This window comes from Cellulosimicrobium sp. NPDC030954, from assembly GCF_055571305.1.
Map to the genome: position 1 here is coordinate 1 of NZ_JBVIFN010000007.1, position 57,355 is coordinate 57,355.

52 protein-coding genes and 1 pseudogene (1 of these 53 cut by a window edge) are annotated in these 57,355 nt (G+C 74.2%); 41 read left to right on the forward strand and 12 right to left on the reverse strand.

Annotated elements, in window-relative coordinates:
* A pseudogene (locus tag ACZ402_RS14250) lies at nt 1-396 on the forward strand (ATP-dependent Clp protease ATP-binding subunit ClpX); the annotation flags it as partial.
* Between the two features lie 785 nt (nt 397-1,181).
* Here ACZ402_RS14250 and ACZ402_RS14255 read toward each other — a convergent pair.
* Nucleotides 1,182-2,999, reverse strand: coding sequence for an AMP-dependent synthetase/ligase (locus ACZ402_RS14255; protein WP_375824324.1), 1,818 nt, complete (start codon nt 2,997-2,999; stop codon nt 1,182-1,184).
* Between the two features lie 105 nt (nt 3,000-3,104).
* Here ACZ402_RS14255 and ACZ402_RS14260 point away from each other — a divergent pair, with 105 nt between their 5' ends.
* Nucleotides 3,105-3,455, forward strand: coding sequence for a chorismate mutase (locus ACZ402_RS14260; protein WP_375824325.1), 351 nt, complete (start codon nt 3,105-3,107; stop codon nt 3,453-3,455).
* Between the two features lie 164 nt (nt 3,456-3,619).
* Nucleotides 3,620-4,819, forward strand: a complete 1,200-nt coding sequence (locus ACZ402_RS14265) for a baeRF2 domain-containing protein (protein WP_375824326.1) — start codon at nt 3,620-3,622, stop codon at nt 4,817-4,819.
* An 82-nt stretch (nt 4,820-4,901) separates the two neighbouring features.
* Here ACZ402_RS14265 and valS read toward each other — a convergent pair whose 3' ends face one another.
* The gene (gene valS, locus ACZ402_RS14270) at nt 4,902-7,709 is read right to left on the reverse strand and encodes a valine--tRNA ligase (protein WP_375824327.1); all 2,808 of its coding nucleotides are present in this window, start codon (nt 7,707-7,709) and stop codon (nt 4,902-4,904) included.
* Nucleotides 7,706-8,593, reverse strand: a complete 888-nt coding sequence (locus ACZ402_RS14275; RefSeq protein WP_465272285.1) for a hypothetical protein — start codon at nt 8,591-8,593, stop codon at nt 7,706-7,708. Before ACZ402_RS14275 ends, valS begins: the two co-directional genes overlap by 4 nt.
* A gap of 343 nt (nt 8,594-8,936) precedes the next feature.
* Here ACZ402_RS14275 and ACZ402_RS14280 point away from each other — a divergent pair, with 343 nt between their 5' ends.
* The 4 genes from ACZ402_RS14280 to ACZ402_RS14295 all read left to right on the forward strand — a co-directional run bounded on the left by ACZ402_RS14280 (nt 8,937) and on the right by ACZ402_RS14295 (nt 13,265).
* Nucleotides 8,937-10,865 carry a DUF4914 family protein gene (locus ACZ402_RS14280; RefSeq protein WP_375824329.1) on the forward strand — a complete coding sequence of 643 codons (1,929 nt, stop codon included), beginning with the start codon at nt 8,937-8,939 and terminating at the stop codon, nt 10,863-10,865.
* 80 nt (nt 10,866-10,945) lie between these two features.
* A complete protein-coding gene (locus tag ACZ402_RS14285; RefSeq protein WP_375824330.1) occupies nt 10,946-11,944 on the forward strand; it encodes a TIGR03557 family F420-dependent LLM class oxidoreductase in 999 nt (332 codons plus the stop codon).
* Nucleotides 11,941-12,813 (forward strand): coenzyme F420-0:L-glutamate ligase, encoded by an 873-nt coding sequence (cofE, locus tag ACZ402_RS14290; protein WP_375824331.1) that lies wholly within the window; start codon nt 11,941-11,943, stop codon nt 12,811-12,813. Before ACZ402_RS14285 ends, cofE begins: the two co-directional genes overlap by 4 nt.
* Nucleotides 12,814-12,881: 68 nt before the next feature.
* Nucleotides 12,882-13,265, forward strand: a complete 384-nt coding sequence (locus ACZ402_RS14295; protein WP_375824332.1) for a hypothetical protein — start codon at nt 12,882-12,884, stop codon at nt 13,263-13,265.
* Between the two features lie 35 nt (nt 13,266-13,300).
* Here the strand turns inward: ACZ402_RS14295 and ACZ402_RS14300 are convergent, their stop codons facing one another.
* The 3 genes from ACZ402_RS14300 to ACZ402_RS14310 form a co-directional block, all read right to left on the reverse strand.
* On the reverse strand, nt 13,301-13,666 hold the full coding sequence (locus ACZ402_RS14300) for a VOC family protein (protein ID WP_375824333.1): 366 nt from the start codon (nt 13,664-13,666) through the stop codon (nt 13,301-13,303).
* A gap of 82 nt (nt 13,667-13,748) precedes the next feature.
* Nucleotides 13,749-14,978, reverse strand: coding sequence for an AI-2E family transporter (locus tag ACZ402_RS14305; protein WP_375824334.1), 1,230 nt, complete (start codon nt 14,976-14,978; stop codon nt 13,749-13,751).
* Nucleotides 14,979-15,076: 98 nt separating this feature from the next.
* On the reverse strand, nt 15,077-15,670 hold the full coding sequence (locus ACZ402_RS14310) for an HhH-GPD-type base excision DNA repair protein (RefSeq protein ID WP_375824335.1): 594 nt from the start codon (nt 15,668-15,670) through the stop codon (nt 15,077-15,079).
* A gap of 243 nt (nt 15,671-15,913) precedes the next feature.
* On the opposite strand from ACZ402_RS14310, the gene ACZ402_RS14315 reads away from it, so the two are divergent.
* Nucleotides 15,914-17,209 carry a chitinase gene (locus ACZ402_RS14315; protein ID WP_375824337.1) on the forward strand — a complete coding sequence of 432 codons (1,296 nt, stop codon included), beginning with the start codon at nt 15,914-15,916 and terminating at the stop codon, nt 17,207-17,209.
* A gap of 99 nt (nt 17,210-17,308) precedes the next feature.
* Here ACZ402_RS14315 and ACZ402_RS14320 read toward each other — a convergent pair whose 3' ends face one another.
* Together ACZ402_RS14320 and ACZ402_RS14325 are read right to left on the reverse strand one after the other, a co-directional pair.
* Nucleotides 17,309-17,731, reverse strand: coding sequence for a PNPOx family protein (locus tag ACZ402_RS14320; protein ID WP_375824338.1), 423 nt, complete (start codon nt 17,729-17,731; stop codon nt 17,309-17,311).
* Between the two features lie 35 nt (nt 17,732-17,766).
* Entirely contained in the window at nt 17,767-18,720 is a 954-nt protein-coding gene (locus tag ACZ402_RS14325; protein WP_375824339.1) for an AraC family transcriptional regulator, read from the reverse strand.
* Nucleotides 18,721-18,884: 164 nt separating this feature from the next.
* Between ACZ402_RS14325 and ACZ402_RS14330 the strand changes: the two genes are divergently transcribed.
* The 3 genes from ACZ402_RS14330 (at nt 18,885) to ACZ402_RS14340 (ending at nt 20,697) form a co-directional block, all read left to right on the forward strand.
* Nucleotides 18,885-19,802, forward strand: coding sequence for a Rossmann-fold NAD(P)-binding domain-containing protein (locus tag ACZ402_RS14330; RefSeq protein ID WP_375824340.1), 918 nt, complete (start codon nt 18,885-18,887; stop codon nt 19,800-19,802).
* Nucleotides 19,799-20,176 (forward strand): anthrone oxygenase family protein, encoded by a 378-nt coding sequence (locus ACZ402_RS14335; protein WP_375824341.1) that lies wholly within the window; start codon nt 19,799-19,801, stop codon nt 20,174-20,176. The genes ACZ402_RS14330 and ACZ402_RS14335 overlap by 4 nt, the downstream gene beginning before the upstream one ends.
* Before the next feature lie 77 nt (nt 20,177-20,253).
* On the forward strand, nt 20,254-20,697 hold the full coding sequence (locus tag ACZ402_RS14340; protein WP_375824342.1) for a CoA-binding protein: 444 nt from the start codon (nt 20,254-20,256) through the stop codon (nt 20,695-20,697).
* Nucleotides 20,698-20,727: 30 nt separating this feature from the next.
* Here the strand turns inward: ACZ402_RS14340 and ACZ402_RS14345 are convergent, their stop codons facing one another.
* Genes ACZ402_RS14345 through ACZ402_RS14360 form a run of 4 tightly spaced genes read right to left on the reverse strand, consistent with a single transcriptional unit; the run spans nt 20,728 to nt 24,272 of the window.
* Complete coding sequence (locus ACZ402_RS14345; protein ID WP_375824343.1) at nt 20,728-21,261, reverse strand: hypothetical protein; 534 nt, start codon at nt 21,259-21,261, stop codon at nt 20,728-20,730.
* 25 nt (nt 21,262-21,286) lie between these two features.
* Entirely contained in the window at nt 21,287-22,189 is a 903-nt protein-coding gene (locus ACZ402_RS14350; RefSeq protein WP_375824344.1) for a putative F420-0 ABC transporter ATP-binding protein, read from the reverse strand.
* Entirely contained in the window at nt 22,186-23,271 is a 1,086-nt protein-coding gene (locus ACZ402_RS14355) for a putative F420-0 ABC transporter permease subunit (RefSeq protein ID WP_375824345.1), read from the reverse strand. The genes ACZ402_RS14350 and ACZ402_RS14355 overlap by 4 nt, the downstream gene beginning before the upstream one ends.
* Nucleotides 23,268-24,272: a putative F420-0 ABC transporter substrate-binding protein gene (locus ACZ402_RS14360; protein ID WP_375824346.1), complete on the reverse strand. Its 1,005-nt coding sequence runs from the start codon at nt 24,270-24,272 to the stop codon at nt 23,268-23,270. Before ACZ402_RS14360 ends, ACZ402_RS14355 begins: the two co-directional genes overlap by 4 nt.
* 304 nt (nt 24,273-24,576) lie before the next feature.
* On the opposite strand from ACZ402_RS14360, the gene ACZ402_RS14365 reads away from it, so the two are divergent.
* The 30 genes from ACZ402_RS14365 to ACZ402_RS14510 form a co-directional block, all read left to right on the forward strand.
* Nucleotides 24,577-25,386 (forward strand): SDR family oxidoreductase, encoded by an 810-nt coding sequence (locus ACZ402_RS14365; protein ID WP_375824347.1) that lies wholly within the window; start codon nt 24,577-24,579, stop codon nt 25,384-25,386.
* Nucleotides 25,387-25,471: 85 nt separating this feature from the next.
* Nucleotides 25,472-27,064: a molybdopterin-dependent oxidoreductase gene (locus ACZ402_RS14370; RefSeq protein WP_375824348.1), complete on the forward strand. Its 1,593-nt coding sequence runs from the start codon at nt 25,472-25,474 to the stop codon at nt 27,062-27,064.
* Nucleotides 27,065-27,384: 320 nt separating this feature from the next.
* Nucleotides 27,385-27,609 carry a hypothetical protein gene (locus ACZ402_RS14375; protein WP_375824349.1) on the forward strand — a complete coding sequence of 75 codons (225 nt, stop codon included), beginning with the start codon at nt 27,385-27,387 and terminating at the stop codon, nt 27,607-27,609.
* A gap of 243 nt (nt 27,610-27,852) precedes the next feature.
* On the forward strand, nt 27,853-31,308 hold the full coding sequence (gene ileS / locus ACZ402_RS14380) for an isoleucine--tRNA ligase (protein WP_375824350.1): 3,456 nt from the start codon (nt 27,853-27,855) through the stop codon (nt 31,306-31,308).
* Nucleotides 31,305-32,726: a bifunctional folylpolyglutamate synthase/dihydrofolate synthase gene (locus ACZ402_RS14385; protein ID WP_375824351.1), complete on the forward strand. Its 1,422-nt coding sequence runs from the start codon at nt 31,305-31,307 to the stop codon at nt 32,724-32,726. Before ileS ends, ACZ402_RS14385 begins: the two co-directional genes overlap by 4 nt.
* Nucleotides 32,727-32,919: 193 nt before the next feature.
* Complete coding sequence (dhaK, locus tag ACZ402_RS14390; protein WP_375824352.1) at nt 32,920-33,915, forward strand: dihydroxyacetone kinase subunit DhaK; 996 nt, start codon at nt 32,920-32,922, stop codon at nt 33,913-33,915.
* A 69-nt stretch (nt 33,916-33,984) separates the two neighbouring features.
* Nucleotides 33,985-34,629, forward strand: coding sequence for a dihydroxyacetone kinase subunit DhaL (gene dhaL, locus ACZ402_RS14395; RefSeq protein ID WP_141390325.1), 645 nt, complete (start codon nt 33,985-33,987; stop codon nt 34,627-34,629).
* Complete coding sequence (gene dhaM, locus ACZ402_RS14400; RefSeq protein WP_375824353.1) at nt 34,626-35,354, forward strand: dihydroxyacetone kinase phosphoryl donor subunit DhaM; 729 nt, start codon at nt 34,626-34,628, stop codon at nt 35,352-35,354. Before dhaL ends, dhaM begins: the two co-directional genes overlap by 4 nt.
* A 74-nt stretch (nt 35,355-35,428) precedes the next feature.
* Nucleotides 35,429-36,118 carry a TetR/AcrR family transcriptional regulator gene (locus ACZ402_RS14405; protein ID WP_375824354.1) on the forward strand — a complete coding sequence of 230 codons (690 nt, stop codon included), beginning with the start codon at nt 35,429-35,431 and terminating at the stop codon, nt 36,116-36,118.
* Between the two features lie 132 nt (nt 36,119-36,250).
* On the forward strand, nt 36,251-37,978 hold the full coding sequence (locus ACZ402_RS14410) for an MDR family MFS transporter (RefSeq protein WP_375824355.1): 1,728 nt from the start codon (nt 36,251-36,253) through the stop codon (nt 37,976-37,978).
* A gap of 4 nt (nt 37,979-37,982) precedes the next feature.
* Nucleotides 37,983-38,477 (forward strand): DUF4233 domain-containing protein, encoded by a 495-nt coding sequence (locus ACZ402_RS14415; RefSeq protein ID WP_375824356.1) that lies wholly within the window; start codon nt 37,983-37,985, stop codon nt 38,475-38,477.
* A 70-nt stretch (nt 38,478-38,547) separates the two neighbouring features.
* Nucleotides 38,548-39,000: a nucleoside-diphosphate kinase gene (ndk, locus tag ACZ402_RS14420; RefSeq protein ID WP_375824357.1), complete on the forward strand. Its 453-nt coding sequence runs from the start codon at nt 38,548-38,550 to the stop codon at nt 38,998-39,000.
* Nucleotides 39,001-39,144: 144 nt separating this feature from the next.
* A complete protein-coding gene (gene smc / locus ACZ402_RS14425) occupies nt 39,145-42,702 on the forward strand; it encodes a chromosome segregation protein SMC (protein ID WP_375824358.1) in 3,558 nt (1,185 codons plus the stop codon).
* A 150-nt stretch (nt 42,703-42,852) separates the two neighbouring features.
* Nucleotides 42,853-43,233: a hypothetical protein gene (locus ACZ402_RS14430; protein WP_375824359.1), complete on the forward strand. Its 381-nt coding sequence runs from the start codon at nt 42,853-42,855 to the stop codon at nt 43,231-43,233.
* Nucleotides 43,234-43,307: 74 nt separating this feature from the next.
* Nucleotides 43,308-44,480 carry a signal recognition particle-docking protein FtsY gene (gene ftsY, locus ACZ402_RS14435; protein WP_375824360.1) on the forward strand — a complete coding sequence of 391 codons (1,173 nt, stop codon included), beginning with the start codon at nt 43,308-43,310 and terminating at the stop codon, nt 44,478-44,480.
* A gap of 215 nt (nt 44,481-44,695) precedes the next feature.
* The gene (locus tag ACZ402_RS14440) at nt 44,696-46,009 is read left to right on the forward strand and encodes an ammonium transporter (RefSeq protein WP_375824361.1); all 1,314 of its coding nucleotides are present in this window, start codon (nt 44,696-44,698) and stop codon (nt 46,007-46,009) included.
* A complete protein-coding gene (locus ACZ402_RS14445; protein ID WP_375824362.1) occupies nt 46,006-46,344 on the forward strand; it encodes a P-II family nitrogen regulator in 339 nt (112 codons plus the stop codon). The genes ACZ402_RS14440 and ACZ402_RS14445 overlap by 4 nt, the downstream gene beginning before the upstream one ends.
* A gap of 16 nt (nt 46,345-46,360) precedes the next feature.
* Complete coding sequence (locus tag ACZ402_RS14450; RefSeq protein WP_375824363.1) at nt 46,361-48,223, forward strand: [protein-PII] uridylyltransferase; 1,863 nt, start codon at nt 46,361-46,363, stop codon at nt 48,221-48,223.
* Nucleotides 48,224-48,347: 124 nt separating this feature from the next.
* Nucleotides 48,348-49,958, forward strand: coding sequence for a signal recognition particle protein (ffh, locus tag ACZ402_RS14455; RefSeq protein WP_375824364.1), 1,611 nt, complete (start codon nt 48,348-48,350; stop codon nt 49,956-49,958).
* A 160-nt stretch (nt 49,959-50,118) separates the two neighbouring features.
* The gene (locus tag ACZ402_RS14460) at nt 50,119-51,243 is read left to right on the forward strand and encodes an amidohydrolase family protein (protein WP_375824365.1); all 1,125 of its coding nucleotides are present in this window, start codon (nt 50,119-50,121) and stop codon (nt 51,241-51,243) included.
* A 169-nt stretch (nt 51,244-51,412) separates the two neighbouring features.
* The gene (rpsP, locus tag ACZ402_RS14465; protein WP_375824366.1) at nt 51,413-51,850 is read left to right on the forward strand and encodes a 30S ribosomal protein S16; all 438 of its coding nucleotides are present in this window, start codon (nt 51,413-51,415) and stop codon (nt 51,848-51,850) included.
* The gene (locus tag ACZ402_RS14470) at nt 51,850-52,089 is read left to right on the forward strand and encodes an RNA-binding protein (protein WP_024840519.1); all 240 of its coding nucleotides are present in this window, start codon (nt 51,850-51,852) and stop codon (nt 52,087-52,089) included. The genes rpsP and ACZ402_RS14470 overlap by 1 nt, the downstream gene beginning before the upstream one ends.
* Nucleotides 52,090-52,230: 141 nt before the next feature.
* Nucleotides 52,231-52,827: a ribosome maturation factor RimM gene (gene rimM, locus ACZ402_RS14475; protein WP_375824367.1), complete on the forward strand. Its 597-nt coding sequence runs from the start codon at nt 52,231-52,233 to the stop codon at nt 52,825-52,827.
* Nucleotide 52,828: 1 nt separating this feature from the next.
* Nucleotides 52,829-53,650 carry a tRNA (guanosine(37)-N1)-methyltransferase TrmD gene (gene trmD, locus ACZ402_RS14480; protein ID WP_375824368.1) on the forward strand — a complete coding sequence of 274 codons (822 nt, stop codon included), beginning with the start codon at nt 52,829-52,831 and terminating at the stop codon, nt 53,648-53,650.
* A 275-nt stretch (nt 53,651-53,925) separates the two neighbouring features.
* The gene (gene rplS, locus ACZ402_RS14485; RefSeq protein WP_253051275.1) at nt 53,926-54,285 is read left to right on the forward strand and encodes a 50S ribosomal protein L19; all 360 of its coding nucleotides are present in this window, start codon (nt 53,926-53,928) and stop codon (nt 54,283-54,285) included.
* A 162-nt stretch (nt 54,286-54,447) separates the two neighbouring features.
* Entirely contained in the window at nt 54,448-55,278 is an 831-nt protein-coding gene (lepB, locus tag ACZ402_RS14490; RefSeq protein ID WP_375824369.1) for a signal peptidase I, read from the forward strand.
* The gene (locus tag ACZ402_RS14495; RefSeq protein WP_375824371.1) at nt 55,275-56,138 is read left to right on the forward strand and encodes a ribonuclease HII; all 864 of its coding nucleotides are present in this window, start codon (nt 55,275-55,277) and stop codon (nt 56,136-56,138) included. The genes lepB and ACZ402_RS14495 overlap by 4 nt, the downstream gene beginning before the upstream one ends.
* Nucleotides 56,139-56,175: 37 nt before the next feature.
* Nucleotides 56,176-56,475: a DUF2469 domain-containing protein gene (locus ACZ402_RS14500; protein ID WP_024840525.1), complete on the forward strand. Its 300-nt coding sequence runs from the start codon at nt 56,176-56,178 to the stop codon at nt 56,473-56,475.
* 122 nt (nt 56,476-56,597) lie between these two features.
* Nucleotides 56,598-56,957, forward strand: coding sequence for a YraN family protein (locus tag ACZ402_RS14505; RefSeq protein WP_047232652.1), 360 nt, complete (start codon nt 56,598-56,600; stop codon nt 56,955-56,957).
* Nucleotides 56,957-57,355: the start of a YifB family Mg chelatase-like AAA ATPase gene (locus ACZ402_RS14510; protein ID WP_375824372.1), read on the forward strand. It continues 1,140 nt past the right edge of the window; 399 of the gene's 1,539 nt are visible here — the first part of the coding sequence; it begins with the start codon at nt 56,957-56,959; its stop codon lies beyond the right edge, outside the window. Before ACZ402_RS14505 ends, ACZ402_RS14510 begins: the two co-directional genes overlap by 1 nt.

The window sequence follows — 57,355 nt, forward strand, 5'->3', positions numbered from 1 at the left end:
TTCGGGTTGATCCCGGAGTTCATCGGGCGGTTGCCGGTGATCGCGTCGGTGTCGGCGTTGGACTCTGAGGCGTTGGTGCGGATCTTGACGCAGCCCAGGAATGCGTTGGTGAAGCAGTATCAGCGGATGTTCGCGATCGACGGGGTGGAGCTGGAGTTCACCGAGGGTGCGGTGGAGGCGGTCGCCGAGCAGGCGTTGTTGCGTGGGACGGGGGCGCGGGGGTTGCGGGCGATCATGGAGGAGGTGTTGCAGCAGGTGATGTTCGACGTGCCCTCGCGTGATGACGTGGAGCGTGTGGTGATCACGCGGGAGGTCGTGCTGGACAACGTGAACCCCACGATCGTGCCGCGCACCTCCACCGCGCGCAGCCGCACCCCGCGGGAGAAGTCCGCCTGACCTGCCACCCGCCGAGGTAGAGCCCCGGTCCGCCGAGGTAGAGCCGTGGTCGGTTTTCAGGCCCGCGGGGTCGGGTCCGCGGTGGGGGTGGGCTCGGTGCTCGGGGCTGCGTCGCCGTCACCCTGGACTGTCGGGCGTGGGTCTTTGGAGCGCCGCTTTGACGCCCTTTCGCATCCGAGCCCACCCCCACCGCTCGGCCGTCGCCGCACCCTTGCCCGGGCTCGCGCGGGCCACCACGCCGAGGTAGAGGCCTGGTCTCCCGAGGTAGCTTCCCGGGGCCGGTGGCCCCACCAAGGTGGTGCGGAAGACGAATGCCGCGCCTACCGTCGCACCTGCGCAGGTGGAGCGGTACGACGTCTTCCTTCGGAGCCAGAACCGTGGTCCGCCGACGTCGAGACCTGGTCTGCCGAGGTTGAGGCCTGGCTCGACGACGTCTGCTCGCCCTGAACTGCGTCGTCGCCGACGGATCGGACGGCGGTCCGGTCGCCCGGGCGACGCTGGTCGGCGACCCCCGGCCTGATCGACACCGCGGGCGGTCGCCCGGGCGAGGACCGACCAGGGTGAGGTGATGCCGGGCGGGGTGGGTGGTGGTGCCGCGTCGTGGCGGGCCTGGCGGGAGCCGCGAGGAACGAGCGGCGGATGGTAGACGCGGCACCACCACCCACCCCGCCACCCAGGGCGACCACACGCCGTCGGGCAGGGTGACCACAGCTCTACCTCGGCCGACCAGGGCTCTACCTAGGCGGACCAGGGCTTTCCCTCGGCGGAGCGGGGTCGTTCCTCGGTCAGGCGTCGGCGCCGACCTTGGCGCCGTAGAGGGTGTCGATCGTGTCGGCGAAGTCCTTGATGACGAGGCCGCGCTTCACCTTGAGGGACGGGGTGAGGTAGCCGTTCTGCTCGGTGAAGTCCGTGGTCAGGACGGTGATCTTGCGGATCGACTCGGCGCGGGAGACCGCCTCGTTCGCGTGCGCGACGGCACGGTCGAGCGCGGCGAGGACGTCGGCGTTCGTGGCGGCGGCGTCGACGTCCATGGTCGGCAGGCCGTGCGTCGAGAGCCAGCCGGGCAGCATCTCGGCGTCGAGCGTGACGAGGGCGCCGATGAAGGGGCGCTGGTCGCCCACGACGACGACCTGGCTCACGAGCGGGTGGGCGCGCAGGCGGTCCTCCAGCACCGCGGGGGCGACGTTCTTGCCGCCGGCGGTGACGATGATCTCCTTCTTGCGGCCGGTGATGCGCAGGTAGCCGTCGTCGTCGAACGCGCCGAGGTCACCGGTGCGGAACCAGCCGTCCTGGAGCGCCTCGGCGGTGAGCTCGGGCTGGTTGCGGTAGCCGCGGAAGACGTGGTCGCCCTTGACGAGCAGCTCGCCGTCGTCGTCGATCCGCAGCGAGGTGCCGGGGAACGCGGGCCCGACGGTGCCGATCTTGGTGAGGCCGGGAAGGTTCACGGCCGTGGGCGCGGTGGTCTCCGTGAGGCCGTAGCCCTCGAGGATGCGCAGCCCGACGCCGCGGTAGAAGTGGCCGAGCCGCTCGCCGAGGGGCGCGCCGCCGGAGATCGAGTACGTGAGCTGCCCGCCCATCGCGGCGCGCAGCGTCGAGTAGACGAGGCGGTCGGCGACGGCGTGCTGCACGCGCAGCCCGAACGACGGCCCGGCTGGGGTGTCGAGCGCGCGCGACCACGTGATCGCGACCTTCGCGGCCCAGTGGAAGACCTTGCGCTTGGCGCCGGTCCCGGTCTTCTGCTCGGCCGTGTTGTAGACCTTCTCGAAGACGCGCGGCACGGCCAGCAGGAACGTCGGGTGGAACGTCCCGAGGTCGGCGACGAGGTTCTTGGTGTCCCACGAGTGCGCGAGCACGGCGTTCGAGGCGACGACGACGACCTGGATGAAGCGCGCGAAGACGTGGGCGAGCGGCAGGAAGAGGAGGGTGCGGGCGCCGTCGGAGTCGAGGATCTCGGCGAGGCCCGCGCGGCCGTTCAGCGCGAGGTGGACGAAGTTCCGGTGCGTGAGCTCGACGCCCTTGGGGCGTCCGGTCGAGCCGGAGGTGTAGATGACCGTCGCGAGGTCGTCGACCCGCTGGGCGGCACGACGGCGGTCGATCTCCGCGGCGGGGACGTCGGCGCCCGCGGCGCGCAGGGCGTCCACGGCACCGTCCTCGACGACGAGCACGTCCTCCAGGTCGGGCAGGCGGTCCCGGACGGACGCGACCTCCGCGGCGTGGGAGGCGGTCTCCACGACGGCGAGGCGGACCGCGGCGTCGGAGCAGATCCAGTGCACCTGCTCGGCGGACGACGTCTCGTAGACGGGCACGGGGACGGCACCGACGGCCCACGTGGCGAAGTCGAGGAGGGTCCACTCGTAGCGTGTGCGGGACATGATCGCGACGTGGTCGCCCGGCTCGATGCCACGGGCCACGAGGCCGCGGGCGACGGCGACGACGTCCGCCTCGAAATCCTGCGCGGTGACGGGCTCCCACGGGCCGTCCGCGGTGGTCCGGCGCTCGACGAGCGTCGCGTGGGGACCACGGGCGACGCGGTCGGTGAGGAGGGTGCTGATGGTCGCCGTGGGGGAGACCTCGACGAGGCTCGGCGACGCGTGTTCCGTCATGGGACTCTCCGCTGAGTGGGACGGCAGGTAGGGACGGCGTGACACTTTACTCCGTACTCCGAGTATCGCGTTCCTCGGGTCGTCGGGCGCGCCTAGGATCAGTGGGTGACGCACCCGCCCGGCCCCTCTGCCGTCCCCGCCGAGATCCTCACGCTGCGCGACAGCATCGACAACATCGACGCCGCGCTCATGCACCTGCTCGCGGAGCGGTTCAAGTTCACGCGCCGGGTCGGGGAGCTCAAGGCGCAGGGCGGGCTGCCCCCGGCCGACCCGGACCGGGACCGGCAGCAGATCGCGCGCCTCACGGGCATCGCGGACGCCGCGGGCCTCGACCCCCAGTTCGCGGAGCAGTTCCGCGAGTTCATCGTCCGCGAGGTCATCCGCCACCACGAGCGGATCGCGGCGGAGCACGCCGCGTCGGGCGAGGGCACGCCCGTCCTCGACACCTACTCCTGACGGCATCCTGACCGTCGGCGTCCGCCGGGTCCTGCCCGACGCGCGGTGGCGACGCGGGTCGATCTGACCGACCCTGGAGGGGTCCCAGGGTGGGCCCCGGCGTCGGCACGACCTGCGCGCCGGGCGGCCTGCCCGCCACGCCGACGGACGCTAGAGGTGTTCGCATGAAGATCGATTGGCTCAAGCCCCTCCTCGGCCACCCGGGCCCCTTCGCGACGGTGTACATCGACGCGACGCGGGCCAACGAGGCCGGGGACCGCGAGGTCGAGAACCGCTGGAAGGGCGTGCGGCGCACGCTGCGCCAGGAGGGCGCGCCCGACGCCGTCCTCGACGACCTCGAGGAGGTGGTGCTGCGGCCGACGCGGGTCGGGGGCACCCACGGGCGCGTGCTGATCGCGGACAACACGGGCGTGCTCGTCGACCGCGTCGTCAAGGACCCGCCGGCGCTCACCAAGGGGTCGTGGGGGCCCGTTCCTGCGCTGCTCCAGGCGGCGCGCGCGGCGGACGAGTCCGTCGACTACGTGCGCGTCGTCGTCGACCGCCAGGGCGCGGACCTCACGTGGTCCGTCGCCGGGGGACACCTGCCGTACGCGGAGCCGGAGTCGGTCGAGGGCGGCCACGACGTCATCAACAAGGTCCGCACCGGCGGACTGTCTCACAAGCGCATCGAGTCGCGCGCGGAGGACTCGTGGGAGCGCAACGCCGAGGCGGTGGCGGCCGAGCTCGAGCGCCAGGCGGCGGAGTACCACCCGGAGCTCGTCCTCCTCACCGGGGACGTGCGCGCGGTGCCCCTCGTGCGCGGGGCGCTGGGCCGTGCGACGGCGGAGCGCGTCGTCGAGGTCCCGGGAGGAGGTCGCGGACCGGGCATCAACGAGGCCGCGTTCGAGTCGAACGTCGCCGACGCGCTCGACAGCTTCCGCGAGCGGCGACGGGAGAAGGTCCTCGCGGAGTTCCGCCAGGAGCAGGGCCGCGAGTCGGGCGCCGTGACGTCCGTCGAGGACGTCGTGGCGGTCCTCGCGCGCGGGCAGGTCAAGGAGCTCGTCCTGGCCGACGAGTACGGACAGGACGCCGCTCTCGACGGCCGCTCGCTGTGGATCGGGCCGAGCCCGATGCACATCGCCGCGACGAAGGAGGAGATCCAGGACCTGGGCGTCACCGAGGGCCTCGAGAAGCTCCCCGCGACGGTCGCGCTCGTGCGCGCCGCGGTGGGCCAGGACGCCGGCCTGACGTTCGCGCCCGAGGGCAGCGTCGAGCTCATCGAGGGCGTCGGTGCGACCCTGCGGTGGGCCGACGAGGGCACGCCGCGCGAGGTCGCGGCGACGATGTCCGGCGACGACGCCAGGCTGCGCGGCGAGATCATCTGACCCGCCGGCCGCTGTGGGCATGAAATGGGCCCGGTTCTGCGGTCAGAACCGGGCCCATTTCATGCCCACGACGGGTGGGGGGTCAGGCCTTCTTGCGGGCCTCGGGTTCGCCGAGCTCGGAGGAGACGACGACGATCCCGCCCTGGACGGCCGGGTCGCCCTGGCCCTCCGTGGCCGCGACGAGGTCGAGCGTGCCGGTGACGCGCCCGCCGTTGCGGACGTCGACGACCGACGCCTCGACGCCCGCGAGCGACGCCGCCGGGACGGCGACCTGCGCCGCGAGGATCGGCGTGCGCATCGAGACCTTCGCCTCGGACTTGATCTTGCGCAGCGCGGCGAGCGCGTGGCCCGCGGCCGTGAGCACGGCCGGGTCGGCGTCGCCGGCCGCCGCGCGTGCGACGTCGGAGGTCGGCCACGGCGCGCGGTGGATCGAGCCCTCCGAGGCGCGCCACCACGACCAGACCTCCTCGGTCGCGAACGGCACGAACGGCGCGAAGAGGCGCAGGAGCGTGTCGAGCGCGATCGCGAGCGCGACGCGCGCGGACCGGGTCTCGGCCGAGACGTCGGACGCCGCGGCGCCGGCGCCGTACGCGCGGTCCTTGACGAGCTCGAGGTAGTCGTCGCAGAACGTCCAGAAGAACGTCTCCGTGGTCTCGAGGGCGCGCGTGTGGTCGTACGCCTCGAACGCCTCGGTCGCCTTCTCGACGACCGACGCGAGGCCGGCGAGCATCGCGCGGTCGAGCGTCTCGGTGACGAGCGCGGGGTCGAGGACGATCTCGCCCGTCCCGGTCTCGGCGTCGACCCCGAACGACAGCGCGAACTTCGACGCGTTGAGGATCTTGATCGCGAGGCGGCGGCCGATCTTCATCTGGCCGACCTCGAACGCCGCGTCGGTGCCCAGGCGGGCCGACGCCGCCCAGTACCGCACGGCGTCCGACCCGTGCTCCTCGAGCAGGCCCATCGGCGTGACGACGTTGCCCTTGGACTTCGACATCTTCTTGCGGTCGGGGTCGAGGATCCAGCCCGAGATCGCGGCGTTCTTCCACGGCAGCGAGCCGAACTCGAGGTGCGAGCGCACGACGGTCGAGAACAGCCACGTCCGGATGATGTCCTGGCCCTGCGGGCGCAGGTCCATGGGGAACACGCGCTCGAAGAGGTCGGGGTCGACCTCCCAGCCACCGGCGATCTGCGGCGTGAGCGAGGAGGTCGCCCACGTGTCCATGATGTCGTTCTCGCCGACGAACCCGCCCGGCACGCCGCGCTGGTCCTCGGTGTACCCGGCGGGGACGTCGGACGACGGGTCGACGGGCAGGACGTCCTCGGACGGGACGATGGGGTGGTCGTGGTCGACCTCGCCGGACTCCAGCACCGGGTACCACAGCGGGATCGCGACGCCGAAGAAGCGCTGGCGCGAGATGAGCCAGTCGCCGTTGAGGCCGCCGACCCAGTTCTCGTAGCGCACGCGCATGAAGTCGGGGTGGAACGCGAGCTCCTTGCCCCGGCCGAGCAGCTCGCCGCGCAGGTCGCGGACGGTGCCGTCCGCGGTGGTCCAGTCGCGACCGCCGTTGCGGATGTACCACTGGCGCGAGGTGACGATCTCGAGCGGCTTGTCGCCCTTCTCGAAGAAGTTCGCCTTGCGCTGCGTCGGCACGGGCTCGCCGTCGAGGTCGCCCGCGTCCCGCAGGGCGTCGACGACGACCTGGCGCGCAGAGAACGTCGTCTTGCCCTCGATCTCGGCGAACACGCCCTGGCCGGAGTGCGACGTGATCCAGTCCGGCGTCTCGCGGACGATGCGGCCGTCGCGCGTGATGATCGACCGCGTCGGGAGCTGCAGCTCGCGCCACCACTGCACGTCGGTGAGGTCGCCGAACGTGCAGCACATCGCGATGCCCGCGCCCTTGTCGCGCTCGGCGGCGGGGTGGGCGAGGACGGGGAGCTCGACGTCGAACAGCGGCGAGCGCACCGTCGTGCCGAACAGGTGCTGGTAGCGCTCGTCGTCCGGGTGCGCGACGAGCGCGACGCACGCGGCGAGCAGCTCGGGACGCGTGGTCTCGATGTAGACGGGTGCGCCGTCGTCGGGCGTGCCCGGCGCGACGCGGTGGAACGCGACCTTGTGGAAGTGCCCGGGGTAGTCGCGCGCCTCGAGCTCGGCCTGCGCGACCGCCGTCTGGAACGTCACGTCCCACAGCCCCGGCGCCTCGGCCTGGTACGCCTCGCCGCGGCCGAGGTTGCGCAGGAACGCGCGCTGCGCGGCCGTGCGCGACCGCGCGTCGATGGTCTGGTAGTGCTGCGCCCAGTCGACCGAGAGCCCGAGCCGGCGCCACAGCGCCTCGAACTGCTTCTCGTCCTCGGCGGTCAGGCGCTCGCACAGCTCGATGAAGTTGCGACGGCTCACCGGCATCTGGTCCGCGGCCTTGACGGACTTGCCCTCGCCACCCTCGTGCGGGGGCTCGAAGCCCTCGACGTAGGGGAGCGTGGGGTCGCAGCGGACGCCGTAGTAGTTCTGGACGCGCCGCTCGGTGGGCAGGCCGTTGTCGTCCCAGCCCATGGGGTAGAACACCTCGAGGCCGCGCATGCGCTGGAAGCGCGCGACGACGTCGGTGTGCGTGTAGGAGAAGACGTGGCCGACGTGCAGGGAGCCGGAGACCGTCGGCGGCGGGGTGTCGATGGAGAAGACCTGCTCGCGGGTCTTCGAGCGGTCGAACGCGTACGTCCCCTGCTCGGCCCAGCGGGCGTCGTAGGTCTCCTCGAGCCCGTCGAGGCTCACCCGGTCGGGTACTCCCGCGACCACCGCGCGGACGACGTCGCCGGCTACGCGGCCGGCGGAGGAGGTCGTTGCTGCAGTGGCATCGGCCGCGCCCGTCGGCGCGTTCGTCGGGAAGTCGCTCATGGTCGCCCATTCTCCCAGATCTCGGGGCCGCTCCCGACGGCGTCTCGCGTCCCGGCCGCCGTCGTCACCGGGTGCCGGGCGCGGTGCCCGGGCCGCCGGGCCCGTCCGAGCGGGACAGCCGCGCGGCCAGGTCGGTGGCCGTCCCCCAGGAGGCGTTCCCAGACCGCCGGGTCGAGCAGGTCGAGCGCGTGCTCGCTGAACAGGAAGAGCCGGTCCCCGGCCACCTCGGCCGCGAGCGGCAGGGGACCGCGGACGAGCGACTCGACGACCTCCGGGGGGAAGACGGCGCGCGCCGTGCCGGCCGGGGACCGCACGGGCCCGTAGGCGCGGTGGCGGTCGCCGAACGGGCCGTCGACCGGCAGCTCCCACACGCGCTCGACGCCCCGCGGAGCCCGGGCGCCCCGCAGGCCCCGGGCGGGCGCCGTCTCCACGACGACGCGGGGCAGGGTGCGGTCGAGGCCGACCATGGCATAGGTGAACGCGAAGGGCTCGCCGTTGCGGTAGCCGGCGCTGTAGGTGTAGGTGGCGACCTCGACGGGGCGGCGACCGCCGGTGCGGACCACGTTCCGGGCGACACGGAGGATGCCCAGGTGGAACGCCCCGCTGGGCAGGTCGGGCTCGTCGACCCGCGGCACGACGTCGAACCCGTTCGCCGCGGCGAACAGGCTCAGGCGGTAGGACTGCTCGTGCTCCCGGGCGGACGACCTCCGCACGCCCCGGGCGACGAGGAGGCCGACCGCGACGACGCCGGCCGCCACGAGCCCGACGGCGACCGGGACGGCGACCCCGGCGGCGACGAGACCGACCACGACGAGGGCGAGGACGGCGCCGACGACGAACACCGCCAGGGCGAGCAGGAGGGCGAGGAGGGTGGTTCCGAGCACCCTGGCGAGCACCCGGGACCCCACCGAGGACCCCGTGCGCGCCCGTCCCGCGCGTGCCCGGCGTCTCAGCTCCCGGTGGTGCGCGCGCGCCGCCGCGCGGTCCACGGGCTCCACGAGGGCTCGCGTGTCGAGGGGAGCGTCAGGCGGGGGAGGGGTGCTCACCGACGAGAGGCTATCCGGGTCGGCGCGGCGCGGGGACGCGTACCCGACCTGTGAGGCACATCAAGACGGGTCCAAGGTCCCTGGGGGTGATTGGTCATCGACTCGTAACCTGCACGCAAAGACCCGGGTGCTCGTGGGCGCACCTCGATCTCGTCCCTCGCGCCGACCACCGGGAGCAACCATGACCCTCACGACCACCGACCCCGCGCGCACGACCGGGGCGCTGCCAACCGGCGTCGTCCTTCCGCCCGCGCTCGAGGCGGCGCTCGCGGCGTGCCCGGACCTCGTCGTCCCGTCCTCGCGCGACGAGCTCTACCGCCTCGCGCTCGGCCCCGACGGCGGTCCGCGGTTCGTGGTCGAGTACGACGCCGCCGGCACGCTCGTGCCCGAGGCCGAGGTGGTGCGCTGCCGGAACGGCATCGCCGTGAACTACCCCGAGGACTACATGCGCCGGCGCGACCCGGACTGCATGCGCGTCGCCGACGACCTGCCCACCGACAAGCCGCGCTACCGCGACGTCTTCGGGACCGGGTTCGACGCCGTCAAGGAGGAGACCCTCGCGTGGCTCGCGACCCAGGAGCTGGTGGTCGTGCCGTTCCGGGCGGGGGGACGCACCCACGGCTACCCGTCGCTCGCCGTCTGCCCGGCCAACGCGGCGTTCTTCGCCCTCGCGCTCGTCGACCTGCAGGGGTGGACCACGTTCGACGAGCTCGGCCCGTTCGAGCCGCGCTCGATCCTCTACGTGGCCCCGCCGTTCCGTCACACGCGGTTCGACGGCCGCCAGGTCGTCGTGCACGACCGCTCCGAGTCGCTGCACGAGGTCTTCGCGTACAACCTCTACCCCGGTCCGAGCGCGAAGAAGGGCGTGTTCTCCGTCCTGCTCGACGTCGGCGAGCGCGAGGGCTGGGTCACCGCGCACGCGTCGTCGGTCCGCGTCACCACGCCGTACGAGAACGAGACCGTCGTCATGCACGAGGGCGCGTCGGGCGGCGGCAAGTCCGAGATGTGCCAGGAGATCCGCCGTCAGGAGGACGGACGGATCCTGCTGGGCACGAACGTCGTGACGGACGAGCCGTACGTCATCACGCTCGGCGAGACGAGCGCGCTCGACCCCGTCACCGACGACATGACCCTGTGCCACGTCGGGCTCCAGACGGGCGACGGCCGCCTCGTCGTCACGGACGCGGAGGAGGCCTGGTTCGTGCGGGTCGACAACCTCACCGGCTACGGCCAGGACGTCCACCTGGAGCGCGCCTGCATCCACCCCGACGTCCCGCTCGTGTTCTTCAACATCGACGGCGTCCCCGACGCCACCGTGCTGCCCTGGGAGCACTCCCTCGACTCCGACGGCCGGCGGTGCCCCAACCCGCGCGTCGTCGTGCCCCGCCACCTGCTCACCGACGTCGGCGGCCCGGCGGAGGTCGACGTCCGGACCTTCGGCGCCCGCATGCCGGCCTGCACCCGGGATCACCCGACCTACGGGATCATGGGCATGACCCACGTCGTCCCCGCCTCGCTCGCGTGGATCTGGCGGCTCGTCGCGCCGCGCGGGGACAAGAACCCGTCGATCGGCGAGTCGCGGTCGGCGACGGAGGCCCTGGCCCACGGCGGGATGGTCGCCGAGGGCGTCGGGTCGTACTGGCCGTTCGCGACCGGGACGAAGGTCGCGGCCGCGAACCTCCTGCTGCGCCAGCTCGTGGAGATGGACCGGACCCGGTACGTCCTGACGCCCAACCAGCACATCGGCGCGTACAAGGTCGACTTCGCGGCGGAGTGGCTCACGCGCGAGTACCTCGCGCGGCGCGGCGGCGGGCGCCTGCGCCCCGAGGAGCTCACCCCGGCGCGGTGCCCCCTGTTCGGGTACACGCTCACGGAGATGAAGATCGACGGCCAGCTCGTGCGGCCCACGTTCCTGCGGCCCGAGCTCCAGTCCCAGGTCGGGCTGGATGCCTACGACGCCGGGGCGCGGATCATCACCGACTTCTTCGCCAGCGAGCTGCGGCAGTTCCTCACCGACGACCTCGACCCGCTGGGGCGGCAGATCATCGAGGTCTGCCTGCGCAACGGCTCCGTCGAGGAGTACGCGGCGCTGACCCCCGTCTACGTCTGAGGCGCACGGCCGGGACCGCCGCAGCAGGCGGCCCCGGCCCGCCCGGGCGAGTCTCGCCCGGCGCGTACTAGGGTCGGAGCATGGGTCTGACGATCGGCTACGCCGCCATGCTCGAGCAGTTCCACCCCACCGAGGCCGTCGCGCTCTCGGCCTACGCGGAGGAGCACGGCTTCTCCGGCACCATGGCTGCGGACCACTTCCAGCCGTGGGTCCCGGCGCAGGGCGAGTCGTCGTTCGTGTGGAACGTGCTCACCGCGCTCGGTGAGCGCACGACGGGCGACCTCGGGCCGGGAGTCACCGCGCCGACCTTCCGCTGGCACCCCGCGATGGTGGCCCAGGCGTCGGCGACGCTCGCCGCGATGTACCCCGGGCGGCACTGGCTCGGTCTGGGCTCGGGCGAGGCGCTCAACGAGCACGTGGTCGCGGGGTACTGGCCGGAGGCGCCCGAGCGCATCAACCGCATGTTCGAGGCGATCGACGTCATCAAGAAGCTGTTCCAGTCCGGGCTCGACAACAAGGACGTCAAGCACTCCGGGACGTTCTACAAGATGGAGTCCACGCGCCTGTGGACCATGCCCGAGGTCGCGCCCGAGATCCTCGTCGCCACGGCCGGCCCGGTGACGGCCAAGCGCGCCGGCCGGCACGCGGACGGCCTCATCACGGTCGGCGCGCCGCTGGAGAAGATCTCCATGCTGTTCGGCAAGTTCGACGACGGCGTCCGCGAGTCCGGCCGCGACCCGCAGGCGATGCCCAAGGTGCTGCAGCTCCACCTGTCCTGGGCCGCGACCGACGAGGAGGCGCTCGCGAACGCGATGACCGAGTGGCCCAACGGCGGCATGAAGTTCCCCAAGGCCGACATCCGCTCGCCGCACGACTTCGAGCAGATGGCCAAGCTCGTGCGCCCCGAGGACTTCGAGGGTCGCATGGTGATCTCGGCCGACCCCGACGAGCACCGCGCGTACATCCAGAAGTTCGTCGACCTCGGCTTCGACCGGATCTACCTCCACAACGTGGGCCGCAACCAGCGGGAGTGGATCGAGGTCTTCGGCCGCGAGGTCCTGCCGAAGCTGGCGCGATGACGTCCGGCGCGGGTCCCCTCGTGCCCGACGACGCCGCGCACGCGGGCGATGGCGCGCGCCTGTCCGCGTGGGCGCCGTCGGGCCTGGGGGAGGTGCGACCGGGCGACGACCTCGCCGCGCTCGTCGGCGACCTGCTGGCGGGGGCGCCGCCGGGCGACGCGCTCGCCGAGGGCGACGTCGTCGTGGTGACGAGCAAGGTCGTGTCCAAGGCGGAGGGCCGCGTCGTCGCCGCCGCCGACCGCGAGCAGGCGATCACGGACGAGACGGTGCGCGTCGTCGCGACGCGCGGGCGTCCGGGTCAGCCTCCGCTGCGCATCGTCGAGAACCACCTGGGCCTCGTCATGGCCGCCGCCGGGGTCGACGCGTCGAACACGCCCCACGGGACGGTCCTGCTGCTCCCGCTCGACCCGGACGCCTCGGCCCGGGCGCTGCGGGCCGCGCTGCGCGACCGGTTCGGGCTCGACCGGCTCGGCGTCGTCGTCACCGACACCGCTGGTCGTGCGTGGCGCGACGGGCTGGTCGACGTCGCGATCGGTGCGGCAGGGATCGTCGTGGCCGAGGACCTGCGCGGCGGGACGGACGCGCACGGGCGTCCCCTCTCCGTGACGGTCACGGCCGTCGCCGACGAGGTGGCCTCCGCGAGCGAGCTGGTGCGGGGCAAGACGGCGGGCCGGCCGGTCGCCGTCGTGCGGGGCCTGGGCCGGTACGTGGGCGAGGACGACGGGCCGGGGGCGCGTGCGCTCGTCCGGCCCTCCGCCGACGACCTCTTCCGGGAGGGGAGCGCCGAGGCCTACGACCGCGGCTACCGCGACGGGTTCGGCGAGGGCTTCCGCGAGGGCTCGGGGAACGAGCCGCTCCCCACCCGCTGAGCCGGGCGAGCGGTGAGGACCGGCGCAATCCCCTGGCTCGCGGGCGGACCTGCGGCTAGCCTGCCGGGATGCTCCCCGCCGAGTGGATCCCGCACCGCCGCCCCGACGACCGCGAGCACGTGGGCTGGATCCGTCCCGACGGCGACGCCTGGGTCGCGGTGTCGCTCCTCGGGCGCGAGCTGACCGGCCCGGTGGACTGGCTGGAGGCGGAGGAGGCCCTCGACGGGCTCAGCCTCGCGTGGCTGGCCGACGTGTGGATGCTCGAGCAGGAGGACGCGCCGCCGCTGCGCGTCCGGCTCGTGGAGGTCACGCCGGACGGCGTGGTCGTGCAGACCGACGACTTCGGTGCGATCGACGTCCCCGTGGAGCGCTACGACCTCCCGTGGCCGCCGCCGCCCGCGCTCCGACCGCGCCGGCCGGGCGACCCGGACGGTCGTGTGCTGTCGCTCTGACCGCGACGACCGTCCGGGCGGGCCACCGGGCGCGGTCAGCCCGCGTCCGTCGTGCCCTCGTAGAGGCCGATCTGGTTCCCGTCGGCGTCCTCGAACGCCGCCCACCAGGACGTCGGGCTGATCTCCGACTTCTCCAGGACCACGCGGCCCCCGAGCTCGCGGACCTTCGCGAGCGTGTCCTCGATCGAGTCGACCTCGACGTAGCTGCGCGGGCTCGTGAACCCCTCGGACCGCGGGGCGAGGCCCCCACCGCTGATCTTGTTGGGCGCCTGCCACATGGGGTAGCCCTCGAAGCCCGGGACCTCCGCGATCTGCCAGCCGAAGAGCTGGCCGTAGAACTGCGTGGCCCGGCCGCTGTCGCTCACCGGGATGTCGATGTGCGTGATGTCTCCGTGCGCCATGGTTCCTCCCGTGCCGTGACGGGCGGACACCCGCCGTCTGCCAGCCTAGGGACCACGGGCGCGATCGCAACAGGGTGCGCGGCTACGCCGTCTCCGAGGCGGGGGCGCCGTCCGCGGCCGAACCCTCAGGCTGGACCTGAGGGTCACGCTCGGGCTCCGGTCCGGCGCCCGCGTCCCGGCGGGAGACGATCTCGTCGTCCTCCATCGCGGCCGCCTCGTCGCTCTCCGCCGCGCCGGGTGCAGGGCTCGCCGTCCCGCCGTCCCGGGGCACGTCGTCACCCGAGAGCCAGCGCAACCAGCCCGAGCCGGGGTCGGGCTCCAGCACGAGCGCGCGTACGAGCAGCGTGAGCGGGATCGCGAGGATCGCCCCGAGCGGCCCGATGACGAACGTCCAGAACACGACGGAGACGAAGCTGAGGGTCAGGCTGAGGTTCACGGCGTCGGCCACGAACTTGGGCTGGACGAGCACCTGGAGCACGACGTTCACGACGCAGTAGACCGCGACGACGGCGAGCGCGAGCTGCCACCCGCCGACGACGAACGCCATGATCGCGGGCGGGACGAGGCCGAGCACGAAACCGATGTTGGGGATGAAGTTGGTGACGAACGCGAGGATCGCCCACACCGTCGGCGCGGGGACCGAGAGCAGCCAGAGCGCCACGCCGTCGACGATCGCCACGACCGCGCCGAACGACGCGTTGACGACGAAGTAGCGCCGCACGCCGCCGCTGAACCGGGACGCGCGGTCGATCGTCGCGGCGCGCTCGGTGCCGAAGACCGTGGTCGCGGTCGAGTACCGTGCCGCGTCCGCCGCCATGAAGATCGCGTAGGCGAGCACGAAGAAGAAGGCCGTCGCGATGCCGAGCGCCATGCCCGACACGTTCCCCGCGAGGCTGAGGACCCGGGCAGGCTCCAGCCACGACGTCGCCGCCTCCGCGACGTCCGTGTCGATCCCGACGGCGGAGAGCTGGTCGACGACGTCCTCGACCGAGCGCACCAGCGCCGGCAGGTACTCGCGCACCAGGTCGGCGAACCGGAAGCCCGCGAACACGAGCATCGCGACGAGCACGGCAAGGATGAGGTAGGCGACCACCACGACCGCCGTCGTGGCGGCCCACCGGGGCCAGCCGCGGCGCTCGAGCGGGAACCGCACGGGGTGGCAGATGATGACGATCACCGCCGCGAGGAGGATCGGCGCGAGCACCTCCCGGGCCGTGTGGACGCCCGCGAGCACCACCACGCCCGCGGCCAGCGCCAGGAGCGTGCGGGTGGAGGGAGGCAGCGCCGGGGCGCGCGACGTCGTCGTGGTCACGCGCCGACGATAGCGGCCGGGCGTCGTCGCGCACGCGGGCGTCCATCGAGATCCGGCCCGTGGTGCGGCCGGCGGTGCGGCCGGCGACGTGCCCGCGGTCAGGCCTTCGCGGCCTTCGCCGCGGCCTTCTGCGCCTTCTTGAAGGTGCGGACCTCCGCGAGCGACTCCGCGCTCGTGACGTCGGCGATGGACCGGCGCGACCCCTCGTCCCCGTAGTGGCCCGCCGCCTCGCGCCACCCGGCGGGCTGCACGCCGCGCTGCTTGCCGAGCAGCGCGAGGAAGATCCGGGCCTTCTGGTCGCCGTACCCGGGCAGCGCGCGCAGCCGGGCGAGGACCTCCGCGCCGGTCGGGGCACCGTCGGCGCCGGGCGCGGTCCAGATCCGGGTCGCGTCGCCGTCGTACTCGTCGACGACGACGCGCGCCAGGTCCTGGACGCGCGCGGCCATCGAGCGCCCGTACCGGTGGATGGCCGGCGGCGTCGTCGCGAGCGTGACGAACGCGTCGGGGTCCGCCTCCGCGACGGCGCGCGGGTCGATGGAGCCGAGGCGGTCGCGGATCTTGCGCGGTCCCGCGAACGCGTGCTCCATGGGGTACTGCTGGTCGAGGAGCATGCCGACGAGGAGGGCGAACGCGTCGTCGCTGAGGAGCGCGTCCGCGTCGGGGTCGCCGGTGATCCAGAGCTGGTCGGTCATGCCGTCCATCATGGCAGGACGGCGGCGCCCGCGTCCGGTCGCGGGTCCCGCGGAGCCGCGCGGGGTCGTCGCCCGGGGCATCCGTATACGGGGTGCTACGGACGCGTAGATCGCGAAAGATACGCAATCGCACCGATGGGCGCGGGTCGCGGACGCCGTAGCGTCGATCCGTCGGTCGCCCGGTGCGCCGACGTCTCCCGCACCCGGCGCCACGGACGACGCCGGCCTGGACCGGAGGTTCCCATGTTCCGAAGGAAGCTGCTCACGCTCGCGACCACGACGGCGCTCGCCGTCGGCGCGACCGTCGGCCTCGCTGCACAGCCGGCGTCCGCCGCGACGCCCATCCCCGACCACGTGTTCTCGCCGTACTACGAGATGTGGCTGGGCGACGACATCAGCGCCGTGTCCCAGCAGGCGGGCGCCGACCACATCACGCTCGCGTTCGCCCAGACCGAGCGGCAGGGGTCGTGCACGCTCTACTGGAACGGCGACACGTCGCTGCCGATCGCGCAGTCGAGCTTCGGCGCCCAGGTGGACGCGATCCAGGCGCGCGGCGGCAATGTGATCCCGTCCCTCGGCGGCTGGACCGCGGACGACGCGACCGAGGACGGGCAGCTCACCGAGCTGGCGGACTCGTGCACGGACGTGAACAAGATCGCGGCGCAGATCCAGAAGCTGATCACGACGTACGACGTCGAGCGCATCGACTTCGACATCGAGGCGGACTCGATCAACAGCAGCGCCGGCGTGGACCGTCGCAACAAGGCGCTGAAGATCGTCCAGGACTGGGCCGAGGCCAACGGCCGGACGTTCGAGGTGCAGTACACGCTGCCGACCACGACGCAGGGCCTGGCCGCGTCGGGCAAGAACCTGCTGCGCAACGCCGTGACGAACGGCGTCGAGGTCTCGGTCGTCAACGTCATGACCTTCGACTACTGGGAGGGTGACCGCGCGAACATGGCGCAGGACACCGTCACCGCGACGACCGGCCTGGTGAGCTTCCTCAGGACGATCTACCCGTCGAAGACGGACGCGCAGCTCTGGGGCATGGTCGGCATCACGGAGATGATCGGCGTCTCCGACTGGGGCGTGGGGGAGACGTTCTCCCTCGCGAACGCCGACTCGGTGCTCGCCTTCGCGCAGCAGAAGGGCGTCGCCTACCTGTCGTTCTGGGCGCTGCACCGCGACACCGGGGGCTGCGCCGGCGCGCAGACGACGCAGGACGACTGCTCCGGGCTGGCGCAGCAGAGGTTCGAGTTCTCGAAGAAGTTCGCGTCGTTCACCTCCGGCGCGACGGACCCGACGGACCCGACCGACCCGACCGACCCGACGGACCCGACCGACCCGACGGACCCCACCGACCCGACGGACCCCACCGACCCGACCTGCACGGCGGCGCCGTGGAGCGCGTCGCAGGTGTACGTGGGCGGGACGACGGCGTCCTTCGAGGGGCACACGTGGAAGGCCAAGTGGTGGACGCTCGGGGAGAAGCCGGGCGCCGCGACCTGGGGCCCGTGGGCCGACCTCGGCGCGTGCTGACCCGCTAGCGCTCACGGACGCCCGGTCGGACCTCCGGCCGGGCGTCCGCCGTCACGTGGCGCGCGACCGTCGGCCGGACGCCGCGGCACGGGCGCAGTGCTACGCGGACGTCGTGGCCGGCACCCGCAGGAGCCTCCCGGTCCGGAACTGGTCCACCCCCGTGCGACGCAGGACGGCGCTCGTCCAGCCGGGCACGAGCCGCAGACCGACCTCGCCCGTGACGCGTCGCACGTCCACGACGCGGAACTCCTGGCCCCGCCGCTCCAGCACGAACTCGCCCGCGGCGTCGACGTTGCGCACCCAGTCGACGTCCGGCCCGTACGTGAGCGCGAGGACGACGCGGACCGGGTCGGCCGGCGTGTCGCGGTAGGCGAACGCGAAGACGGGCGTGCGGTAGACGCGGCCGCTGCGTCGGCCGACGTGGCGCACGACCGCCATCGGCCCGACCCCCGTCGCGACGCGCAGCATCACGGGGTTCAGGAAACGCTTGTTGCTGCGGGTCACCCAGCGTGGGATCGGCATGGCGACCATCCTGCCCGGGTCCGGCGTCGTCCGCCTCAGGCGGCGCCCGCGCGCGCCGCCCGGTGCGTCGCCGGGCTCACCCCGCGCACGCGCTTGAACGCCGCGCTCAGCGCGAACGGCGACGCGTACCCGACGGTGCGCGCGACCGACGTCAGCGTCGCGTCGGGCTCGAGCAGCAGGTCCGCCGCGAGGTCGAGGCGCCAGCCGGTGAGGTAGCTCATCGCCGGCTCGCCGACGAGCGTGGTGAAGCGCCGCGAGAACGCCGCGCGCGAGAGCCCGACCTCCCGTGCGAGCGCGTCGACGGTCCAGGCGCGGGCCGGGTCGTGGTGGATGAGGCGGAGGGCCGCGCCGACCACCGGGTCCGCGTCGGCGCGGTACCAGCCGGGCGCGTCGTCGCGGGAGAGCCAGGTGCGCAGGCACGAGATGAGGAGCAGGTCGAGCAGGCGGTCGAGCACGGCCTCCTGCCCGGGGAGGTCCTGCACGACCTCGCGCGCGAGCATCTCGACGAGGGTCCCGTCGACGTCGTCGCCGCGCAGCACCACGCGCTGCGGGAGCACGCGCAGGACGCGGCGGCCCACCTCGCCGTCGAGCGGGTAGGTGCCCGTGACGATGACGGTCTCGCCGCCGGGGTCGTTGCCCCACGACCGCACGCCGAGCACCGTCATGGGGGAGGGCCCGCCGTCGACCGCGCGGCACATGTCGGACTCCGGCCCGACGACCACCTGCGGCGCGGTCGTCGGCGCGTCCGCCACGACGTAGTGGGCAGGACCGCGCAGCAGGACGACGTCTCCCGCCTCGACGTGCACGCCCGGGTCCGTCCCGTCGTCGCCCACGGCCGGCCCGACCCAGCCCGACCCGCGCAGCACGGGCACGATCGTCAGCGGCGCCTCGTCCTCGATGCGCATGCCCCAGGGGGCGCGGAGGTGGCTGCGCAGGAGGAAGGCGCCGCGGGCGCGCGGCCCGTCGAGGAGCCCGGCGACGACGTCCATCCGGTCAGGGTACGCACCGCCCCGGAGCCGGGGCCAGAGATCGCCGAGCCGGAGGACCGCGAGACGATCACGTATGGAGACGAGCGTCAGAGCCATGTCGCGTCTCGCCCCTGCCCGGTTGACTGGCATTCGTCCCCGCACCGACCCTCGACAGGAGAGACGCCATGAGCGCCACGACACCGCGCCCGACAGATGCCGCGGTCCCCGCCTCGACCGACGCTCCGACCGCCGCCCCGGCCACCGGCCCGGTCCTCGTCCTCGGCGCGACCGGAAAGTCCGGCCGCCGGGTCGCCGACCGCCTCGACGCCCTCGGGCTCCCCGTGCGGCGCGCGTCCCGCTCCGGAGCCGTCCGCTTCGACTGGGAGGACGAGACCACGTGGGGCCCCGCGGTCGCCGGGGCCGAGGCGGTGTACGTGGTCTACGTGCCCGACCTCGCGATCCCGGGCTCCCCGGAGACCGTCGCCCGGTTCGCGGCCCTCGCCCGGGAGGCGGGCGTGCGCCGGCTCGTCCTGCTCTCGGGTCGCGGCGAGGTCGAGGCGCAGCGCGCGGAGGTGCTCGTCGCCGAGGCGTTCCCCGGCCGCACCGTGGTCCGGTGCGCGTTCTTCGACCAGAACTTCAGCGAGAGCTTCCTGCTCGATCCCGTGCTCGACGGCGTCCTCGCGCTCCCGGTGGACCGGGTCGCCGAGCCGTTCGTCGACCTCGAGGACGTCGCCGACGTCGCGGTCGCGGCTCTCGTCGACGACGCGCACGCCGGACGGGTCTACGAGCTCACCGGTCCGCGCGCGATCACGTTCGCCGACGCCGTCGCGGAGATCGCCGCCGCGAGCGGACGTGACGTGCGGTTCGCGCCGATCACGATCGACGAGTTCGTCGCGGGCCTGCGGGCGATCGGGCTGCCGGAGGACGTCGTGGGTCTCATGCGCTACCTGTTCACCGAGGTGCTCGACGGGCGCGGGACCCCCGTCGCCGACGGGGTCCGCAAGGCGCTGGGCCGCGAGCCGCGCGACTTCCGCGAGTTCGCCGCGCGCGAGGCCGCGGCATGGTCGGTGACCGTCACGGCGACGTCCGGGCAGGCGTCGTGAGCGTCTTCACCATGCTCGTCGTCGCAGGTGCGGTCGCGACGGGTCTCGCGGGCGGGGTGCTCTTCGCGTTCTCCACGTTCGTCCTGGGCGGCTTGCGCCGCCTCCCCGCGGCGGCGGCCGTCGTCGGCCTGGTCGGCGGCGAGCCGGGCGCGGGGCGGGCGCTCGCGGGCGCCGTGGTCGCGCTCGTCGGGATCCTCGGCGTGACCGCGGTGGGCAACGTCCCGCTCAACGAGCGTCTCGACGCGGCGGCGGCCCGGCCCCAGGACCTCGCCGCCGCGTGGGCAGCGTTCCTCCCGCGCTGGCTCGCGTGGAACCACGTGCGGACCGTCGCGGGCGCGGCCGCGACCGCGCTGCTCGCGCTCGCCCTCGTCTGACCGTTCCGCTGCGACTGCCCGAGGCGGCCGGGCCCCGACCGCGGAATAGCCGCGGCCGGGGCCAGGTTGCGCACGACATGAGCGACGTCGCAGCCGCCGAGCCGGCCCACGAGCAGGAGACCGTCCGTCGTGTCCTGGAGGACACGCAGACCTGGGCCGTCGTCGGCCTGTCGAACAACGCGTCGCGCGCCGCGTACGGCGTGGCGCGCGTGCTGCAGGAGCACGGCAAGCGCATCGTGCCGGTGCACCCGTCCGCCGAGACGGTGCACGGCGAGCAGGGCTACGCGACGCTCGCGGACGTCCCGTTCCCCGTCGACGTCGTCGACGTGTTCGTGCGCTCCGAGCTCGCGGGCGACGTCGCCGACCAGGCCGTCGCGATCGGCGCGAAGGCCGTCTGGTTCCAGCTCGACGTGATCGACGAGGACGCCGCGCGCCGCGTCCGCGAGGCCGGCCTCGACATGGTCATGGACCGGTGCCCGGCGATCGAGCTGCCCCTGCTCCGGTCGGGGTCGGCCGGGTGAGTGCGTGACGCACGTCGCGGCGGGCCGTGCTCAGCGGTCGAGGCGTGCGGCGGCCAGGTCGAGGGCCGTGCCGAGCTCGTCCTCCGGGATGTACAGCTCGCCGAGCGACATCGAGAAGGGCGACTCGTCCATCCCGAGGGCTCTGGCCGCGGGCTCGAGGTCGAGGTCCGTCCCGTCCTCGGAGATCCCGCTGTCGACGTAGACCGGCATGCCCGACACCTCGGGCAGCACGACCGTCAGCACGGCGGCCAGCGCGTCGGGGTGCGGCTCGGGACGCTCGGCGTCCTCGGCCGGGAGCAGGCGCACCCCGACGCCCAGGTCGCACGCACCCTCGCAGTTGCTCGCACCGGTGTACAGGCTCACCTCGACGGGGAGGTCCGCCGCGTCCAGCGCGTGCTGGACCGCGGGCAGGGCCCGCTCGACGTCCGCGTAGGAGACGTTCGAGGTGTCGAACGGGGAGCGCCCGTCGAGCACCGCGCAGCCGGAGACGGACACGACGCACGTCGCGACGAGACCGGCCGCGACGACGGTCCGCAGGGTGCGGGGGACCAGTGAGAGACGCACCCGCCGAGGGTACGCGAACGGGCGCTCAGTCCCGCGGCGCGAACGTGAGCACGGGACGCCCCGTGCGGGGGTGCGTCAGCACGTCGCTCCGCACGCCGTAGACCGGGTCGAGCACCTCGGGGACCAGCACCTCGTGCACGTCGCCCGCGGCGACGACCCGGCCGTCCGCGAGCACGACGACGTGGTCGCACGTCTGGGCGGCGAGGTTGAGGTCGTGGAGCGCGGCGAGGACGGTCACGCCGTCGTCGGCCAGGTCGCGCAGGACGCGCATCGTGTCGAGCTGTGCGGCGATGTCGAGGTGGTTGGTCGGCTCGTCGAGCAGCAGCAGCGCGGGCTCCTGGGCGAGCGCGCGCGCCAGGTGCACGCGCTGGCGCTCGCCGCCGGAGAGCGTCGCGACCTCCCGCTCGGCGAACGCGGCCATGCCCGCGCGGGCGAGCGCCGCGGTCGCGGCCTCCCGGTCGTGCGCGGAGTCGCCCGCGAGGAGCGAGCGATGGGGGATGCGGCCCAGGAGGACGGCGTCGAGCACGGAGAGCGGGAGGTCGGTCGTCGCGTCCTGCTCGACGAGCGCGAGGACGCGCGCGCGCCGCCGCCGCGGCATCGCGAGCAGGTCCGCGCCGTCGAAGCGCACGCGCGCGGCGTCGTCGGGCCCGGCGGTCGGGGCGCGGACCCCCGCGAGCACGCGCAGGAGCGTCGACTTGCCGGAGCCGTTGGGCCCGAGCAGCCCGCTCACCGCGCCGGTCGGGGCGGTGCAGTCGACCCCGTCGAGGACCAGGCGACCGTCGACGGACCACGACACGCGCGCGGCGTCCAGCCCGCCGGGGCTCCGCGGACCCGGGCTGCGCCGGGCAGCGTCGTCGAGGCGGTCCCGCACGTCGTCCGCGCCCGCCCCGGGCACCGCGGGCGCCGTCGTGCGTGTGGTCTCGCTCATGCGGCCTTCCTCCCGCGCCACAGCAGCAGCGCGAACACCGGGGCGCCGATCGCGGCGGTGACGATCCCCACGGGCAGCTCGCGGGGCGCGAACACGGTGCGCGCGAGCGTGTCCGCCCAGACGAGGAACGTCGCGCCGAACAGCGCGGACAACGGCAGCAGGAGGCGGTGCCGCGCGCCCGTGAGGAGCCGCACCGCGTGCGGCAGGATCAGCCCGACGAACCCGATGGACCCCGACTGGGAGACGAGCGCCCCGGTGAGCAGCGCGACGCCCACGAGCAGCGTCCAGCGCACGCGCGCGACGTCGACCCCGAGCGTGGACGCGGCGGTGTCGCCGAACGTGAAGGCGTCCAGCACGGAGCCGGTCGACGCGAGCAGGGTCCCGAGCACGAGGGTCGCGCCGCCCGCGACCGCGACGGAGGTCCACGTCGCTCCGGCGACGGACCCCATGAGCCACGAGAGGATCTCGCGGTAGGAGTCGCCGGTCGCGGACCAGAAGATGACGAAGCTCGTCGCGGCCGCCGCGAGCTGGCTCACCGCGAGGCCCGCGAGCACCGTCCGCGTGGGCGTGAGCGCGCCGAGCGCGCCCGCGAGGCCGAGCGCCGCGACGAGCGCGAGCACCGCGCCCCCGAACGCCGCGACCGGCAGGAGCACGGTCCACCCGGCGACCAGCACGAGCACCGCGCCGAGCGATGCGCCCGACGACAGCCCGAGGAGGTACGGGTCCGCGAGCGGGTTGCGCGTGAGCGACTGCATGACGACGCCGCACACGGCCAGCCCGGCGCCGACCGCCGCGGCGGTGAGCACGCGGGGGAGGCGGAGCTGCCACACCATGCCGTCCTGCAGCGTGCCGAGCGGCTCGAGGCCGAGCAGCCCGCCGAGCCCGAGGTGGGTCGCGACCGAGCGCCACACGTCCCCGACCGCGAGGTCCGCCGGGCCGATCGTCACCGTGAACAGCACCGTCACGACGAGGGCGCCGACGCCGGCCGGCACCCACCATCCCGCGCCGCGGCGCGCGCGGGCCCCCCGGCCGTCCGGTCGGGCGAGTGGCGTGGGAGCGGGCCGGGTGCGCAGCGTCGTCACAGGCCGAGCGCCTCCAGCTGCGCCGCGAGGTCCACGACGGCATCGACGTTGCGCACGCCGGCCTCGGTCGCCGGGAACGGGATCGTCAGGTACCGGCCCTCGCGCACGGCGGTCATCTCGGCCGTCGCCGGGTTGGACTCGAGCCGCTCGATCTTCGCGTCCGCGGTGTTCCACGCGGCGTCGACGAGGACGAGGACGTCGGGGTCGGCGGCGATCGCCTCCTCCCACGCGAACGCGGTCCAGGTGTCGTGCACGCCGCCTGCGACGTTCTCCAGCCCGACGGCGTCCATGATCATCTGCGGCGCTCCGATGCCCGCGCCGACGTAGGGGATGTCGTCCCCGGACGAGTACCACAGGGCCGTGAGCCCGCGCTCGTCCCGGGCGACGCCGTCGAGCGTCGCACGCTGCTCGGCGACGAGGTCGGCGGCCGCGTCCTGCGCGTCGAAGATCGTGCCGACCTCCGTGATCTCGGCGAACACGTCGTCGAACGTCAGCGGGTCCGGCATGTACTCCGGCGCCTTGCACGCGGCCGGCGAGACGTACGTCGCGACGCCGAGCCGCGCGAGCGTCTCGCGGTCGCCCGCGCCCTCGGCCGTGAGGTTGGACTCCCAGCCCGCGTAGACGAGGTCGGGCTCGGTCCCCAGGACCGCCTCGGCGCCGGGGACCTGGTCCGACATCGGCTCTGCCACCGCCGGGACGGCCGCCGCGGCGTCGGCCAGGGACGCGGGGACCGGGCCGTCGGCGAACGCGCTCGCGACGATCCGGTCGCCCAGCCCGAGCGCGAGCAGCATCTCCGTGGTGCTCGACTTGATCGTCACCACGCGCTCCGGCGCCGCGTCGAACGTCACCTCGAACCCGCAGTCGTCGAGCGTGAGGGGGTAGGCGGTCGCGGTCACGTCGCCCGACGGCGGGGCGTCACCGCCCGCGTCCGGCTCGTCACCGGGTGCGGTGCTCGACGAGCAGGCGGCGAGCGCGAGGGCGAGCGTGGCGGCCGGGAGCACGAGGGCGACGCGGCGTGCGGACCGGCGGGACAGAGGGCGAGGCAGAGTGCGAGGCAGGATGCGGGAGAAGGGCACGGGCGGGGTCTCCGGGGTCGGGCGCGTCGCGGCGAACCCTCGACGGGCACGCCGCTGCGGCGGTGCGTTCTCGATGCCGACCGGCGAGCGCCGACCGGGACCGACGCGTCATCTCGCGTCGCGCGGACCCGCGGCACAGATCCGGTGCCGCCCCGACGGGCCAGTGCGGGGCCCGTGATCCTCCGCCAGCCTAGTCCTTCCCGCGCGGCGGCGTGGCAGAGTGTCCGTCGTGACGGAGCCATCGAACCAGCCTGCCCAGACCCCCGCGCCGTTGCGTGCCGTCGTGACCGGCGCGTCGTCGGGCATCGGGGAGGCGTGCGTCCGGTTCCTGCGTGCTCGTGGCTGGGACGTCGTCGCGTTCGCGCGGCGCGCGGACCGGCTCGCCGAGGTCGCGGAGCGCACGGGCGCCCACCCCGTCGTCGGGGACGTCACGTCGGACGACGACGTCGCACGCCTCGTCGCGGAGGCGGGCGCGCGGGGGTCGGTGCACGCGCTGCTCAACGTCGCCGGGTTCGGGCTCGGCGTCGACCACGTCGACGAGGCGAAGATCGACGAGTGGCGCGCGATGTACGAGACGAACGTGCTGGGCACCGTGCGCGTGACGAAGGCGTTCCTGCCGCTCCTGCGCGCGTCGCGCCGGGGCGACATCGTGCTCATGACGTCGACCGCGGGTCACGACACCTACGTCGGCGGGTCGGGCTACGTCGCGTCCAAGCACGCGCTGCTCGGGGTCGCGAGGACGCTCCGGCTGGAGCTCGTGGGCGAGCCGATCCGCGTCATCGAGATCGCCCCTGGCCTCGTGCACACGCCGGAGTTCTCGCTCAACCGCTACCACGGGGACCAGGCCGGGGCCGACGCCGTGTACGCCGGGGTCGTGGACCCGCTCACCGCGGACGACGTCGCCGACGTCGTGACCTTCGCCGTGACGCGCCCGCACCACGTCAACATCGACTCGCTCGTGCTGCGTCCCGTCGCCCAGGCGTCGACGTACTCCCTGTGGCGTGCCCCGCTCGTCCCGAAGGGCGTCGACCCGGCCTGAGCGCCGAACGAGCACGGTCCGGTGGCCGGGACCGTGGCGCGAAGGCTGCGACGGGCGTTGACTGGGAGCGACGAGAGGGCGGCAGATGAGCGGCAGCGTGCGACAGCGTGAGCACGCCGGGGCGTGGGCGGCGCTCGCGGGGGTCGTGTGCGCAGCCGTCGGGTTCGCCGTCGCCGAGCTCGTCGCGGCGCTCGTCGGCCCGGGGTCGAGCCCGCTGTTCGCCGCCGGGGCCGGGGTGGTCGACGCCGTCCCCGGGCCGGTCAAGGACTGGGCGGTCGCGACGTTCGGCACGGCCGACAAGACGGTCCTGCTCGGCGGCATGGCGGTCGTCCTCGCCGCGGGCGCGGCGCTCGCGGGCCGGCTCGAGCTGCGCCGTCCGCCGTGGGGCTCCGTGCTGCTGGGCGTCGTGGGAGCGGTGGCCGCCGTCGTGGCCGCGGGCCGGCCGGGTGCGAGCGTCGCGTGGGCGCTGCCCTCGCTCGTCGGCGTGGGGGTCGCGATCCTGCTGCTCCGGGCGTCCCTCGCGCCGCTGCGCGGCCCGACCGGCGCGGGCCTCCCCGTCGAGAGCGTCGCCGACGACGGCCGGGCGGGTTCCGGCGCGCGTGGCCGGATGGACCGGCGCCGCTTCCTCCTCGTCACCGGCCTCGCCGCCGCGGCAGGCGTCGTCGCGCTCGCGACGTCGCGCGCGGTGTCGGCCGGGTCGCGCGCCGTCACGGCCGCGCGCGAGGCGCTGCGGCTGCCGGCACCGGCGACGCCCGCGCCGGCCGTCCCCGCCGGGGCGGACCTGGGGGTCCCGGGACTCGCGCCGTACGTGACCCCGAACGGCGACTTCTACCGGATCGACACCGCGCTGCGCGTGCCCCAGGTGGACCCCGCCTCGTGGACGCTGCGCGTGACCGGTCTCGTCGACGAGCCGTTCGAGCTCACGCTCGACGAGCTCCTCGCGCTCCCGCTCACCGAGCACCACGTGACGCTCACGTGCGTGTCGAACGAGGTCGGCGGCGACCTCGTGGGCAACGCGCGGTGGCTCGGGTACCCCGTGCGCGAGCTGCTCGCGCGCGCCGGGGTCCGCGACGGCGCCGACATGGTCCTGTCCACGAGCGCCGACGGCTGGACGGCGAGCACGCCGCTCGACGTCCTGGTCGACCCCGACCGGGCGTGCCTGCTCGCGGTCGGCATGAACGGCGAGCCGCTGCCCGCGGAGCACGGGTTCCCCGCCCGGCTCGTCGTGCCGGGGCTCTACGGCTACGTGTCCGCGACCAAGTGGGTCACCGAGCTCAAGGTCACGACCTTCGCCGACGACGTCGCGTACTGGTCCACGCGCGGCTGGTCCGAGCGCGGCCCGATCAAGCTCGCGTCGCGCGTCGACACGCCGCGCGCGGGGGCGCCCGTCACCGCGGGCGCGGTGACCGTCGCGGGCGTCGCGTGGGCGCAGCACACGGGGGTCGCGGGCGTGGAGGTCCGGGTCGACGACGGCACGTGGCGCCCGGCGACGCTCGCCGACACGGTGGGCCCCGACACGTGGCGGCAGTGGTCGTACGCGTGGGACGCCACGCCGGGGGAGCACCGCCTGACGGTGCGTGCGACCGACGCCGACGGCCGCACGCAGACCGCCGACGTCGCCCCGCCCGCCCCCGACGGCGCGTCCGGGTGGCACGAGGTCACCGTGCGCGTGGGCTGACGGGACGGGCGTCCGGCCCGTGGACCCCGGGTTGTCCGCCCGGGTCCGCCCTGGCACCATGTCCGCGTGACCTCCCCGCGCCCCACGAGCAGCACGCTCGTCGTCGCGCGCCCGCAGGTCCCCTCCGCCACCTGTTGTTGAGGGCTCGCGGCGCCCTGCGCAGCCTCGACCTGGTGTCCGCGAGCAGCCTCCCGCCCCTCCCTCTCCGTGAGGGGGGCGTGACGGTCGCCGGTCTCGTGCCACGGGCTCATCGATGAGTCCCGCGCGACGCCCGGGTCTGCACCTCCGGACGCCCGCCGAGCACAGGACGCGAGACCACCATGTACGTTCCCCCGCACTTCCCCCGCTACCGGCCGACCGCGACGCTCCCGCCCGCCGTCGCCCCGGCCGAGCCGCCGCTCACCCTCGAGTGGCTCGTCGCGCGCGACATCGACGCCTACACCGCGCGCCGCCGCGCGGCGGCTACCATGGACGCACAGGCGTCGACCCGGCCATCACCGGCGAGCCTCCGGAAGAACGGGACCCGCGCCGTCGGGCAGGCCTGACGGCCCCGCGGCCAGGTCCTCACTAGAACCGGACGGGTGGGCCCGTCACAGCCTGCGACGAGCGGTCGGCGACCGCCCGCCGGGCCCGACGGCGTCGGGCACCGGAGGACGACGCCGGCAAGCGAGGTGGTACCGCGGCGAGCCCACCCTGGGTGGGGGAGTCGTCCTCGCAGGAGAGCACGACCGACCCGTACCACCACGGCGGACCTCCGCCGGCCGCTACCCACCGGAGTCCTCGAGACCATGGCCTACCCGCTGCACCGCGACCTCTCGTCCGATCCCACCACCGACTCCACGACCGCCGACGCGCGCCCCGGCGCGGCGTTCGGCGTCCCGGCCTCCCCGGACCTGCCCGCGATCGAGCGCGAGGTGCTCGCCTACTGGGACGCGGACGACACGTTCCGCGCGTCGGTCGAGCGCAACCCCGCCGGCGAGAACGGCAGCAACGAGTTCGTCTTCTACGACGGCCCGCCCTTCGCCAACGGCCTGCCCCACTACGGGCACCTGCTCACGGGCTACGCGAAGGACGTCGTCCCGCGCTACCAGACGATGCGCGGCAAGCACGTCGAGCGCCGCTTCGGCTGGGACACGCACGGCCTGCCCGCCGAGCTGGAGGCGATGGACCAGCTCGGGATCAAGACCAAGGAGGAGATCCTCGAGCTGGGGATCGAGCGGTTCAACGACGCGTGCCGCGCGTCGGTGCTCAAGTACACGAGCGAGTGGCAGGACTACGTGACCCGCCAGGCGCGCTGGGTCGACTTCGAGCACGACTACAAGACGCTCGACCCGACGTTCATGGAGTCGGTCCTGTGGGCGTTCAAGCAGCTCTACGACAAGGGCCTCGTGTACGAGGGCTTCCGCGTGCTGCCGTACTGCTGGAACGACCAGACGCCGCTGTCCAACCACGAGCTGCGCATGGACGAGGACGTGTACCAGGTCCGCCAGGACCCGGCGGTCACGGTCGGCTTCCGGCTCGAGACGGGCGAGCTCGCGCTCATCTGGACGACGACGCCCTGGACGCTGCCGTCCAACCTCTTCGTCATGGTCGGCCCCGACGTCGAGTACGTCGTCGTCGAGTCGTCCTTCACGGGCGTCAAGGAGCGGTACGTGATCGCGGCCGAGCGCCTCGGGGCGTACGCGCGCGAGCTCGCCGACGAGGGCGTCGAGGACGTGACGACGCAGGTCGTCGAGCGGCTCACGGGCGCCGACCTCGTCGGGCGGTCCTACACGCCGCCGTTCTCCTACTTCGCGGGCCACCCCGGTGCGCACCGCGTGGTCGAGGCGGACTTCGTCACGACCACGGACGGCACCGGGCTCGTGCACAACGCCGGCGCGTTCGGCGAGGAGGACAAGGTCGTCTCCGACCGCGAGGGCGTCGAGCCCGTGCTGCCGGTCGCGTCCGACGGCAAGTTCGTCTTCCCCGTCGTCGACTACGAGAGCCTCCAGGTCTTCGACGCGAACGCGCTCATCATCGACCACCTCAAGGGCCGGACGCGCCACGACGCCGCGGTCGCCGCGGGCGAGCAGACCCCGGACCTCGCGCTCGGCGCGACGAGCCCCGGGACGGTGCTGCTGCGCCGCGAGTCGTACGCGCACTCCTACCCGCACTGCTGGCGCTGCCGGCAGCCGCTCATCTACATGGGCGTGTCGTCGTGGTTCGTCGCGGTGTCGACGTTCAAGGACCGGATGGTCGAGCTCAACGAGCAGATCTCCTGGACGCCCGAGCACATCCAGCACGGCCAGTTCGGCAAGTGGCTCGAAAACGCGCGCGACTGGTCGATCACGCGCAACCGGTTCTGGGGCAGCCCCGTGCCGGTGTGGCGCTCGGACGACCCGCAGTACCCGCGCATCGACGTCTACGGCTCGTTCGCCGAGCTCGAGCGCGACTTCGGCACGCTCCCGCGCAACGAGAAGGGCGAGCCGGACCTGCACCGCCCGTTCGTCGACCGCCTCACGCGGCCGAACCCCGACGACCCGACGGGCCGCTCGACCATGCGCCGCGTCGAGGACGTCATGGACGTCTGGTTCGACTCGGGGTCCATGCCCTACGCGCAGGTGCACTACCCGTTCGAGAACACCGACTGGTTCGAGCACCACAACCCGGGCGACTTCATCGTCGAGTACATCGGCCAGACGCGCGGCTGGTTCTACACGCTGCACGTGCTCGCCACCGCGCTGTTCGACCGCCCCGCGTTCCGCTCGGCCGTCTCGCACGGCATCGTGCTGGGCTCCGACGGCCGCAAGATGAGCAAGTCCCTGCGCAACTACCCGGACGTCAACGAGGTCTTCGACCGCGACGGCTCCGACGCGATGCGCTGGTTCCTCATGAGCTCGCCCATCCTGCGCGGCGGCAACCTCGTCGTCACCGAGGACGGGATCCGCGACGCGGTGCGCCAGGTGCTGCTCCCGCTGTGGAGCACGTACTACTTCTTCACCCTGTACGCGAACACGTCGAAGGCGCAGGCGCGCGCGGGCGAGCCGGGCGGGTCGGCGGGATACGTCGCGCAGAAGGTCGCACCCGAGCGCGTGGCCGGGCTCCCGGCGCTCGACCGGTACCTGCTCGCGCGCACGCACGACCTCGTCGTGCGCGTCACCGAGCAGCTCGACGCGTACGACATCGCGGGCGCGTGCGAGACGGTCCGCGAGCACCTCGACGTCCTGACGAACTGGTACGTGCGCACGCAGCGCGACCGGTTCTGGGCCGAGGACGCGGACGCGTTCGACACGCTGTACACCGCGCTCGAGACGCTCACGCGCGTCATGGCGCCGCTCGCTCCGCTGCTCGCGGAGGAGGTGTGGCGCGGCCTGACGGGCGGGCGCTCGGTGCACCTCACCGACTGGCCGGCGTCCACAGAGGATGTCGGCGAGGACGGCGCGTCCGCCGTGGCCGTGCGCCACGTCCCGGACGCGTCCCTCGTCGCCGACCCCGCGCTCGTCGCCGCGATGGACGAGGTCCGCGCCGTGGCGTCGGCCGCGCTCGGCCTGCGCAAGGCGAACCAGCTCCGCGTGCGCCAGCCGCTCGCGCGCCTCACGGTCGTCGTGGACGACCCCGAGGCCCTCGCCCCGTACACCGACCTGCTCGCGCGCGAGCTCAACGTCAAGGCGGTCGACCTCGAGTCGACCGACTCCGACGCCGCCGAGCGGTTCGGCATCACCCAGCGCCTCGCCGTGAACGCCCGCGCCGCGGGCCCGCGCCTGGGGCGCGGCGTCCAGGCCGTCATCAAGGCCTCGAAGGCCGGGGCGTGGCGCGTGGACGACGCCGGGGACGTCGTCGTGACGACGGACGACGGCGACGTCGCGCTCCTGGCCGCGGAGTACGAGCTGACGACCGTGGTCGCCGACCGCGGCGTCGCCGAGGGAGAGGCGCCGAGCGTCGCCGCCGCGGTGCTCGCGGGCGGCGGGTTCGCCGTCCTCGACCTCGTGCTCGACGACGCGCTGCTCGCCGAGGGCTACGCGCGCGACGTGATCCGCGACGTGCAGGACGCCCGCAAGGCCGCCGGCCTCGACGTGGCCGACCGCATCCGGCTGTCGCTCGACGTTCCGGGCCAGTGGCTCGTCGCGGTCGACGAGCACCGCGACCTCGTCGCGCGCGAGACGCTCGCGGTCGAGGTCGTCGTCGAGACGTCGCCGACCGACGTGCGCTCCGTGCGCGTCGAGAAGGCCGACGGCACCGTCCCGGATGCGGCGGTGATCCTGTGAGCGCCGCCCGCAAGGACCCCGGCGCCGCACGCCGGCAGAGCGCGAAGGACGCCCGTGCGGCGGCGGAGGACGCCGCCGCGCAGGCGGACCTCGAGCGCGTCTACCAGCACATCGTGGCCCGTGCGCCCGAGCACGACTTCGACCCGACGATCGACCGGGTGCGGCGCCTGTTCGAGCTGCTGGGCGACCCGCAGCACGCGTTCCGGACGATCCACCTCACCGGGACCAACGGCAAGACGAGCACCGCGCGCGTCGCCGAGCGGCTCGTGCGCGAGCACGGCCTGCGCACCGGCCTGTTCACGAGCCCGCACCTGACGAGCGTCACCGAGCGGATCGTCGTCGACGGCGAGCCGCTCTCGCCGCGACGGTTCGTCGAGGTCTGGGACGACGTGTACCCGTACGTCCAGGTCGTCGACGCCGAGCTCGCGGAGGCCGGGCAGTCGCAGCTCAGCTTCTTCGAGGTGCTCACGGGCGTGGCGTTCGCCGCGTTCGCCGACACGCCCGTGGACGTCGCGATCGTCGAGGTGGGCATGGGCGGCGAGTGGGACTCGACCAACGTGGTCGACGCCGAGGTCGCCGTCGTGACGCCTGTCGCGCTGGACCACGAGCGCTGGCTCGGCAGCACGCTCGAGGAGATCGCGACGGTCAAGTCGGGCATCGTCAAGGACGGCGCGACCGTCGTCTCCGCGGCCCAGCGCCCGGAGGTCGAGGAGGTGCTGCGGGCCCGCGTCGAGCGCGTCGGCGCGCGCCTGCTGCGCGAGGGCGTCGACCTGGACGTCGCGGCACGGCAGGTCGCGGTCGGGGGCCAGCTCCTCGACCTGCGCACCCCCGCGGCGCTCTACGCCGAGGTGTTCCTCCCGCTGCACGGCGAGCACCAGGCGCACAACGCGCTCCTCGCGCTCGCCGCGGTCGAGGCGTTCCTCGGCGGGCGCGCGCTCGACGGCCAGGTGGTCGAGACCGCGTTCGCGGACGTCACGTCGCCGGGCCGGCTCGAGGTCGTGCGGTCGAGCCCGACCGTCCTCGTCGACGCCGCCCACAACGCCGCGGGGGCGGAGGCGCTCGCGGTCGCGCTGGGGGAGGCGTTCGACCTGCGCCACCTCGTCGGGGTCGTCGCGATCATGGCGGACAAGGACGCGGAGCCGCTGCTCGCGGCGCTCGAGCCGGTGCTGTCCGAGGTGGTCGTGACGCGCAACAGCTCGGAGCGCTCGGCCGACCCGACGGAGCTCGCCGAGCTCGCCGCGGACGTGTTCGGCGAGGACCGCGTGCACAGCACCGAGCGGCTCGACGAGGCGCTCCAGGTGGCCGTCGACCTCGCCGAGCGGGACGACGCGGTGGGCGTCGGGACGGGCTCGGGCGTGCTCGTCACGGGCTCGGTCGTCACGGTCGCCGACGCGCGCATCCTCCTCGGGCGCGGCTGACGCCCCGTCCCGCGCGGCACTGATACTCCGCGCACGAGGCGCGCCACCGGGTGGCGCGCCTCGTCGCGTCGGGGACGCCTCGCGGCCCGCCGCACCCGGGTGTTTGATGGAGGCGACGACGGCGACGGGCACGCCGGGCGGGGGTCGTCAGCGTCCGGACCACCGGGCGCACGGACCGATGGAGGGATGACCGGTGAAGAAGCTGCTCAACGATCCCCAGGACGCGGTGTCGGAGTCCCTGGAGGGCTTCGGCCAGGCGCACGCCGACCTCGTGGAGGTGCACGTCGCGCCGCCCTACGTGTCGCGCGCCGGGGGTGCGGTCCCCGGGAAGGTCGGGCTGGTCTCGGGCGGCGGCTCGGGGCACGAGCCGCTGCACGCGGGCTTCGTCGGGTCGGGCATGCTCGACGCCGCGGTCCCCGGCGCGGTCTTCACCTCGCCGACGCCGGACCAGATCGTCCCGGCGATCCTCGGCGCCGACTCGGGCGCGGGCGTCCTCGCGATCGTGAAGAACTACACGGGCGACGTGCTGAACTTCGAGACCGCGGTCGAGCTCGTCGAGGCGGAGGGCACGCAGGTCACGAGCATCCTCGTCAACGACGACGTCGCGGTCGAGGACTCGCTCTACACCGCGGGCCGCCGCGGCGTCGCGGGCACCGTCGCGGTCGAGAAGATCGCGGGGGCCGCGGCCGAGCGCGGCGACGACCTGGGGGCCGTGACGGAGATCGCGGGCCGCGTCGTCGCGAACGTGCGCTCGATGGGCGTCGCGCTCACCGCGTGCACCGTCCCGCACGTCGGCAAGCCGAGCTTCGACCTCGGCGACGACGAGGTCGAGATCGGGATCGGCATCCACGGCGAGCCGGGGCGGCACCGCATCCCGATGGCCTCGGCGGACGAGATCACGCAACGGCTCGTGGACCCCGTCGCCGACGACCTGGGCCTGTCGGACGGCGAGGACGTGTTGCTGTTCGTTAACGGAATGGGCGGTACGCCGCTGTCCGAGCTGTACGTCGTCTATCGTCAGGCGAGGAGGCTGCTCGAGGGGCGCGGCGTACGGGTGACGCGCTCGCTCGTCGGCAACTACGTCACGTCGCTGGAGATGCAGGGTGCGTCGGTCACCGTGCTGCGCCTGGACGACGAGCTCACCGCCCTGTGGGACGCTCCCGTCCACACGGCTGCGCTGCGCTGGTGAGCGGGTGCCCTTTCGTGCAGTCTCCGAGAGCCGGCGGACCGCCGGCTCGACGGCGAGGAGAGGTGGGGCATGACGCTGGACGTGGCCTGGGCGGACCGGTGGACGCGGCTGAGCGCGGAGCGCATCGCGGCGGCACGGGACGAGCTGACCGAGCTGGACCGCCAGATCGGTGACGGCGACCACGGGGAGAACCTCGACCGGGGGTTCCGCGCGGTGGTCGCCAAGCTCGACGGGGCGGCGGCCGGCGACCAGCCGCCGGGCCAGATCGGCGACGTGCTCAAGCTGGTGGCCACGACGCTCATGTCGTCCGTCGGCGGTGCTTCGGGCCCGCTCTACGGGACGGCGTACCTCCGGGCCGCGAAGGTGACCGGGCTCGCGGAGCTCGACGCGCACGGCGTCGTCGCGCTCCTCGAGGGCGCGCTCGAGGGCATCACCGCGCGCGGCAAGGCCCAGCTCGGCGAGAAGACGATGGTGGACGCGTGGCAGCCCGCCGTGGACGCGGCCGAGGGCGCCGCCGACGGTGGCGCGTCGACCGCCGACGTCCTCGCTGCGGCCGCCACGGCGGCGCGCGCGGGCGCCGAGGCGACGATCCCCCTCGTCGCCACCAAGGGGCGGGCGAGCTACCTCGGTGAGCGCAGCGCGGGTCACCAGGACCCGGGCGCGACCTCGACCGCGATCCTGCTCGAGGCCGCGCGCGACGCGGCGACCGCGTGAGCGGCACGGTCGGGGCGCGGGCGCGCGTCGCGCTGGTCCTCGTCTCGCACTCGCAGCGGCTCGCGGAGGGCGCGGTCGAGCTGTCCGCGCAGATGGCGCCCGGTGTGCTGCTGCTCGCGGCCGGCGGGACCGACGACGGCGGGCTCGGCACCAGCTACGACCGCGTGTCCGCGGCGCTCGAGGAGGCGCTGGGCGTCGCCGACGGCGTGGTCGTGCTCGCCGACCTGGGCTCGGCCGTCATGACGGTCGAGTCGGTCCTGGACATGGAGGACGGGTTCGACGGGAGGGTCCGGCTCGCCGACGCCCCGTTCGTCGAGGGGGCCGTCGCGGCGGCGGTGACCGCCCACGGCGGCGGGGACGTCGCCGAGGTGCTCGCGTCCGCCGAGCACGCGGGCGGGACGTTCGCGGTCGCGGCCGGCGCCCCCGAGAACGGGGGACCGGCCGCCGCGTCGGCGGCCCCCACGGACGGCGCGGCGCGCGCCGTCGTCACGCTGCGCAACCCGCTCGGCCTGCACGCGCGCCCGGCGGCCGTGCTGGCCCGCCTCGTCGCGGGCTACGACGCGAGCGTCGCGATCGACGGCGTCAACGGGGCGAGCGTGCTCGAGCTCATGAAGCTCGGCGCGACCGGCGGCAAGGAGCTCACGGTGACCGGGGAGGGCCCCCAGGCCGCCGACGCCGTGCGTGCGGTGGTCGAGGCCGTGGAGGGTGGTTTCGGCGAGGTCTGAGCCGATGCTCGTGTGACGGCGATCACGCGAGATTGCAGTTGATGCAAAATTGCACGGGATGCAAGAATAGTCTCGTGCCCACGACTCTCCCTGACGTGCCCGCTCGCCCCTCGTTGGCCGAGCGGGCCGCGGCGTGCCTCGCACCGTCTCCCGGCGGGCTGCGGGAGCGCAAGAAGCGCGCCCGGCGCGAGGCGCTCGTCGAGGCCGCGCAGACGCTCGTGCTGGAGCGCGGTCTCGAGGCGGTGACGGTCGAGGACATCTGCGCCGAGGTCGGGGTCTCGCCGCGCACGTTCTTCAACTACTTCCCGTCGAAGGACGACGCCGTGCTCGGCCTCGAGGACCTCGCCGTGCGGCCCGAGATCGTGGCGACCTTCGTCGGGGGCGGTCCCACGGGGGCGCTGCTCGACGACCTCGAGGTCGTCGTGGCCGACGTGCTGGCGCAGCAGATCGTCACGCCCGAGCGCATGGCGCGCACGCTCGAGCTCGTCCAGCGCGAGCCGCACCTCGTCACCCGGCACGTCGCCTGGGTCGAGGGGCACCGCGCCGAGCTCGTCGACATGTTCCTCGCACGCCGCGCCGTGCGGCCCTTCGTCCCCGACCCCGAGCTCCTGGCACTCGTGGTCATGAGCCTGCTGCGCGCGAGCACGCTCGAGTGGCAGCAGCGCGACCGCGAGGGCGAGCCGGTGGACCACCTGCCCGCCGTCGTCGGACAGCTCCGCGCGCTGCTCCAGGACTCGCGCGCCCCCGATCCCGCGGCCCGCTAGCCGTACGCCCTCGACGCCGCACGAGGGCACGGACGCCCCGGCGTCCGCACCGCCACCCGCTCCTCCCCACCACCCGACGACGGGCCGCGCCCGTCGGCGCGCTCCCGCCCGTCCTGACCGAACCGGATCCTCATGGCCTCCACCACCGCAGCACCGCCCGTCGACGGCGGCAAGCCGCTCGTCGTGCTCACCCCGCGCACCGTGTGGGTGATCTTCGGCGCCCTCATGGCGTCGATGTTCCTGTCCTCGCTCGACCAGTCGATCGTCGGCACCGCGATGCCGACGATCGTCGGCGAGCTCCACGGCGTCGAGCACCAGGGGTGGGTCATCACGGCCTACATCCTGGCGATCGCGATCGTCATGCCCCTCTACGGCAAGTTCGGCGACCTGTGGGGCCGGCGCTGGCCGTTCCTCGTCGCCATCGGCCTGTTCACGGTCGCGTCCGCCGGCGCCGGGTTCGCGCAGACCTTCCCGGAGCTCGTCGCCTGGCGCGGCGTGCAGGGCCTCGGCGGCGGCGGTCTCATGATCCTGTCGCAGGCGATCATCGCCGACATCGTCCCCGCGAAGGACCGCGGCAAGTACATGGGGCCCATGGGCGCCCTGTTCGGCATCGCGGCCGTCATCGGGCCGCTCCTCGGCGGCTGGTTCACCGAGGGTCCGGGCTGGCGCTGGGCGTTCTGGATCAACGTCCCGATCGGCGTCGCGGCGTTCGTCGTCGCGTGGGTCGCGCTCAAGCTCCCGTCGCACCGCTCCGGCCGCAAGATCGACGTCGCCGGCATCTTCTTCCTCGTCGTCGCCACCTCCGGCATCGTGCTCGTCACGAGCTGGGAGTCCCTCACCAGCTCGCGCGGCTACGACTGGTCGGACCCGTGGCTCCTGGGCCTCGTGGCCGCGGTGGTCGTGTCGGTCGCGATGTTCGTCGTGGTGGAGAACCGCGCCGAGGAGCCGCTGCTCCCGCTGCACCTGTTCAAGAACCGGACGTTCACGATCGCGACCCTCATCGGCCTCGTGCTCGGCATGGGCATGTTCTCCGCGCTCGCCTTCCTGCCGACGTTCCTCCAGATGTCCACCGGCGCGGGCGTCACCGAGTCCGGGTTCCTCATGCTGCCGATGATGGTCGGCGTCATGATCACGGCCATCGGGTCGGGTATCGCGATCACGAAGACCGGCCGCTACAAGATCTACCCGGTCCTCGGCCTCGCGATCACCGCGGCCGGCATGATGTGGCTCACGCGCATCACGGGCGACATGTCGATGTGGCTCTTCGGCGCGATGATCCTCGTCATGGGCGCCGGCATGGGCCTCGTCATGCAGACGATCGTCCTCGCGGTGCAGAACTCGGTCGACCCGCACGAGATCGGGACGGCGACGAGCGCGAACAACTTCTTCCGCGAGATCGGCGCGGCCGTCGGGACGGCGCTGTTCAGCACGATCTTCACGTCGCGGCTCGCCGACAACCTCGAGGGCGTCTTCGCGGGCCTGCCCGCGGGCTCGGCCCCTGCCGGGGCCGAGGGGTCGTCGCTCACGCCCGAGATGGTGCAGCAGCTGCCCGAGCCGATCCACACCGGCGTCGTCGACGCGTTCACCGACGCGCTCGCCCCCGCCTTCTGGTACCTCGTCCCGCTCGTGCTCGTCGGGTTCGTCCTCGCGCTGTTCCTGCGCGAGGTCAAGCTCTCCGACGTCGCGGGGATGGTCGCGCGCGGCGAGGCCGTCGCGGACCACGGCGACCTCGTCGAGGACGCTCCGGCGCACGGCGCGGACGGCACGGAGGACGGCGTGGCCGTCGTGACCGCTGGCGCCCCCGGAGCGGGCGGCGACCACCCGGAGGACCGGGACCGCGACGCCGCGCCGGTATCCTGACCGGGTGAGCACCTCGCCGTCGCAGCCCGCCGCGCAGCCGTCCCGCTACGGCCGCGCGGCGGGCCCGGTGCGCCCTTCGCCGGGCGACCGCATCAAGCCGAAGAAGCCCGCGAAGGCCCAGTTCGCGTCGACCACGCTGCTGCTCGAGGCCTTCCTCGTGGTGTTCGCCACGCTCGTCGCCTACGGCCTGCGGGACGTGCCCTACTCGCGCGGTCCGCTCGAGCTGCCGAGCGCGACGTCGATCTGGCTCGTGGGCGGCGTCCTCGCCGTCGTGCTCGTCGTCCTGTCCCGCATGGTCGGCACGCCCGGCGGCTACGTCGCCGGGTCGGTGGTCCAGGTGCCGGTCCTGGCGTTCGGCCTCGTCGTGCCGATGATGTTCGTCGTCGGCGGGCTCTTCGTCGTGCTGTGGATCGTCTCGATCCGCCTCGGCGGGCGCATCGACCGCGAGCGCGCGGCGTACGACGCCGAGCACCCCGAGACCGCGCCCAACGCCGACTGAGGCGGGGCGGCCCCCCGGGCCCGTGGTCACGGCGTCCGGCACGCCGGTGCGGCCGGTAGGCTCGGCGACCATGACCGACGTCGCACCCGCACTGACCGAGACCATCGAGCGCACCCTCATCCTCGTCAAGCCCGACGGCGTCCGCCGCGGCCTGTCCGGCGAGGTCCTGCGCCGCGTCGAGGCCAAGGGCTACACCCTGGTCGGCGTGCGCCTGCTCGACGCGACGCCCGAGCTGCTCGCGGCGCACTACGCCGAGCACGAGGGCAAGCCCTTCTACCAGCCGCTCGTCGACTTCATGCTCTCGGGCAAGGTGCTCGCGGTCGTCGCCGAGGGCCAGGGCGTCATCCCCGGCTTCCGCTCCCTCGCGGGCGCGACGAACCCGACCGAGGCCCTGCCCGGCACCATCCGCGGCGACCTCGGCCGCGACTGGGGCCTCAAGGTCCAGCAGAACCTCGTCCACGGCTCCGACTCGCCCGAGTCCGCCGCGCGCGAGATCGCGCTCTGGTTCCCCGAGCTCGGCTGACCCACCGTCACGCGGCACCGCGCCCCGTCCCGGCCGCACCGGCCGGGGCGGGGCGTCTCGCGTCCCGGCACCCGCGCCGACGGCGTCCGGCCGCGCGGGCGCAGATCCGCGGGTTCGTCGGGGGCCGCCACTAGGCTCGGGTCCGTGCACCTCAAGACCCTGACGCTGCGCGGCTTCAAGTCGTTCGCGTCCGCGACGACGCTGAGCTTCGAGCCCGGGGTCACGTGCGTCGTCGGGCCGAACGGCTCGGGCAAGTCCAACGTCGTCGACGCGCTCGCGTGGGTCATGGGGGAGCAGGGCGCCAAGACGCTGCGCGGCGGCAAGATGGAGGACGTCATCTTCGCCGGGACCTCCGGGCGGCCGCCGCTCGGGCGCGCCGAGGTCTCCCTGACGATCGACAACACCGACGGCGCGCTGCCGATCGACTACACCGAGGTGACGATCTCCCGCACGCTGTTCCGCAGCGGCGGCTCCGAGTACGCGATCAACGGCGCCGCGTGCCGCCTCCTCGACATCCAGGACCTCCTCTCGGACTCCGGCCTCGGCCGGGAGATGCACGTGATCGTCGGGCAGGGACAGCTCGACGCCGTCCTGCGCGCGACGCCCGAGGACCGGCGCGGCTTCGTCGAGGAGGCCGCGGGCGTCCTCAAGCACCGCAAGCGCAAGGAGAAGGCGCTCCGCAAGCTCGACGCGATGCAGGCCAACCTCACGCGCCTCGCCGACCTCACGACGGAGATCCGCCGCCAGCTCGGCCCGCTGGGCCGCCAGGCCGAGATCGCCCGCAGGGCCGCGACGATCCAGGCGGACCTGCGCGACGCCAAGGCCCGGCTGCTCGCGGACGACCTCGCGCAGCTCACCGCGACCCTGGAGCAGGAGATCGCGGACGAGGCGGCGCTGCGCACCCAGCAGGCCGAGGTCGAGCGGGCGCTCGCGGCGGCGCGCGACGCGCTCGGTCGGCTCGAGCGCGACGCCGCCGAGGCCGCGCCTGCGCTCGGCGCCGCGACCGACGTCTGGTTCCGGCTGTCGTCCCTGCGCGAGCGCCTGCGGGGCACGCAGACGCTCGCGGAGGAGCGGGTCCGCCTGCTCGGCCGCCCGGAGCCGGCCCAGCGCGGCCAGGACCCCGACGAGCTCGAGGCCCAGGCGGAGCGCGTGCGCGCGACCGAGGCCGAGCTCGAGGCGGAGGTCGCCCGCGCGCGGGAGGCGCTCGCGGCGGCCGTCGCCGACCGCGAGGACGTCGAGCGCTCTGCCGGGGACGCCGAACGCGCGGTCGCGACCCTGCTCCGCGGCGCGGCCGACCGCCGGGAAGGCCTCGCGCGCCTCGCGGGGCAGGTCGCCGCGCAGCGCACCCGGGTCGAGGCCGCGGAGGCGGAGATCGGGCGGCTCCGCGAGTCGCTGGCGGAGGCCGAGCACCGCGGCACCCGGGCACGCACCGACTTCGCGGTGCTCGAGACCCAGGTGGTCGGCGCCGAGGAGGGCGAGGAGGGCCTCGACGCCGAGCACGAGGCCGCGGCCGACGACGTCGAGCGGACGACGTCCGCCGTGCGGGCGCTGGAGGACGAGGCCACCGCCGCGGACCAGGAGCGTGCCACGTGGAGCGCGCGGATCGAGGCGCTGGAGCTCAGCCTGGACCGCAAGGACGGCGCCGGCGCGCTGCTCGCGGCCGACGGCGTCGGGGTCGTGGGGTCGCTCGCCGCGCTGCTCGGCGTCGAGGCCGGGTACGAGGACGCCGTGGCCGCGGCGCTCGGCCCCGCCGCGGACGCCGTCGCCGTCGAGTCGGTCGACGCGGCCGTCGACGCGCTGCGCTACCTGCGGACCGAGGACGCCGGCCGGGCGGGCCTCGTCGTCGCCGTCGACGGGGCGGACGGGAGCGAGCGCGACGCGGTCGAGCTGCCCGACGGGGCGCGCTGGGCCGTCGACCTCGTGACGGCGGGCGGGGGCGTCGGGTGCGCCGTGCGCGCCCTGCTCACGGACGTCGCCGTCGTCGACGACCTCGCGCACGCGCGCGCCCTGGTGGCGCGCCACCCCGGCGTCGCGGTCGTGACGCGCGGGGGCGACCTGCTGTCGACGACGCGCGCGTGGGGCGGTTCGGCGTCGGCGCCGAGCGTGCTGCACCTGCAGTCCGCGCTCGACGAGGCGCGCACCGCCCACGACGACGCCGCGGCCCGCGGGGAGCGCGCGCGGTTCGCCCTGGTGGGGGCGCGCGACGCGGCGCAGGAGGCGCGCGCCCGCTACGACGACACGCTCGACCGGCTCAACGAGTCGGACGCCCAGCTCGCCGCCGTCGCGGAGCAGCTCGGCCACCTCGGCGCGACGGCGCGCTCGGCCGCCGCGGAGGCGGAGCGCGTGCGTGCCTCGCTCGAGCGCGCGTCGCAGGGGCTCGACGACGCGCGCGAGGCGCTCGCGAGCCTCGTCGAGCGGCTCGACGTCGCCGAGGCGGCGCCGGAGCAGTCGGAGGAGGCCGTCGCCGACGCGACGACGGAGCGCGACCGCCTCCTCGCGCTCGCCTCGACGGCCCGGACCACGGAGACCGAGGCGCGTCTCGCCCTGCGCACGAGCGAGGAGCGTGCGCGTGCGGTGGCCGGCCGGGCGCAGTCGCTCGCGCGGGCCGCCGCGGCGGAGCGCGAGGCGCGGGAACGGGCCGCGCGGCGCGAGGCCGCGCGGGTGCGGCAGGCCGAGCGCGCGTCGGCGGTGCGTGACGGCGCGGCGCGCGCCCTGAGCGCGGTCGACCGGTCGCTCTCCCGCGCGGGCGCGGAGCGCGAGGCCGCCGAGGCGGCGCGCGCCGAGCGCGACGCCGCCGTGACCGCGGCCCGCCGCGAGGTCGACGACCTCGCCTCCCGGCTGCGCGAGCTGACCGACGTCGCGCACCGGGACGAGGTGGCGCGCGCCCAGCAGCAGCTGCGGATCGAGCAGCTCCAGGCACGCAGCGTCGACGAGCTCGGCCTCGACCCGGCCGTCCTCGTCGAGGAGCTCGGCCCGCACCGGGACGTCCCGGTCGCGTCGGACGACGACGAGCCGCGCACGGTGCCCTACGACCGCGCGGCCCAGGAGAAGCGGCTCCGCGCCGCCGAGCGCGACCTCGGTCGGCTCGGCAAGGTCAACCCGCTCGCGCTCGAGGAGTTCGCGGCGCTCGAGGAGCGGCACAAGTTCCTCGCGGACCAGCTCGCCGACCTCAAGAAGTCCCGCGCCGACCTCCTGGAGATCGTCAAGGAGATCGACGAGCGGGTCGAGCGGGTGTTCGCGGACGCCTACCGCGACACCGCCGAGCAGTTCGAGCGGGTCTTCGCTCGGATGTTCCCCGGCGGCGAGGGGCGGCTCGTGCTCACGGACCCGGACGACATGCTCACGACCGGGATCGAGGTCGAGGCGCGGCCGGCGGGCAAGAAGGTCAAGCGGCTCTCGCTGCTGTCCGGCGGCGAGCGCTCCCTCACCGCGGTCGCGCTCCTCGTCGCGATCTTCAAGGCGCGGCCGTCGCCGTTCTACGTCATGGACGAGGTCGAGGCCGCTCTGGACGACGTCAACCTCGGTCGTCTCCTCGAGATCTTCCGGGAGCTCCAGGAGGACTCGCAGCTCATCGTCATCACGCACCAGAAGCGCACGATGGAGATCGCCGACGCGCTCTACGGCGTGACGATGCGCGGCGACGGCGTGACGACGGTCATCAGCCAGCGGATGGACGAGGCGCGCGAGGAGGTCCCGGTGTGAGGGGACTCACGCCGGCAGGGGGCACGACCGCGACCTGGGTGAATGCTGGAGAAACGTTGGAATTCCGGGCCTTGTGAAGATGTGGTGCCGATCGGACGGCACGGCGTGGCGCGGGTCGCGCCGCGTGCGCCGACCCGGATACTGGACCTCATGGTCTGGATGTTCGTGTGGCTGGGACTCACGCTCGGCGTCGCCGCCGTCGTGTTCCTGTTCGCGAGCGTCGTCGCGCGCTCGGAGGCCCAGGCCACGGGTGCGCAGGGGGACCGGTCCGGCGAGCAGGGGATGCGCGCGTTCTGGCGCGACTTCCGCTCGGGGCTGCGTCGGCGCCGCCGCCGCGGGAACCTCGACGCGCACCACGTCGGGACCGTGCGCATGCCCCGGCCGGTCGACACGAGCATCGACGACTTCTTCACCGCGACCGAGGTGACGTCGCGCGCGTACGTCGACGCGGAGGAGCTGACCGACGTCCTGCACCGCGCGCGCGAGCGCGTGCGGCCGCTGCACACGGGGGAGCGACCCCCGCAGGCGTGACGCACACTGCGACGCGCGCGCGACCAGCGTGCGACCACCGCGTGGCCTCCGCCCGCGTCTGAGAGACTTCCGGGGTGAACGACCTCCTCCCGCTCTGGATCGTCCTCGGCGTCCTGCTCCTCGTCGGCCTCGTCACGTTCGGGACCGTGTCGGTCCGCCGGCGTCGCCGCGACGTCGTCGAGCCCCCGCCCTCCGCACCGGCCGCGCCGCCGGAGACCCGCGAGGCCGTGACGGCGCCGCCCGGCGCCGACGTCCAGGCCCCGCCCGTCGAGGAGGCGGCCCCCGCCCCGACGGTCGAGCGCCCCGAGCCCGTCGGCGGCCGCCTCGTCCGGCTCCGTGAGCGGCTCGCGCGGTCCGGCTCGCCGCTCGGTGCGCGGCTCCTCTCCGTGCTCTCGCGCGACCACCTCACCGAGGACGACTGGGACGAGCTCGAGGAGACGCTCCTGCTGGCCGACGTGGGCGCCGGTCCTGCCGGTGAGCTCATCGACGCGCTGCGCACCAAGGTCCGCGTCCTCGGCGTCCGGGACGCCGCGAGCGTCCGCGACCTGCTCCGCACGGAGCTCGTCGCGCTCGTGGACCCCTCGCTCGACCGGTCGCTCGCGACGTCCCCCCACGCCGGGGAGGACGGGAGCCCGGTGCCGGCCGTCGTGCTCGTCGTCGGCGTGAACGGGACGGGCAAGACGACGACGGTGGGCAAGCTCGCGCGCGTGCTGGTCGCGGAGGACCGCAGCGTCGTGCTCGGCGCGGCCGACACGTTCCGCGCCGCGGCGGCGGACCAGCTCGAGACCTGGGGCTCGCGCGTGGGCGTCCCGACCGTGCGGTCCGACCGCGACGGCGCGGACCCCGCCGCCGTCGCGTTCGACGCCGTGCGCCGCGGTCGCAGCGAGGGCGCCGACGTCGTGCTCGTCGACACGGCCGGACGGCTCCAGAACAAGCAGGGCCTCATGGACGAGCTGGGCAAGATCCGGCGCGTGATCACCAAGGAGGCGCCGCTGTCGGAGGTGCTCCTCGTGCTCGACGCCACCACCGGGCAGAACGGCCTCAACCAGGCGCGCGTGTTCGGCGAGGTCGCCGGCGTGACGGGCATCGTCCTGACGAAGCTCGACGGGACGGCACGCGGAGGAATCGTCGTCGCGGTGCAGCGTGAGCTGGGCGTCCCCGTGAAGCTCGTCGGGCTGGGGGAGGGGCCGGACGACCTCGCGCCGTTCGACCCGGAGCAGTTCGTCGACGGGCTCCTCGGCGACTGAGGGGCTTCTCGCCCCGGGTCACGATCGTGTCACGCTGTGATCACGAGGGTGTCGCGATCCGGACGCCGCGCCGCCCCCGCACGGGGGTGAAACGGAACGTTTACGTCCGAGCGGCGCTTGTCACACCCGCGTAACACGGTGACACCGCGGGGGAAACCCGCCCGCACCACCGTAGTCCCCGACCGGCCGCCCGGCTGGCGAGGGGAGATGATCCGATGGAGTGGGACACCGGGGCAACCGCGTGGATGCTGACCTCAGCATCCCTCGTGCTCCTGATGACGCCCGGACTGGCGTTCTTCTACGGCGGCATGGTCCGCGCCAAGTCCGTGCTGAACATGATGATGATGTCGTTCGGCGCGATGGCCGTCGTGGGCGTCGTCTACGTGCTGTGGGGCTGGTCGATGTCCTACGGCGAGGCCGGGACGGGCGGCCTCGTCGCCAGCCCGTTCGCGCAGTTCGGACTCTCGGGGGCGATCACGGACGCCGACGGCAGCGCCGTGGCGAGCACGCTCGGCAACTACCCGAACGTGGTGGACGTCGCGTTCCAGGTGACGTTCGCGATCATCACGGTCGCGCTCATCTCGGGGGCGCTGGCCGACCGCGTGAAGTTCGGCACCTGGCTCACCTTCACGGCGATCTGGGTCACCGTGACGTACTTCCCGCTCGCCCACATGGTGTGGGGCGGCGGCTTCCTCTCGGGCAACGAGAACGGGCTCGCGGCGAGAATCTTCGGCGTCACCGACGGCGCCGCCACGGTCGCGCCGATCGACTTCGCGGGCGGCACCGTCGTCCACATCAACGCCGGTGTCGCGGCCCTCGTGCTCGCGATCCTCATCGGCAAGCGCAAGGGCTTCGGCAAGGAGCCGATGCGCCCGCACAACCTGCCGTTCGTCATGCTCGGCGCGGCCCTCCTGTGGTTCGGCTGGTTCGGGTTCAACGCGGGCTCGGCCTTCGGGGCGAACGAGACCGCGGGCCTCGCCTGGGTCAACACGACGAGCGCCACCGCGGCGGGCATCATCGGCTGGCTCCTCACGGAGAAGATCCGCGACGGCCACGCGACGTCGCTCGGTGCGGCCTCCGGCGTCGTGGCGGGCCTCGTCGCGATCACCCCGGCCGCCGGGGCCCTCAACCCCGTCACGTCGATCGTCCTGGGCCTCGTCGCCGGCGCGCTCTCCGCCCTCGCGGTGGGCCTCAAGTACCGGTTCGGCTACGACGACTCCCTCGACGTCGTCGGCGTCCACCTGGTCTCCGGCCTCTGGGGTACCGTCGCGATCGGCTTCCTCGCCACCGACACGGGCCTGTTCTTCGGCGGCGGCGCGCAGCAGCTCGTCGTGCAGGTCCTCATCGCCCTCGTCGCGATCATCTTCTCGGCGGCCACCACGCTCGTCATCGGCCTGGTCCTCAAGGCCACGATGGGCTGGCGGGTCAGCGAGGACGCCGAGGTCGGGGGCATCGACCTCGCGGTCCACGGCGAGACGGCGTACGAGTCCATCCAGCAGGGCAGCGTCATCAAGGAGGTGCGGGCATGAAGCTCGTCACGGGAATCATCCAGCCGCACCGGCTCGACGACGTGAAGTCGGGGCTCGAGGCCGCGGGCGTGCGGGGCATGACGGTCAGCGAGGCCAGCGGCTACGGGCGCCAGAAGGGCCACACCGAGGTCTACCGCGGTGCGGAGTACACGGTCGACCTGGTGCCCAAGGTCCGCGTCGAGGTCCTCGTCGACGACGCCGACGCGGCCGTGGTCACCGAGGTGATCGTCAAGGCGGCGCAGACGGGCAAGATCGGCGACGGCAAGGTCTGGACGGTCCCGGTGGACGACGTCGCCCGCGTGCGCACGGGCGAGCACGGCCCCGGCGCCCTGTGAGGCGACGGACCATCGGATGACGGACCACGCCGACACCCCGACCACGGGCGGGGTCGCGGGGGGATCGGCGGGACGCCTCGGGCAGCAGCCGGGCGAGCAGAGCGCGGAGGTCCCGCACCCCGACGGGGTGCGGGACCTCCGCGCGCGGATGCTCGACGTCGCGCGGTCCATGAGCGGGCCCGGACGCAGCGGCGTCGCCCGCCGGGCCGCCGTCGTCGACCTCGTGACGTCGTCCCTGCAGGGCCTGTGGCGCGAGGCGACCGACGGCGTCGCGCCGGACGGCATCGCGCTCGCCGCGGTGGGCAGCCTGGGCCGGGGCGACATGGGGCCCGCGAGCGACCTCGACCTCGTCCTCGTCCACGACGGCCGCAGCCACGCGGCCGACGACGTGGCGCGCGTCGCCGAGCGCCTGTGGTACCCGCTCTGGGACGCCGGCGTCGACCTCGACCACGCGGTGCGCTCGCTCTCGCAGTGCCGCCAGGTGGCGTCCAAGGACGTCCCCGCGGCCGTCGGCTGGCTCGACGTGCGCGCGGTGGCCGGCGACGCCGTCGTCGTGCACCGCGCGTCCTCCGCGGTCCTCACCGACTGGCGCTCCGCGTCGCGCCGCCGCCTGCCCGACCTGCTCTCCTCGACGCGCGAGCGCGCGGAGCGGTCCGGGGAGCTGGCGTACCTCATCGAGCCCGACCTCAAGGAGTCGCGCGGCGGCATCCGAGACGCCGTCGTGCTCTCGGCGCTCGCGGCGACGTGGCTCACGGACCGTCCGCACGGGTCGGTCGACCGCGCGAACGCGCACCTCCTGGACGTGCGGGACACCCTGCAGGTCGTCACGGGCCGGCACACGAGCAGGCTCCTGCTGGCCGACCTCGACGAGGTCGCCGCGCTCTCCGGCTTCGACGACCCCGACGAGCTGCTCGCGAGCCTCGCGGCAGCGGGCCGCGAGGTCTCCTACGCGCTCGACACCACGGTCCGGCGCGCCCGCCAGGCGCTCCAGCGGCCGTCGGTCACGCGGCGTCCGGTGCTCGTCCGGGGGCGTCGGACGGCGCCCCGGCTGCGGTCCGTCGGCGACGGGCTCGTCGAGCACGACGGCGAGCTGGTGCTTGCCGTGGACGCGCACCCCGAGACAGACCCGATGCTCTCGTTGCGGGCCGCCGCCACCGCCGCGCGGACCGGCCTGACGCTCTCGCCCGTCTCGGTCGCGAGCCTCGCGCGGTGCCCGCCCCTGCCCGAGCCGTGGCCGCGGGCCGCGCGGGCGGCGTTCCTCTCTCTCCTCGGGTCGGGGCACGCCCAGGTCGCGGTGTGGGAGGCGCTCGACCTCGCCGGCGTCGTGACCACGTGGATCCCGGAGTGGGCAGGAGTGCGGAACCGTCCGCAGCGCGCCGCCGTGCACCGGCACACCGTCGACCGGCACCTCGTGGAGGTCGTGGCGCGGGCGGCCCGGGGCCGCAAGGACGTCGAGCGCCCGGACCTGCTCCTGCTGTCCGCCGTGCTGCACGACGTCGGCAAGCGCGCGGGGGCCGTCGACCACTCGGTCGAGGGCGCGCGCCTGGTGCCCGCGATCCTCGGCCGCATGGGCTTCGAGCCCGAGGTCGTGGCCGACGTGGAGCGTCTCGTGCGGCACCACCTGACGCTGTCCCGGCTCGCGGTGAGCGAGGACCCGGACGACCCGGCGACGGTCGCCGAGCTCGCGGACGCCGTCGACCACCGGCCCGACCTCCTCCGGGTGCTGCGCGCGCTCACCGAGGCGGACGCGTCGTCCCTCGGCCCGAGCGCGTGGACCGCCTGGCGTGCACGCCTCGTCGACGACCTCGTCGGGGAGACGCTGCGGGTGCTGGGGGCTGCGCCGAGGGACGTGCCGGGAGAACCGGACGCCGCCGGGTAGGCTGGTCCCTCGCGGACGGCCCGTCCTCTGCCAGCCCTGAACCGGACCAGGACCCGGACCCGGGCGACGGCAGGCGGGAGCGCCGACGCGGACGAGACTTCCGACGACTGGTGAGGATGACGCGGTGTTCAACACGCTGTCGGACCGACTGACTTCGACCTTCAAGAACCTGCGTTCGAAGGGCCGGCTGTCCGAGGCGGACATCGACGCGACGATCCGGGAGATCCGGCGCGCGCTGCTCGACGCCGACGTGGCGGTGCCCGTCGTGCGCGAGTTCAGCGCGACCGTGCGCGAGCGGGCGCTCTCGTCCGAGGTGTCGGGCGCGCTCAACCCGGCGCAGCAGGTCGTCAAGATCGTCAACGAGGAGCTCGTCGGCATCCTCGGCGGCGAGAGCCGCGGGCTGCGGTTCTCCAAGACGCCGCCGACGGTCATCATGCTCGCGGGCCTCCAGGGCGCGGGCAAGACGACGCTGGCCGGAAAGCTGGCCCTGCACCTGCGCGAGCAGGGGCACACGCCGCTCCTCGTCGCCGCGGACCTCCAGCGGCCGAACGCCGTCACCCAGCTCAGCGTCGTCGCCGAGCGCGCCGGGGTCCCGGTGTTCGCCCCGCACCCGGGCAACCAGAGCGGGGTCGAGGTCGACGACGTCATCGGCGACCCCGTCGCCGTCGCGCGCGAGGGCGTCGAGACCGCCCGCCAGCGCCAGCACGACGTCGTCATCGTCGACACCGCGGGCCGCCTCGGCCTGGACGCCGTCCTCATGCAGCAGGCGTCGGACATCCGCGACGCCGTGCAGCCCGACGAGGTCCTGTTCGTCATCGACGCGATGATCGGCCAGGACGCCGTCGCGACCGCGAAGGCGTTCGAGGAGGGCGTCGACTTCACGGGCGTCGTGCTCACCAAGCTCGACGGCGACGCGCGCGGCGGTGCCGCGCTGTCCGTGCGCGGCGTCACCGGGCGCCCGATCCTCTTCGCCTCGACCGGTGAGAAGCTCACCGACTTCGAGGCGTTCCACCCGGACCGCATGGCGTCGCGCATCCTCGACATGGGCGACGTCCTGACGCTCATCGAGCAGGCCGAGAAGGCGTTCGACGCCGAGCAGGCCGCCAAGATGGCGGAGAAGGTCGCCACGGGGCAGGACTTCACGCTCGCGGACTTCCTGGTGCAGATGCAGCAGATGAAGAACATGGGCTCGATGAAGAAGATGCTCGGGATGCTCCCGGGCATGGGCCAGATGCGCGAGGCGCTCGAGAACTTCGACGAGCGCGAGGTCGACCGCATCGAGGCGATCATCCGCTCGATGACCCCCGCGGAGCGCGACAACCCGAAGATCATCAACGGCTCGCGCCGCGCGCGCATCGCGCGCGGGTCCGGCGTGACCACGAGCGACGTCAACCAGCTCCTCGAGCGGTTCGCCGGGGCGCAGAAGATGATGCGGCAGATGAGCCGGGGCGGCGGCATGCCGGGCATGCCCGGCATGGGCAACCTGCCGGGCATGGGCGGCAAGAAGGCTCGCGGGCGCCAGGCGCCGCAGCGCAAGGTCAAGGGCAAGTCGGGCAACCCGGCGAAGCGCGCCGCGCAGGAGCGCGCGGCCGCCGCCCGCGCGGCGGGGGAGACCACCGGGCCGTCCGCGCCCGCCGGGTCGGCGTTCGGCGTCGGCAGCCCCGCCGAGCCGGCGCGCACGACGCCCGACGACCTCCAGCTCCCGCCGGGGTTCGAGAAGCTGCTCGGCCGCTGACCCGGCCGCCGCCCTCCGGGCGCGCCGGGTCGTGTCCCGGGTGCGTCCCGCAGCCGCTCGGTCGCCAGGTGGCGCTAGGTTATGTCCGTGGCACCCTCCGGTGCCGCCCCGTGCCCGCGAACCGGGCCGCCCGTCCTGACCGTCCTCACCCAGGAGCCGCATGTCCGCGCTGGAAGGCCCCACGCTGCACGTCCGCGGCCACGTCATCGTCGGCGACGACCGCGAGGTGGGCGACCTGTGGGTCAAGGACGGGCGGATCAGCCTCACACGACCGTCCGCCCAGGGCACCAACATGGTGGAGCTCGAGGGCTGGGCCCTGCCCGGCCTCGTCGACGTGCACTGCCACGTCGGCCTGGGCGCGCAGGGCGCGGTCGACGCGGCGACGGCCCAGGACCAGGCCCTCACGGACCGCGACAGCGGCGTCCTCCTGGTGCGCGACGCCGGCTCGCCGCTCGACACGCGGTGGGTGCACGGCCGGCGCGACCTGCCGCGGCTCGTGCGGGCCGGCCGCCACCTCGCGCGCCCCAAGCGCTATCTGCGGAGCTACGGGCTCGAGCTCGACGACGTCGCGCAGCTCCCCGACGCCGTCCGCCGCGAGGCGCGCCAGGGCGACGGCTGGGTGAAGATCGTGGGCGACTGGATCGACCGCGACCTCGGGGCCGACGGTGACCTGCGACCCCTGTGGCCCGACGACGTCCTCGCCGAGGCCGTCGCCGCCGCGCACGCCGAGGCCGCGCGCGTCACCGTGCACGCCTTCTCCGAGGAGGTGATCCCGTCCCTGCTCGCCGCGGGCGTCGACGGGATCGAGCACGGCACGGGGATCGATCCGGACCTCATGTACGAGATCTCCGAGCGCGGGATCGCGGTCACGCCGACCCTGCTGCAGGTCGGGCAGTTCGAGGCGATCGCCCGGCAGGCCGACGGGAAGTACCCGGTCTTCGCGGCGCGCATGCGCCGGCTCCACGAGCGCCGGTACGAGCAGGCCCGGGCGCTGTACGAGGCGGGCATCCAGATCCTCGTCGGGACCGACGCGGGCGGGACGATCGGGCACGGCCGCCTCGCGGACGAGTGCGCCGAGCTCGTGGCCGCCGGCATCCCCGACGCGGCGGTCGTCGCGGCGGCGAGCTGGCAGGGCCGGGAGTACCTCGGTTACACGTCGCTCGTCGAGGGCGCGTCGGCGGACTTCGTCGTGTACCCGCAGGACCCGCGCGAGGACGTCGGCGTCCTGCGCGCCCCGACGGCGATCGTGCTGCGTGGGGAGATCGTCGCCCCGCACGCCGGCTGAGCCGTCGCGCAGGTTGGTCCGGGCCGGTCCGGTCTGGCACAATGTCCCGGTACTCGGCGTGCCCCGGCCCCTCTCTCCGGCGCGTGCCGTGTCCTGAACCCCTTCCTCGTCCTGTCCCCACGGGACGGGTCCGGGTTCGCCCGAACCAGAACCAGGAGAGACCACCACTGTGGCCGTCAAGATTCGTCTGAAGCGTCTCGGCAAGATCCGTGCGCCGTACTACCGTGTCGTCGTCGCGGACTCGCGCACCAAGCGTGACGGTCGCGTGATCGAGGAGATCGGCAAGTACCACCCGACCGAGGAGCCCTCGTTCATCGAGATCACCTCGGACCGCGCCCAGTACTGGCTCGGCGTCGGCGCGCAGCCGACCGAGCAGGTGCTCGCGCTCCTCAAGATCACGGGCGACTGGCAGAAGTTCAAGGGCCTGCCCGGCACCGAGGGCACGCTCAAGGTCAAGGGCGAGAAGGTCGACCCGGCCGCCGCGATCGAGGCCGCCGCCGCGGACGCGGAGAAGGTCAAGGCCAAGGCTGCCGAGAAGAAGACCGAGGCTCCGGCCGAGGAGCCCGCCGACGCGGCCGACGAGGCCGCTGCCGACGAGCAGGCCTGATGATCGCCGAGGCGCTCGAGCACCTCGTGCGCGGCATCGTGGACAACCCGGACGACGTCCGGGTGAACGCGAAGACGCTGCGTCGCGGTGACCTGCTCGAGGTCCGGGTGCACCCGGACGACCTCGGCCGCGTGATCGGCCGCGGCGGGCGCACCGCCCGTGCCCTGCGCACGGTGATCGGCGCGCTCGCGACCGACGGGCCGGTCCGCGTCGACGTCGTGGACGTCGACCGCCGCTGAGGCCCGCACCATCGTGCCCCGCGAGGGGCCACGGGCAAGGCCCGGCCCGCCGACCGGCGGGCCGGGCCTTCCTGCATCCACCGCCCGACCCCGTGCCGACCCGGCACCATCCCGACCAGGACCACCGGAGGAGTGACGACCATGGAGCTGACCGTCGCGCGCGTCGGCAAGGCGCACGGACTGCGTGGCGAGGTCGCGCTCGACCTGCGCACCGACGAGCCCGAGGAGCGCCTCGCGGTGGGCGAGCGCCTGGAGACGCGTCCCGCGACGGCGGGCCCGCTGACCGTCGGGACCGTGCGGGTGCACCAGGGGCGGTGGCTCGTCGGCTTCGAGGGCGTCCGTGACCGCACCGCCGCGGAGGCGCTGCGCGGCGTCGAGCTCGTGGTCGAGGTCGAGGCGTCCGACGAGGAGGACGCGTGGTACCCGCACGAGCTGGTCGGGCTCCGCGCGGAGGACCCGGACGGCCGGGCCCTCGGTCGCATCGACGGCCTCGAGCACCTGCCCGCGCACGACGTCCTCGTGCTGCGCGAGACGGGCGGGGCCCGCACGCTCGTCCCGTTCGTCCGGCAGATCGTCCCGCTCGTCGACGTGGCCGGCGGCCGGGTCGTGCTCGACCCGCCGGGTGGCCTCCTCGCGTCGGACGCCGAGCGCCTGGAGGTCGCGGCGCCGGGCGCGGGCGACCCTGCGGACGACGGCGCGACGGGTTCGCAGGACGCCGCGGCCGACGGCGAGGCCTGACGTGCGGATCGACGTCGTCACGATCTTCCCCGACTACCTCGCCGCGCTCGACCTGTCGCTCGTCGGCAAGGCGCGTGCCGCCGGGATCCTCGACCTGCGCGTCCACGACCTGCGGGACTGGACGACCGACCGGCACCGCACCGTCGACGACACGCCGTTCGGCGGCGGGGCGGGCATGGTCATGCGCCCCGACGTGTGGGGCCGCGCGATCGACGACGTGGCGGGCCTCACGACGGGGACGGCCGACGGCGGCGGCGCGGGCGCGGTGCACCTGGTCGTGCCGACGCCGTCGGGCGAGACCTTCACGCAGCGCACGGCGGAGGCGCTCGCGACCGAGGAGCACCTCGTCGTCGCCTGCGGGCGCTACGAGGGGATCGACGCGCGCGTCGCCGAGCACTACCGGTCCGCTGGGATGCGGGTCAGCGAGCTGTCGATCGGCGACTACGTCCTCAACGGGGGAGAGGTCGCCGCGCTCGTGATGGTCGAGGCGGTCGGCAGGCTGCTGCCGGGCGTCGTGGGCAACCCCGAGTCGCTCGTGGAGGAGTCGCACGGCGCCGCGGGCCTGCTCGAGTACCCCGTGTACACGAAGCCGCCGGCGTGGGACGACCTCGAGGTGCCCGACGTGCTGCTGTCGGGCCACCACGCGCGGATCCACCGCTGGCGCCGCGACCAGGCCCTGCGCCGGACCGCCGCGCGACGGCCGGACATGGTGCGGGCGCTCGCCGTCGACGCGCTCGACCGGCACGACCTGGAGGTCCTCGCGGAGGCGGGGTGGACCGTCGTCGACGGTCGCCTCGACCGCGCCGCGCACGGCGCTCCCTGACGTCCGGTCGGCCGGGCGGCGGGTCCAGGACCGGCCGGGCTGCCGGCAGACCCTCCGGGTGTGGCAGAATGGTCGATCGGTGTGTGCCGCCCCGGAACCTCTGCCACAGGGGAGCCCGCGCCCGGATCCTCGGGCGGACTGGCACGACGGGTCGACGACCGCGAGGTGGTCGACCGTCCGCGCGCAGCACGGCACACCCCACCGACAGACGACGACGGCCCGGCGCGCCCGGGCCACGAGCACGCGTCCGACCTGTGGCGGACGAGGAGAAGCACATGCACACGCTGGACAGCGTCGACGCAGCATCGCTGCGCAGCGACGTCCCGGAGTTCCGCCCCGGTGACACGCTCAAGGTCAACGTCAAGGTCGTCGAGGGCACCCGCTCCCGCGTCCAGGCGTTCCAGGGCGTCGTCATCGCCCGTCAGGGCAGCGGGATCCGTGAGACGTTCACGGTCCGCAAGATCAGCTTCGGCGTGGGTGTCGAGCGCACGTTCCCCGTGCACTCGCCGTCCATCGACTCGGTCGAGGTCGTGACGCGCGGCGACGTGCGCCGCGCCAAGCTGTACTACCTGCGCGCGCTGCGCGGCAAGAAGGCGAAGATCAAGGAGAAGCGCGACACCGCGCCCGCTCGCTGATCGGCTGTCGGCAGACCGTCGACGGACCGTCGACTGACACTGCCGCTCCGCTCGTACGACGGCGGCCGTCCCCTCGGGACGGCCGCCGTCGTCGTCCCCGGACCCAGGGTCCGGGAGCCGGTCCGTTTCTCGGAAGTCGGCCGGAGGTGGCATTGTGAACGCGTGACCGACAGCGCCCCGCCCCGCGGCCCGCAGCCCGACGCCGGTACCGAGCGCGCGGCGCTCGGTCCTCGCGACGACGAGGAGACCCCGCAGCACGGGGAGCATCTCGCGGAGCCCGGTGCGCACCGGTCGGGCCGGGGGTCCGGTGAGCGCCCGGCGCGGAAGTCGTCGCTGCTGCGCGAGACGGCGATCATCGTGGTCAGCGCGCTGGTGCTGTCGCTGCTCATCAAGACGTTCCTGGTGCAGGCGTTCTTCATCCCGAGCGCGTCCATGGAGGACACGCTGGTCGAGGGCGACCGGGTGATGGTGTCCCGGCTCGTGCCGGGCGCGTTCGACGTGCACCGGGGCGACATCGTGGTGTTCAAGGACCCGGGCGGGTGGCTGCCGCCGCCGGTGCCGCAGGCCGAGAGCCCGGTGTCGGAGGCGGTGCGCGCGGCGCTGACCTTCATCGGTCTGCTGCCGCAGGACACCGGCGAGCACCTGATCAAGCGGGTGATCGGCACGCCGGGCGACCACGTGGTGTGCTGCGACGCAGAGGGGCGGGTGAGCGTCAACGGCGTGTCGGTCGACGAGACCTACATCAAGCCCGGCTCGATCCCCAGCCAGGACCCGTTCGACCGGACCGTGCCCGAGGACATGCTGTTCGTCATGGGCGACAACCGGCAGAACTCGGCGGACTCGCGCTACAACACGGGCAAGCCCGGTGGCGGGTTCGTGCCGATGGGCAACGTCGTCGGGACGGCGTTCGTCAAGGTCTGGCCGCTGTCCCACCTCGGTCTGCTGCGCAACCCCGGCGACGTGTTCGCCGACGTGCCCGAGGTGGAGCCGTGACGCTCGACGCCGTCGCGCCTCCCGCCGTTCCCGCGTCCGCCGAGGCGCCCGTCGCGCCGGCGGCACCGGCGCGCGTGCGCCGCGCGCCCGCGCGTCGTCGTCCGGACCTGCGTCAGGAGCGCGCGATGCTGCGCGACGGCGCCCGGCTCGTCGCCGGCATGGACGAGGTCGGCCGCGGCGCGCTCGCGGGCCCGGTCTCGGTGGGCGTCGTCGTCGTCGACCTCGCCACGAAGCCGTGCCCGCCCGGCCTCACCGACTCCAAGCTCCTCACCGCGGCCGCGCGCGAGGCCCTCGTGCCGCTCGCGCGCTCGTGGTCGGTCGCGTGGGCCGTGGGGCACGCCGGCCCTGCCGAGATCGACGCGCACGGCATCGTCGGCGCGCTGCGCCTCGCGGGCCGCCGCGCGCTCGCCCAGGTGCGCCGCACGGTCGGCGACGTCGACGCGGTCCTCCTGGACGGCAAGCACGACTGGCTCAGCCGCCCGTCGGCGGTCGACCTCTTCGAGGCGTTCGACCTCGACCCGCACGACGACGAGCGGATCGTCGACCCGCGCGTGCGCACGCTGGTCAAGGCCGACCTCCAGTGCGCGTCGGTCGCCGCGGCGAGCGTGCTCGCGAAGACCGAGCGCGACGGCCTCATGACCAGCCTCGCGCGGCAGTACCCCGCCTTCGGGTGGGACCAGAACAAGGGCTACGGCGCGGCGGCGCACGTCGAGGCCCTGCGCGAGCACGGCCCGACGCCGCAGCACCGCCGGTCCTGGCGGCTGCCGGAGCGGGGCGACGAGGCCCTCGACGCCCCCGCGTACGGCGAGCCCGTGGACGTCCTCGAGCTCGACCCCGACGCCGGCCTGCCCACGAGCTGAGGCGGGCGCGGAGCGCTCGATGGTCCATGATGGAGGCGTGAGCGCCGAAGACCTCGAGAACTACGAGACCGAGATGGAGCTCGCGCTGTACCGCGAGTACCGCGACGTGGTGGGCCTGTTCTCGTACGTGGTGGAGACCGAACGCCGCTTCTACCTGGCGAACCAGGTGGACCTCCAGGTGCGGTCCGCCGCGGGCGAGGTGTACTTCGAGCTGCGGCTCGCCGACGCGTGGGTGTGGGACGTGTACCGGTCGGCGCGGTTCGTGAAGTCGGTCCGCGTGGTGACCTTCAAGGACGTCAACGTCGAGGAGCTCGCGAAGGCGGAGCTCCAGCTCTGACAGCTCTGACCGCGGTCCTGGCCGTCCACAAGGCCGCTTCCTCGTAGTCCCGTCCACAGGCGGTCGCGGGTCGCTGGCGCCGCTCCTCCCCGTCGCCCACGGTGGGCGGCGGAGGTGAGCCCATGGGAGCGAAGGACGCCGTCGGGCGGTACGGGGAGAGGGTGGCCGCGGCCCACCTGGTCGAGGCGGGCTGGACCCTGCTCGACCGCAACTGGCGCGGGACGCGCGGCGAGCTCGACGTCGTCGCGCTGGACGGGGACGTGCTGGTCGCCGTCGAGGTGAAGACGCGTCGCGGCACCGGGTTCGGGCACCCTGCCCAGGCCGTGACGCCCGCGAAGCTCGGTCGCCTGCGCCGGCTCACGGGGGAGTGGCTCGCGACCCACGACGTGCGCGCACGGTCCGTCCGGATCGACGTCGTGGCCGTGCTCGTGGCGCGCGCGGGCGCCGCGCAGGTGGAGCACCTCGTCGGGGTGAGCGCCTGATGGGCCTCGGGACGACCCGCGCCGTCGCGCTCGTCGGGCTGTCCGGCCACGTCGTCGAGGTGCAGGCGCACCTCGCGGCCTCGGTGCCCGGCTTCGTGCTCGTCGGGCTCCCGGACGCGGCGCTCAGCGAGTCGCGCGACCGCGTGCGTGCTGCCGTCACCTCGTCCGGTATCCCGTGGCCTCAGCGCAAGGTCACGATCAACCTCTCGCCCGCGGCGCTGCCCAAGTCCGGCACGGGCTTCGACCTCGCGATCGCGGTAGCGCTGCTCGCCGGCGCGCAGGTCGTCCCGGCGCGCGCCGTGGAGGACGTGGTGCACCTCGGGGAGCTCGGCCTCGACGGCCGCCTCCAGCCCGTGCGCGGCGTCCTGCCCGCGGTGGCCGCGGCCGTCGCCGCCGGG

Excerpts from the sequence above, each read along its gene's own strand:
- ACZ402_RS14255 (WP_375824324.1), bottom strand. The coding sequence starts at position 2,999 with ATGACGGAACACGCGTCGCCGAGCCTCGTCGAGGTCTCCCCCACGGCG.
- ACZ402_RS14450 (WP_375824363.1), top strand. The coding sequence starts at position 46,361 with ATGACGGACCACGCCGACACCCCGACCACGGGCGGGGTCGCGGGGGGA.
- ACZ402_RS14430 (WP_375824359.1), top strand. The coding sequence starts at position 42,853 with ATGGTCTGGATGTTCGTGTGGCTGGGACTCACGCTCGGCGTCGCCGCC.
- ACZ402_RS14370 (WP_375824348.1), top strand. The coding sequence starts at position 25,472 with ATGAGCGGCAGCGTGCGACAGCGTGAGCACGCCGGGGCGTGGGCGGCG.
- ACZ402_RS14300 (WP_375824333.1), bottom strand. The coding sequence starts at position 13,666 with ATGGCGCACGGAGACATCACGCACATCGACATCCCGGTGAGCGACAGC.
- ACZ402_RS14470 (WP_024840519.1), top strand. The coding sequence starts at position 51,850 with ATGATCGCCGAGGCGCTCGAGCACCTCGTGCGCGGCATCGTGGACAAC.
- ACZ402_RS14315 (WP_375824337.1), top strand. The coding sequence starts at position 15,914 with ATGTTCCGAAGGAAGCTGCTCACGCTCGCGACCACGACGGCGCTCGCC.
- ACZ402_RS14375 (WP_375824349.1), top strand. The coding sequence starts at position 27,385 with ATGTACGTTCCCCCGCACTTCCCCCGCTACCGGCCGACCGCGACGCTC.
- ACZ402_RS14265 (WP_375824326.1), top strand. The coding sequence starts at position 3,620 with ATGAAGATCGATTGGCTCAAGCCCCTCCTCGGCCACCCGGGCCCCTTC.
- ACZ402_RS14330 (WP_375824340.1), top strand. The coding sequence starts at position 18,885 with ATGAGCGCCACGACACCGCGCCCGACAGATGCCGCGGTCCCCGCCTCG.
- ACZ402_RS14460 (WP_375824365.1), top strand. The coding sequence starts at position 50,119 with ATGTCCGCGCTGGAAGGCCCCACGCTGCACGTCCGCGGCCACGTCATC.
- ACZ402_RS14340 (WP_375824342.1), top strand. The coding sequence starts at position 20,254 with ATGAGCGACGTCGCAGCCGCCGAGCCGGCCCACGAGCAGGAGACCGTC.
- ACZ402_RS14445 (WP_375824362.1), top strand. The coding sequence starts at position 46,006 with ATGAAGCTCGTCACGGGAATCATCCAGCCGCACCGGCTCGACGACGTG.
- ACZ402_RS14285 (WP_375824330.1), top strand. The coding sequence starts at position 10,946 with ATGGGTCTGACGATCGGCTACGCCGCCATGCTCGAGCAGTTCCACCCC.
- ACZ402_RS14310 (WP_375824335.1), bottom strand. The coding sequence starts at position 15,670 with ATGACCGACCAGCTCTGGATCACCGGCGACCCCGACGCGGACGCGCTC.
- ndk (WP_375824357.1), top strand. The coding sequence starts at position 38,548 with ATGACCGACGTCGCACCCGCACTGACCGAGACCATCGAGCGCACCCTC.
- ACZ402_RS14350 (WP_375824344.1), bottom strand. The coding sequence starts at position 22,189 with ATGAGCGAGACCACACGCACGACGGCGCCCGCGGTGCCCGGGGCGGGC.
- valS (WP_375824327.1), bottom strand. The coding sequence starts at position 7,709 with ATGAGCGACTTCCCGACGAACGCGCCGACGGGCGCGGCCGATGCCACT.
- rimM (WP_375824367.1), top strand. The coding sequence starts at position 52,231 with ATGGAGCTGACCGTCGCGCGCGTCGGCAAGGCGCACGGACTGCGTGGC.
- ACZ402_RS14410 (WP_375824355.1), top strand. The coding sequence starts at position 36,251 with ATGGCCTCCACCACCGCAGCACCGCCCGTCGACGGCGGCAAGCCGCTC.
- ACZ402_RS14440 (WP_375824361.1), top strand. The coding sequence starts at position 44,696 with ATGGAGTGGGACACCGGGGCAACCGCGTGGATGCTGACCTCAGCATCC.
- ACZ402_RS14280 (WP_375824329.1), top strand. The coding sequence starts at position 8,937 with ATGACCCTCACGACCACCGACCCCGCGCGCACGACCGGGGCGCTGCCA.
- rplS (WP_253051275.1), top strand. The coding sequence starts at position 53,926 with ATGCACACGCTGGACAGCGTCGACGCAGCATCGCTGCGCAGCGACGTC.
- cofE (WP_375824331.1), top strand. The coding sequence starts at position 11,941 with ATGACGTCCGGCGCGGGTCCCCTCGTGCCCGACGACGCCGCGCACGCG.
- ACZ402_RS14295 (WP_375824332.1), top strand. The coding sequence starts at position 12,882 with ATGCTCCCCGCCGAGTGGATCCCGCACCGCCGCCCCGACGACCGCGAG.
- ileS (WP_375824350.1), top strand. The coding sequence starts at position 27,853 with ATGGCCTACCCGCTGCACCGCGACCTCTCGTCCGATCCCACCACCGAC.
- dhaL (WP_141390325.1), top strand. The coding sequence starts at position 33,985 with ATGACGCTGGACGTGGCCTGGGCGGACCGGTGGACGCGGCTGAGCGCG.
- ACZ402_RS14320 (WP_375824338.1), bottom strand. The coding sequence starts at position 17,731 with ATGCCGATCCCACGCTGGGTGACCCGCAGCAACAAGCGTTTCCTGAAC.
- ACZ402_RS14505 (WP_047232652.1), top strand. The coding sequence starts at position 56,598 with ATGGGAGCGAAGGACGCCGTCGGGCGGTACGGGGAGAGGGTGGCCGCG.
- ACZ402_RS14325 (WP_375824339.1), bottom strand. The coding sequence starts at position 18,720 with ATGGACGTCGTCGCCGGGCTCCTCGACGGGCCGCGCGCCCGCGGCGCC.